Source organism: Oceanobacillus sojae (assembly GCF_007991515.1).
Classification (GTDB): domain Bacteria; phylum Bacillota; class Bacilli; order Bacillales; family Amphibacillaceae; genus Oceanobacillus; species Oceanobacillus sojae.
In genome coordinates this window covers 1-57,671 of sequence record NZ_BJYM01000014.1, presented here as the reverse complement: position 1 = coordinate 57,671, position 57,671 = coordinate 1, and the positions used below count along the sequence as shown (strand labels likewise).

Sequence of the window (57,671 nt, the reverse complement as noted above, 5' to 3'; positions counted from 1 at the left end):
TTTAAAATTATCAGCTTCCCCTTGGCGGGCGGAAGATCTGGTACAGGAAACAATGCTAAAGACTTTTCAGCTGAAAAAATTAGAACCTGAAAGAGAGTTTACATTCTCTTTTCTATGCACTGTAGCTAAAAACCTTTATATCGATGAAAAAAGAAAAAATAGAAGAGAAAGCTACCTTAATGAGGATTTTCATGGTATCGAATATGATTTTATAGAATCCAGCAGTTTAATTGAAGCATTACTTACTGCCTTACCTTTGAAGCAGGCTATGCTGATTACATTGAAGGATGTATTTGGGTATACCTCCAAAGAGATAGCAGCTATGTTAAGAGTAAGGGACGAATCGGTAAAAACAGCGCTTCACCGCTCCAGAAAAAAACTGAAATTAAACGCAGATATCGAGATGAATCAAAGCGTCTCTCTTCCAGATGATAAAATCATTCCTGCGTTATCTAAAGCAATAGCAGGGTCCCAGCCGATGCAAATATTCTTTTATTACCGGCAACTGGAGGCGCAGAATTTTCAAGTAAGAAGAACAGGTGCCGGACGTGCTGTATTTCACGTTATTGATCCTGATGGAAATATATTGGAATTACTTTCTTCATAAAATAATAGAATGAAGGGCCTCGTATGAGGGTGGGGGTTTTCATGCAGGAGGAGTTTTATGAATTCTGATAAGGAATTAATGAATCACCATATAAATGTATTATTTAAACATGATAGTAAAGATAGAATAACTGTTGTGAATGAACCACCATATGATCCCGCCCCAAAGGTTTTTATCGGGACCACCAAGGAAGGTTCTGTCGTAAAGTATGCAGACACATTGCCTGTTTCTTTTATAATAGAATTGGAAAAGATTTTGCAAAAAAGCTCTAGTATTGATCTGGCAGAAATCATCAAAATCTTTCAGCAGGGATATGAATTAAACCAGCTGTGGACTGGCCCGGCATACGTATTCCCTGATAAAATCAACAAATCATCTTATCCGCAAATTGTACAGATAACACATGAAAATAAAGATATCTTAAAATCACAATTTCCGTATACCTTCGAGGATTTCGAGTGTAAGCAGCCTTGTTTTGTAATAATGGAGGGTAACGTTATAGCCTCTATTTGCTGCAGTGCGAGACAAAGTGTAAAGGCAGATGAGGCCAGTCTATTTACAAAAGAAGCTTATCGCAGTAAAGGCTATGGAGCAGCTGTAACAAAAGCGTGGGCTCAGGAAGTGCAGAGGCAGGGCGGTATGGCATTATACAGTACATCATGGGATAATCTGGCATCTCAATCTGTGGCAGGCAGGCTGAATCTTTATTTATATGGAACGGATATTCATATAAGCTGATAATAGGCTTCTATACAAATACAAGCACAATGCCTCATCACGGACACTTTGATAAGACATTGATCTATAGCCCCATACCTAACTACTATAATACGAGCTGTAACGATCCAAAAGATCCAGCGGACCGATTTCCATTTTAAGCTGTACATTGTTTTTTAAATGCTCTTGAAGCTGTAAATTCCGCTCTTTTGAAAACTGATGGACATCCATAATAACGCGCTCATTCGCAAGCTCTTTATAATCTAAATCCGGTATAAAAGCCTTTATCTCTTCTATGATCTTCCCATTTTCTCTTGAACTGAATTTTAGAAACACAGCATCATCTGGAGCTTTTTCCCGGTAATCTCTTGTATAGATGAATTCGCCGCCTTTTAGAAAGAGAATACGATCTGCATATTTCTCAAGGTTTTCTAAAAGGTGAGAGGCAATAATAATAATTTTTCCTTCTTTCTTTTTTTCCTCCAGCAGCTTGGAAATAAGCTCTACATTATCGGGATCAAGTCCATTCATCACTTCGTCCATTAACATATAAGGAGTATTGGCTACAATCTGCATAGCAAAGCACAGCCTCTGCCGCATCCCTAAGGAATATTGGTAGGTTTTATCTTTAATGTAATGAGACATGTTCAACCTCTGTATGACCTGGCCTGGATCAATGGAGGAGTGATGCCACATTTGACGGTAAATATTTAAATGATCAACACCATTCAAATGGTTATACAAATCACTTTGATCAGGCATCATTGTAATCAGCGAGTGGATATAAGCTTCTTTTTTCTTATTAGCATACCGATAGCTTTCCTTGAAGGTTACCTCTCCCTTTGTCGGTGTAACGTAATTCATTAATACATTAAGAAGAGTAGATTTACCGGTTCCATTAGGCGCAACCAGCCCTATTATTTCACCGGGCTGAAATGTGGTGGTAATCCCGTTCAGTACTTTTTTATCTCCAAATTGTACAACAATATTATTTAATTGAATCATTGTATACCTCCTAGCTTTTCATCAAATTGCTAATCTTTTAATTCTGCTTATAAACCAGATAAGTAAAATGATAAGCAGAGCTGCAGCAAGAAGCACGAGCTGTCCTTTTATTATGGTTACAGAATCTATTGCCAGGATATACTGTCTGTAGCCGCTGACGATATTCCCTATTTGTATATAGGAGGTCGGCAGATAGCTTAACCAGGCATCAATAATTGCTCCTCTTTGATAATAAGTTGCTTCAATAAAGAAAATGATACCGATGGTCAGGTTAATAAACTCATTTTTCAAGACAATACTCATCAATAATACAAGACTGATAATAATCGTAAACCACAGTAACATCATGACAAAGCTTTGTACTAAAAATAAACCCATGGATATGCTTTCGTATGTTCCCAGGTTTAAAAATTCAAAGTGATATCTCACCACCGGGAGAGACAGTGTTCCAAATCCTTCCCGGAAACCGATAATCAGAAATGAAGGAATTAAAACGACAAGTGATGTGAGACTGCCTAATAAGGCCACCACTCCTTTTAGCATCAGCCGTTTAAAGGGCGTGAGCGGAAATCCATTTACAATACTCAGATGATGCCTGTCCTTCATCACAATATCGTTACTTAAAAACAGACATACGATCAGAATAATATAAGGGAGACTGGACGCTAGGAGTCTCTGAAGCGTTTGAAGTGCTGTACGTTCTTCAAAAATCTGTATACTCACATCATAGGATGCATTTGCATACTCTCTGTATCTCTCAGCAGAAGACAGATAGGCATAATGTCCATCTGAATGGGAAAATCGATTTCCATACGTATAATAACCTGTAGTATAACGTAAGAAAGAGTCCTGACCAGATGGATAAATAATCTCATCAGAATACGAATACCAATGTTGTGTTGCTTCAGCATAGGTGTGTAAGTCTCCTGTTGCTAAAGCATCTAAGCGTGCTCCATCATATTCATTCCATTCTGGAAAAATCTGATAGGCGAATACCGTTAATGGGTGGGATCCTTCCCGGATTACAACATTATCAAGGAATTCTTGCCGGTCTTCATATCTTGCTTCGATTTCGTTTTTATTAATAGATTCAATCGGCTGATAATTCGGTGCCAGATAAAGTGCATAGTAAAGACTAGCCAATAATAATAAAATAAATAATATGATATTTTTCCGGTTGCTGAAAAAAACTTTCAACTCCCAATGGACATATCCAGTCATGACATCCTCCCTCCTTTATCATCCTTCAATCGGCTCTCCTTCGTTTGGCTCCGGTGAAACTGCCAATAGATGAAGAGAAATATAACGAGAAGGCTGAGGAGCAAAGTAAGAAATCCATTGGATAATGTGATTGCTGCATTACCTGTTATTTCTGCAACGCTTCCATCAGCGACAGTTTGGAAATTAAGATAATTAAAAGGTAAAAAACTCATCCATTTTCCCAAATCTGGCAGCAGATACACGATAAAAAAGACAAAAAAGTGCACAAAGATAATGATATACAGGTTTTTAAAGCAGTAATTTAATAAAATAGAAATGGCGATTGCCACAAGTGACAAGCATAATAAATAAAGGAAGGCGATACCTATATATTGCCAGACAGGTATTGCTGGATAATTCCCGTTAAATAAGGCTACAGGATAACTTAAATCCATATTGTAAATTATAGCAGCTGAAGTGATAGCAATGGTGAAGGTCAAAACTAAACAGAAAAAAATAAATAGAAAATAGCTTAATAGCTTTGCAAATAGTTTAGAAGCAGTAGAGAGAGGATAACCATTTACAAGAGATTTGTGATTTGTTTCATCCAACAGGATATCAGATGAGAATATGCCAACTAATAAGTACCAGCCATATCCTAGCGCAAATAGAAACAGGATAATATAAGTCGGGAAGTTAGAATTATCAACAAGCAGCCTTTCTTCCTGAGTCTGAATTTCTGTGAAAAGTGCAGCATCCAGCTGGTTTTGCCGATAGGCAGGGATAAATTGGGCAACCTCCTCAAAACCGTCCAGAGCATAAGCCTCATTCCGTACTTCTGTGAGGTCAATGGCACCTTGTATGTATGTGTCTTCATCTTCCATCACTAATCCCAGCGTTCTGTTAGCCAGATTACTCGATTGACTAATCAGATTCCGATAGAGCGGAGATGCTACATCAGAATCGGTTGCATCTACATTTCTAAACTGGTCTAAAGCGGAATTTAATGCAACAACTTCTGCAGCAGTACCTGGTTCAAGCTCTCTAAATTGACTGTTTTCCAAGTAAACGAAGGAACCGATGATGAAAAGAATTAAAATGAAAATAATAGATTTGAATTTCAGGTTCTTCCGTTCAACTAGAAAAACGGTCTTCATTAACCTGAACATGTCTATTCCCCTTTATCAACAATGTATGTCAGAAAAGTTCTAATTTTCCACATCTGTTTTATTGTAACATAAAAATGTAAGCGTTATTTTATCTTAGGGAGATTTAATGTATTATTAGAGCATATTAGGAGGTTTTTTAGGAGTTTTAACCGAACACAGAGAATAAAACCGTAAGAAAATAGTTATATTGTTAATAAAGAAATTTAAACTATTGCATTATAATTTCCTATGTGATATGCTAATTTTCAGTTATATAACTAAATATTACACGGATTATGATGGCGTGTTACTGATAATGCAGGCAAAACCAGAATAATTTATACTTTATCTCTTTTAGGGATAGGTGTAAGTTGTTTTGGTATTTTTTTTGCCTTTTATAAGTAATACAGGCATCTTATAAAGGAGCAAAGGAAGATGAACTACAAACAATTAGGTAAGGAAGTATTGGCCCGTGTTGGCGGTAAAGATAATGTAGCTATGCTTACACATTGTGCAACAAGGCTTCGATTTGAATTTCATGATTATTCTAAAGTGGAAAAAGAGCAAATCGAAAAGCTGCCGGGTGTTATTTCTGTAGTAAATAAAGGAGGACAATTTCAAATTATTGTGGGCAATGAAGTGCAGCAAGTTTATCGTGCCATTCACGAAGAAATTGGCCCAGAGGGAGATCAAAAAAATAATTCCAACAATAATAAAGAAAAGAAAAGTGTTATTTCCCGTTTGATTAGTGTTATTTCGACTACCTTCACCCCTTTTATTCCAGCTATTATTGGTGCGGGTATGATTAAAGCAGTTTTAGCAATATTGGTATTAGTTGGGCTGTTGACAGAGGAAAGCCAAACTTTCTTCATATTGAATACGGTTGCAGATGCGGCTTTCTTCTTTATGCCTGTATTACTGGCCTACGGTGCTTCTATTAAGTTTGGAACGTCACCAATTCTTTCAATGACGATTGCTGGAGTCTTGCTTCACCCGAATTGGGCAGGCGTACTGGAGGCTGGTGATACACTTCACTTTATTGGTGTACCAGTTCAATTAACAGATTATGCAGGATCTGTATTACCTATTATTATCACTGTATGGATTATGTCTTATGTGGAACGCTTTGCAGAATGGGTATCACCTTCCATTATCAAATTCTTTTTGAAGCCGATGTTAATTATGTTGATTACAGCGCCGCTAGCGCTTGTAGTCATTGGCCCAATTGGAACCTATTTAAATGATTTAGTAGCATTTGGAGCTGATACTATTAACAGTCATGCCAGCTGGCTAATTCCAATGTTAATGGGAACATTACAGCCGTTCCTGCTTATTACTGGAACTGCCTGGGCTATGACACCAATTGCTACAACACAGCTATCCAATAATGGCTACGAAACGATGAATGGACCTGGTATGCTTGCATCTAATATTGCACAGGGGGCGGCTACATTAGCGGTTGCTGTTAAATCAAAAAACAGAGAACTTAAACAGATGGCAGGCTCAGCTGGTTTTACCGCTCTAGTAGGTATTACAGAACCTTCTCTGTATGGGGTTACTCTAAAATTGAAAAAACCATTAATTGCTGCCATGATTGGTGGGGGATGTGCAGGGATATATGCAGGTCTTTCCGGGCTTGTACGCTACGCATTTGTTTCACCCGGGCTAGCAGGGATCCCAGCATTTATCGGTGAAAATCCAATGAATATCGTTCATGCTTTAATGACGATTGTTATTGCTTTTGTCGTTGCTTTTGCAGTTACTTGGATTCTTGGATTTGAGGATCCAGTTGATGAAACAATTACGACAGAAGTAAGTGAAACGAAAGAAAATCAAAAGGAAATAAATAAAGTAATTGCTACAACACAAACTTCTATCGCCAGCCCACTTTCCGGGATCGTAGTACCTTTGGAAGAGGTTAATGATGATGTGTTTTCAAGTGGATTGCTTGGAAAAGGTACAGCGATTGTTCCTGATCAGAATGAGGTAAGGGCTCCATTTTCAGGTGAGGTTGTTACACTGCTTCCTTCTAAACACGCAATAGGATTAAAGCGTGATGACGGCTTGGAATTACTAATCCATATTGGCATTGATACCGTTAATCTTAATGGAGAATTCTTTACTGTACATGTACAACAAGGTGATCGTATTGAGACTGGAGATTTGTTAGTTAACTTTGACCGTGAGGCAATTAAAGATAAAGGTTATGATATAGTTACACCTATTATTATTACGAATCCTGATGAATTTCAGGACATGACAGTTGTTTCAGTGGAACAAATTGATTATGGCCAAAAGCTTTTAGATAAGAAGTAAGGAGGATTTAATATGTTATATAATGAATTAAAGCCTTTCCCAAAGGATTTCCTTTGGGGGGCTTCTACTTCAGCCTATCAGGTAGAAGGAGCTTCTGAGGAAGATGGGAAAGGAAAATCTGTCATCGATATGATGGATCATCCGGAAGATACTGCTGGATTTACTGTTGCGAGTGATCATTACCATCGATTTAAAGAGGATATTCGGCTTTTTCATGAATTAGGGCTGAAGGGATACCGCTTTTCCATTGCATGGACTCGTATTTTTCCTGAAGGAACAGGAGAAATAAATGAAAAAGGCTTACAGCATTATGAGGAATTAATAGACGAACTGATAAAGTATGGGATAGAACCAATTGTTACTCTTTATCATTTCGATTTGCCATATGCATTGGAAGAAAAAGGCGGCTGGGGAAATCGTGAGGTTATTGATGCTTTTGTAGAGTATGCAAGGATATTATTTAATCGATTTGGAAAAAAAGTTAATTATTGGCTTACCATTAATGAACAGAACACATTGATTCTGCATCCAGGTGCAGTTGGGGTACCAAAAGGCGGAAAACTTCCAACGAAAACTTCTTTATATCAACAAAACCATCATATGCTGGTGGCTCAAGGAAAAGTAATGGAATTATGCCATGAGATGTGTCCACATTCACAGATTGGTCCAGCACTGAATATGACCTCGATGTACCAGGCTACAAGTAAACCGGAGGATGCTATTGCAGCGCACAATTGGGAAACAATTCGCGGCTGGAGCTTCCTTGACCTGGCAGTGCATGGAAAATACAATAATTTGTTGTGGAGTTATTTGGAAAATAGAGGTTGGCAGCCAGAGATTCTTGAAGGAGATTTAGAAGCTATTGGCAAGGGACATCCTGATTTTATTGCAATAAATTATTATTCCACTGCCACTATTTCTGAAAGTACGGGGGACGCCAGTGACGTAAGCCCGAGAGCTGGAGATCAGCAAATTATGCTTGGAGAACCAGGTGTATACCGGGCAGAGGAAAACCCTTATGTAGATAAAACTAAATATGGATGGGTAATCGATCCTGTGGGGTTACGGCTTACCCTGCGTAAAGTATATGAAAGATATAATTTACCGATAATGATTACCGAAAATGGCATTGGTGCGCCGGATGTACTCAATGATGATGGTTCAGTGCGCGATGATTATCGGATTGATTTTATCCAGGCACATCTGAAACAAATTCAATGGGCGTTAACAGACGGTGTAGAAGTGTTTGGATATTTCCCATGGGCAGCATTGGATGTAGTCAGTACGCATCAAGGCTATGCTAAACGATATGGTTTTATTTATGTAAATAGAGGAGAATTCGATGTGAAGGATTTGAAACGCATCAAGAAAGACAGCTTTTATTGGTATCAAAAGGTGATTGAGTCCAACGGCAAGGACGGATTAGATAAGAATAATTAAACTTCACAAGTATAGTTGGTGATCTGATGAAGGTGGACAAAGTATTGAATAACAACCTTGTGTTTTCTAAGAATGAAGAAGACCATATTGTTATTGTGATGGGGAGAGGACTGGGCTTTAAATACAAAAAAGGTGACCTTATTGATGAGGAAACCATTGAAAAGGTTTTTGTCCCTAATGATCAACATGCAAGGCAAGAATATGTGCGTATATTAGAGAGTGCTCCGAAACAGCATTTTGAAGCAATTAATGATGCTTTAGGTCATCTGAAAGATCATTGGAAAGGTGAACTGGATGATCGTTATTTTCTTATATTATTTGACCATATTGCATTTGCCATTGAACGCGCAGAAAAAGGACTGGTCTTCCAGAACAAACTTTTAAATGAGGTTCGTAATCATTATCCTGAAGAGTTTGAAGCAGCACTTACGGTGGTTAAAGAGATTAACAGCAGATTGGCTGTCCATTTGCCGGAGGAAGAAGCGGGAAATATCGCTTTTCACCTTGTAAATGCTAAAACTAAAGATCAAAATTTTGAAAAGACGATGTTACGGATGAAGATGGTAAAGGATATGCTGAACTTAATTCAATATAAGTTAAATATCCAGCTGGACATTCATTCTATGCGCTACAACCGATTTGTCACACATCTTGAATACTTCATCCAGCGTATATTAGAGAATAAACAGCTAGATAATAAAGATCTTTTCTTATATGAGCAATTTATAGAAAAATATCCAGAAGAGTATAAAGCTACGCAAGCGATTGCTGAATATAGTAAGAATGTAGCTGGGTATGAGGTCACTGATGAAGAAAAACTTTATTTTATGATACATTTAGCACGTTTTACCAATCAACAGTAGAAATAAAGAAACAGAAACGGATATTTTAAGCCGGTTCTGTTTTTTTTTGTCGTCAATATGAATACTGATTTTGCGAAAAAAATTTAGAAATTGCTGTGTGATGAAGGGCTTTTGGATTTTTGGAACTTTCCAGACAATAAAAAATCTGTTGTTTATTTTTGTTGTACTTACAACAAAAATAAATTAAAATTTATATATAATAAAAAAGCCGGGGGTGAAAGAATGGCAGAAATCCTGCGCGAAATAGGGATGATTGCGAGAGCACTTGACTCTATCAGCAATATCGAATTTAAAGAATATGATCTTACAAAAGGCCAATATCTATATTTGGTCCGTATCTGTGAAAACCCGGGTATTATTCAAGAAAAGCTTGCTGAAATGATAAAAGTAGACAGAACCACAGCTGCACGAGCTATCAAAAAGCTGGAGGAAAACAATTTTATTCAAAAGACAGCTGATGCAGATAACAGAAAGATAAAGAGGCTGCTGCCAACGGAAAAAGGAGAGTACATCTACCCAATGATTAAAAAGGAAAATGATTACTCCAATCAGGTAGCCTTAAAAGGGCTGACAGAAAAAGAAGCAGAAAAGCTTGTATATTTACTTGAAAAGGTCCGGAAAAATATTGAGGTGGACTGGGAGTTTGTGAAGAAAGGAAATAAGCGGCAGTATTAAATGGAACGAAGGGAAGACAAAAACATGGTGATAAAGATAGAAGCTTGCAATCAAAACGATTTGCAAATGCTGCAAGAAATCAGTATAGAAACATTCATGGAAACATTTCAAGAGCAGAATACACCGGAGAATATGCAAGCTTATTTGGAAAGTGCCTATACATTGGATAAGCTCCGAAAGGAAATAACGCAGGAAAATTCATTTTTCTTTTTCATTTACTATAATAACCAGCTGGCTGGATATATGAAGGTGAATACAGATGATGCCCAGTCAGAGGAAATGGACGCGGATGCGCTTGAAATAGAACGAATTTATATTCGAGACGGCTTTCAGCGGAAGGGTTTGGGAAAATATTTGATGAACAAAGCAATCGAAATAGCAGAGGATAAAAAGAAGCAGAAAGTATGGCTGGGTGTTTGGGAATATAATGAGCAGGCGCTGGCCTTTTACAGGAAAAATGGTTTTGTACAGACCGGATCGCATTCCTTTTTTATGGGGGATGATGAGCAGACAGATTATATTATGACGAAAACACTGTAGATATCCATAAAGGAGAGTGTCTATGTATATACCGAAGCGTTTTAAAGTCACGGATCCGAAAGAAATTTGGGAATTTGTCAATCGGCATTCTTTTGCAACACTGGTTACGACAGAAAATAATACACCTGTTGCAACACATCTGCCGGTAACAATAACCAGAAAAGAGGATGATTATATCATTACAGGCCATGTAGCCTACGCAAACCCGCAATGGAAAACATTGGAGAACGTAGAGAATGCACTGGTGATATTTCAAGGACCGCATGCGTATATTTCCCCGACCTGGTATTCGCATGAAAATGTTCCAACCTGGAATTATCAGGCTGTCCATATGTATGGAGCTCCACGAATACTGGAAAAGGATGAACTCAGGGAGTCGCTAAAAATTCTTTCAGATAAGTATGAAAAGCATAGATATCCTTCTTTTTCAGTAGAGAAGTTTACACCCAAGCTGTTAGAGGCCCAGTTGAAAGCAATTATTGGATTTGAAGTTAGAGTCACAGAAATACAGGCGGCCTACAAATTAAGTCAAAATCGAAAAGAAGCTGATTATAAAAGTGTTATGAATCATTTGCAGGAGGAAGGGGATTCTGATTCCCGTCAAGTCGCAGAGCAGATGAAAAAGAATATGCCATTACCATGAGATAGCAGTTCAAAATATGTGAGGAAAGAGGTTGGATGAAGTCATTTTTTAATTTATAAATTATTGAAACCGGACAGTATTAATACTATCTCAGGAAGGTAGAGCAGTTCGCTCTCACTATATATTAATTTGTCCGGTTTCAATCCATTTGAACGAGCTGCATACCTTTGATATAAATTCTCTAATAATGAATCAACTGTCTTCTGTGTTTTCAAGAGGGTGTCTGCTCATTTTGTACCCTTGCAGTATAAAACATATAAGTGTCAGTACAAGCAGTACACCTACAGTATACAAAACGGCAGTACTATCGATGAATGTACTGGATCCTGGATCAATGACAAACCAAAGCAGCTTCGTAAAGAAAATACCAAAAGTTAACCCGAATACTACCCCATAACAAACAAAGATGAATGCCTGCCAAACAATAACGGACATCATACCATTCTGCGTTAAGCCTAATAGACGTGTAATCCGGTAGCTGGTTTGCTGCGTTAATATGTCGTTCATCAGTGTTTGCAAGATGCCGAATGATGCACTTGCGATTAAAATAATCAATGTTCCGATAACCAGGACATATCGCTGCTGAAACATCTGGTCATCTTCTTTTAGTTCTGCTGTTTTTGTAGTGAAATGTAATGCAGGTATTTTACTGATAATGGGCTGCAAAACGTCCACATCGTCGGTACCAACAAAAATTTCACTTACATTCAAAACATCGGCTATTTCTTCGGACCAATCGACAACAATACTGTTAAATGGAAATAAGGATGATTCATTAGAAATTGCACTGACAATAAGTGGATCATAGCCTGAGTAATTATAAAGATCAGTTATTGGCAGCTCGTCTCCCACTTTAATATGATGCTCTTCTGCAAAGCTTTCTTCCACAATTGCCCCCAGTTAAGGGATATTGCTTATCTTGATGGGAAAGATTTGTTGCGCGTATATCTGTATCAATGATTTTATCAGGTAATTGAAGGCTGAAGCTTGCAATTCCACATTTAACTATTGTTTAATGAGAGATTTTTTTATCCTCTTTTTTAGATGTATACATTAGAATTCCCATTACAGTAATATTAACGGCAATAAGTATAATACCGGAAATGATTAAATAGGATTCACCTTCTAGAATGCTGCCACCAGTAGAGATTTTACCAATAATCTCAGGCACACTAGGCAGACACATTAAGAATATAAATATTGCCAAAAACCATTGCTTCAAGATAAGCGTGACAATAATGAAAATACTTAAGAGAATAGCTCCGATAATAAGGTTTACAATAAAATTGCTCTCTGCAAGCACAATCCCTGGATGATTTCGGATAATAAATTGTCCGCCGACCAGAGCAGCCATGTAAGGAGCATAAAATAAAAACAGTCCGATGTAGGTTTTTTTACTGTCTCCATATTTTTGAACGATTTTTTTTAAGGAAATGATAGTAGCCGCTGTTCCGATAATCAGCACTGCAAGGTTATACAGGATAACACTTGTATTTAATTCAAAGTCTCCGCTGATTAGGTCAGGAATGATAAATACCCCCAGCAAATAGACAAGTAATAAAATACTATATTTAATAAAACCTTTGTTTCGCGGAAGTTCTTCGGAAATAGACCGGATATACGCCTTCACAGAATTTCCGGTAATACTTTCTACACTTTGCCCATTTGCTTCCGCTTCTATTAAATGATCTCGCAGTTCTGCTTCAATTTCTTGAATATCTTTTTCTCTTTTACCGCGGCTTATTAGCTCTAAACGTAAATTCCGCAAAAATTTTTCTGCTTCTTTACTTAGCATCCTCCACACTCCTCATCAAGTTATTCATCCCTTTATTCAGATAGGACCATTTATTCCGAAATACGGCTAATTCTTCCAAGCCTTTATCTGTGATTGTGTAGTATTTTCGTTTTGGCCCGCCTGTATCGGATTTTTTCAGTTCGGTTTGGACATATCCTTTTTTACTTAAGCGCAGAAGTACAGGATAAATACTTCCGTCACTGATTTCCGGGAAATCCCGTTCTTTTAATTTCTCTAAAATTTCATATCCATAAGTTTCACCTTGAGAAATTAGTCCTAAAATTGCTCCATCTAATAATCCCTTCATCATCTGATCAGATACTGACATGCCGTACCTCCTTGACTATCTTGTAATATACTATAGTTGATTAAAAGGTAATTGTCAACTATCTTATATAAAAAGATAGTTGAGTTTTTTCTTTTACTTTAGGGATAGGTAAAGACGATAATAATGGTGTAATTCAAAGTAGCTGAAATTTTTATTTATAGATTTGAAGTGAAGGGGAAATGATAAATCCATTTACATAAGAAAAACCAAGAAAATCACTTGTTCTTTAAAACACTGGTGTTCTTGCCAAGGAGATGTCCGCTACGGGAAGCGTAGTGTATTTCTGGAGCGGCTATCTCCAGCATTTTTTATACTTTCTTACTCTTTAAAAAAAAGAAACCCGGGCATGCCCGGATTTCCTTTTAACAATTTACTTCAATTTATTCTGCAAATACCTTATGCCATTCTGCTTTATGTTCCAGTAATTCTTTTGCTAATTCTTTGGCACCTTCTAAGCTGTGGCTTGCAGCCCAGCCGCATTGAACTTCATTACATGCGGGAACTTCTTCAGCATTTAATACATCTTCTAATGTTTTTTCTACTGTTTCCAGAAGTCCATCATAGTTGTCATCGTTTAAAATAGTTAAATAGAATCCAGTTTGGCAGCCCATTGGACTAAAATCTACTACCGTATCATGATGGTTTCTAATTAATTCAGCCATTAGATGCTCCAGTGAATGAAGTGCAGGCATATCCATATGTCCTTTATTCGGCTGTTTTAAACGCAGGTCATACTTATAGATAACATCTCCATTTGCACCTTTTGTTGTTCCAGCCAAACGGATATAGGGTGCTGCCACTTTTGTGTGATCCAGATTAAAACTTTCTACATTCATTGCTTTTACCATAATTGATACGCTCCTTCTTTTTTCTTTAGTTTAACATGTTATTCTTTATTTTTTTAGTTTCCAGCTTTTTTAAATTTGGGAAAGCCTATTAATATAGCAATGATACCACAAATTCCTAATGTCATTGGGTAAATAGAATAAGGTATGATGCTTACTGGTGAAATAGCTGCAAGACCGGCAGCCGCCAGCATTTGCCCTCCATAAGGAACGAGCCCTTGCCAGCAGCTTGAAAAGATATCCAGCAGACTGGCAGACTTTCGCGGGTCAACGTTATATTCATCGGCAATATTTTTTGCTAGTGGTCCAGTCATAATAATCGAAATGGTATTGTTTGCTGTTGCGATGTCGGCGGCACTTACTAACCCGGCAATACCAAATTCCGCTCCTTTTTTCGTTCTTATTCTGCTGGTTACAGTATTGAGCAGCCACTGAATACCACCATTATATTGGATGATGCCAATCATTCCGCCAATGAAAATAGCAACTAGCGCAATATCCTGCATGTTTAAGACCCCTTGAGAAACGGCTTGGATAAGTCCCGTTCCGGTAAAAGAACCATTGAGCAATCCAATAATACCGGCTAGAATAGTTCCTCCGAATAGAACAATGAGTACATTGATTCCGATAAGCGCACAAACTAATACAGCAATATAAGGCAAAACTTGAATAAATTCATAAGGATATTCACCAGTTAATTCAACGGAGCTCCCACGAGTGATAAACCAAAGAATAATAGATGTAACTATTGCTCCCGGTAAAATAATAAAAAAGTTTGTCTTAAATTTATCACTCATTTTTGTATGCTGTGTCCGTACGGCAGCGATGGTTGTATCTGAAATCATAGATAAATTGTCTCCGAACATTGCTCCACTGATTACTGTCCCCATTGCTAGTGCCAGTGGAATGCCGGTTTGCTCAGCAATACCTATGCCGATAGGGGTAAGTGCAGCAACAGTTCCCATAGAAGTCCCCATGGAAAGAGAGATAAAACAACCGACAATAAACAGGCCGACCATCAAATAATTACTTGGAATGAACGACAGCCCCATATTAACTGTTGATTCAACGGCACCCATTTCTGAAGCGGTCTGGGCAAATGCCCCAGCCAAAATAAAAATAACTACCATTAACATGATATTTGGATGTCCTGCACCTTTGGTGAATATCTCCAGCTTTGCAGTAAGTTTTTCTTTTCGATTCATTGCTAGTGCCGCAGCTGATGCAATAATGATAGCAACATTAATTGGCATGTTGGAAAAGTCGCCTGTGATTAATCCAGTGCCAATAAATAAAAGTACAAAAATAAGTAATGGTAAAAGCGCCAATAAGCTTCCTTTATTTTCTTGATTAGCCATTGAAATCCTCCTGATTTTTTATCTGTTTAAGATAATGGAATATAAAAAACGATTAGTTCATGGTCATACCGCCGGTAACATTTACTCCTTGCCCTGTCATATAATCCGAATAAGTGGACGCCAAAAAGATAACAACATTTGCAATATCCTGCGGAACCCCTGTTCTTCCTAAAGGGACCTGAGAATTATCCTCGAGTTCAATTGCCTCCGCATTAACTTTTCGAAGCTCACCGCCAATCGTTCTTTCTGTCCTCTTCATATCTGTTTCAACGATACCTGGGCAGACGGCGTTCACATTGATTTTATCCTTAGCCAGCTCTAGAGCAGCAACCTTGGTCATACCAAGAACAGCATGCTTTGAAGCGACATAGCTCCCCATAAGCCGGTATCCGTTTTTGCCGGCCTGTGAAGAAATATTGATAATTTTTCCGCCTTCTCCCTGCTGTTTAAGGGCATTAGCCGCCGCCTGCATACAGAGGTAGACTCCTTTTGCATTAACATCCATTGTTTTATCCCAATCATTTTCCTTTATATCAACAAAATAATCCATTGTAGAAATTCCAGCATTATTTACTAAGATATCTAATCTGCCAAAATGATCTATCACATGCTTGACCATATTGTCTACCTGATCACTTTTTGATACATCGGTGGCAATATATAAAACATTAGCTGCTGCATTTGCAGGCGCATCTATTTTGTCAGCTACAGCAACCTTTGCCCCGCAATCCAGAAGTGCCTCTACAATTGCCTTGCCAATTCCGTTAGCTCCACCAGTTACAATCGCAACCTTACCTGTTAAATCCATTGTGTACATCACGAACATTCCTTCCCTTCATTGCTGGAATAAAAAGCAAAATAAAAACCCCTTCTTAAATCAAAAGAAGAGGTAAAAATGAAATAAATTATTTTTCTCTTCCTATCTCTAAGCTTTGATGCTACTGGAATTGGCACAGTACTAATATAGTCCGCTGCCGAGGCTTCGAAGGGCCAGTCCCTCCACCTCTCTAGATAAGAAATTATATACTTATAGAATATGAATTTTGTAATTAATAGTAATAAGATACAAGAAATAAATTTGAAAGTCAATATTTGTTGTGGAATTACCTTTCCAATTTTGTTCTTTTCGAATACCCTGTTTAACTGTAGTTTAGAAGCAAATAGACCTTAAGGCTTAGACAAAGATATTTCTCAGGCTCATTACGGGGAAGTGCCAAAACCGATAAGATAAAGATACGATAACGAAAGGGGAAAAACAAAATGAAAAAATTCATGTTGTTTGTCGGAGGACTGATCGCGGTGCTTGTCCTTTTAGCAAATTTAGGTCCAATGGTATTACTGGCATTAAGCGTATGGCTACTATATATATGCTTTAAAAAATTTATGAGCACAGATTCAACTGCTGCAAAAGTAGGTTGGGCGATACTCGGATTAGTTGTAGTGAGCATTACATTCTCTAATATTTATGCTGTTTTAGGTGTTGCAGCGGCATATGCGCTTTACCTTATCTATAAAAATTGGAACACACCGGAAAGCTCTGTTGTCCACGAAATAAAAGAAGATGAAGACCCATTTACGAATTTTGAAAAACAGTGGGCGGAGTTAAACAAATAAAAATCATAAAAGGAGAGATTGATTATGTCAACAAATATTTTCACTCGAATGAAGGATACGATTTCAGCAGATTTACACACAATGATGGATAGAAAGGAGCAAAAGAATCCAATTGCTGCGCTTAATCATTATTTACGCCAAAGTGAACAGGAAAAAGAAAAAGTAAGAAAGCTGATTGACCGCCAATATAAATTAAAAGAAGAGTTTGCACGTGAGTATATGAAAGCACAGGAACTTGCGGATAAACGCTTAAATCAAGCACAAATCGCAGATCGTGCTCAGGAAGAGGAAATGCATGAATTTGCTCTAAAAGAGCATGAAGAATATCAAAACCGTGCAGATCGTATGAAAGCATCCAGAGAAGTAGCTATTACCGAGCTTGAAAACCTGGAGCAGAAATACGAAGAGATGAAGCACCGCTTAAAGGATATGCACCTGCGCCGTATGGAACTGATGGGACGTGAAAATATCGCAAAAGCGAATCATCAAATTAATCGGGTAGTGGAAGAGTCACCAGAAAAACCATTCTCTAAGTTTGCAGAAATGGAGCAGTATATTGAAAACCTGGAGTACAAAGTAAACAGCTCATACTATCGAAGCACGTTTGACAACAAAATTGCAGCAATTGAGAAGAATTTAGATGAAAAGGAAACAAACTAGAGCGCATAGACAGAAGCGAAAAAATTAAAAAGTGTTCTTAGCAGCTCAAACAGCACTCCCCTCATTGCCAATTGGTAATGAGGGGAGTGCCTATTTTGAAAACCAAAATAATTGCAGTATAAAAATTAATTAATAAAATTAGTATGGCGTACTTTCCAATCTTCCAGTTTAATAAACACCCAGAATCCATAGATACCTAATGTGATAATCGTTAAAAGCCACCATTTGATCCAGTTGCCGAAAAGGCCAACAGCTGAACCTGAAAAATGCATCCGTTTGCCATCAATAACTGTATGATTTATTCTCCAACCATAAATCATTGTAATTGACCACGGATAACAAATTCCTAGTGTAAAGACCGTCACTAATGTCCCAAGAATAACCCAGCCAATGAATTGAAGTAATCCACCATCAAAGAAGCTGGTTCTTCCTTTAAATGTTTCTACTCTCTCATTCTCCACCATTAACTCCCTGCTCTCTATGTAAATGATGCTGTATATTCTACCAGAAAATAGAAGGGATTATCGATACTTAATTGTATTGTAGTAGATTTTCTGTGGGAGTATTTGTAAAATAAAGACAATTCAAATGAAGGGAGTGTGCCATTGTTTACAACGCCCATCATTTTAGAAGAAAAAACAGACTGAAGCATGATCGGCTGACGAAAAAGCTGATACAAGAGTTTTTTGAGGAGTTCATCGAAGGCTTTTCCCCCGAACTTTATCCCTATATTGATTTCTCCAAGGTGACATTCCTTGAACAGGAAGTATACTTGGACTACATCAATGGCCGTAAAAAGGAAATAGATATTCTCGCTGAAGTAAAGCTGAATCACCAGGACAAAATCCTCCATATTCACACCGAAGCACAGTCAATTCATGAAGATGATTTCCCCGAAAGAATGTATCTCTATTTTTCTTACCTCTACGCCAAACACCGCAAACCGATTCAACCCATCGCCGTTTTGAGTTATACTAGAGAAAAAGAAGAACCGACTCAATTCCAAATTAATACACCTACACAAAACGTACTTCAATTTAATTTTTTACAATTACATTTAACCAAGAAAAAGTGGAAGGAATATATTCAATCAGACAACCCGGCGGTGGCAGCGTTACTCAGTCAAATGGGCTATGAAGAGCATGAACGTGCTCAGGTAAAGCTAGAATTTCTGCGCATGATTACCCGAATGAAAATAGATCCAGCCAAAACAACATTTTTATATGGATTTTTTGAGACTTATTTGAAGCTAAATAAAGAGGAGGAAGCGCAAATGATGGAGAAAATCGAAAACTTGCCGGAAGAGGAAAAAGAAATGGTACTTCATCTTCCTAATTCATATTTTGAGAAGGGGTTGGAAGAAGGAAAACAAGAAGGAAAGCGGGAAGGGATAGCAGAAGGCAGGAAAGAAGGTATACAAAAACGGAATCAGGAAGTAGCGTTGAAAATGATTGCAAGAGGAATGCCGATCAATGAGATAGCAGAAATCACAGAGCTGAGCAAAGAGGAAATTAAAAATCTTGCTGATAAATAGACGGGTATAGCTGAGCTAAAAAGTGAGCGACTCTAATAAGGAGTAATGCTTGCTTTTTCTTTTCTTATCTAAAAAAGTTAAACCGGCTAATTTCTTCAAAAGCTTTTATCAGATCGTCATAAGAGTGTTTAAAGTCACTATCCACCCATTTCATCAGAATATTCCACATTCCGCCCGCATTAAAAGCTAAAGCAATCTCCATATACGCTTCATTCATGGAGTAGGAAAATTTGTCTTTAGTCAGTCTGTGGATAGATGGTAAATGCTTATTAAAAGCCTTTAATAGCAAGCTGTCTAAATCATTTTTTCTAGTCAGCCGAATAAAGTCTATATGCTCTATCCAAAATGCGACAAAAATTTTGGATACTTTCCCCATGTCCATATTTTCTCCGGCTTCCAGTCTTCGCAGGTACTCCTGAGCCAAGGAATCAAGGTATTGTTCCAGTAAAGCTTGTTTGGAATCGAAATGACGATAAAAGGTACTTCGATCTAAATTTGCTTTTTCAGCAATTTCCTTAATAGAGATTTTATGATATGGCTTTTCTTCCAAAAGAGACAAAAGCGCCTCTATCAGCCATTTCTGGGATCTGATGGCAGAGGGGTTGTTACTTGTATGCGTCATCTTGGCTCACTCCTCTTTGTAAATCCAACAAATAAAGGCGGTTTGTAGGACTTATCGAGATTGTATTGCTAATTCGCTAATGCTAGTATACGATAACCTTAAAAATGCAACAAATGTTGCACTTATTTCAGGAAAAAAGAAGAAGGTTTTCATGGAGACAGGCAGATTTTACAAATATCTAAAAAAGGAGAAAGGGTATGGCAAAACTGATCAGTAAAGGTATTGTAAAAGCAGCGGGAATGATGAAAATGGATAACCGAATCAACTATTTTAAAGTGGACCCGGCAGCATTGGAAACGATTATGGATGCTGAGAAATATGTACGGAAAACCTCCATTGACAGGAAGCTGAAGGAGCTTATTAAAATCAGGGTTTCACAAATTAATGGATGCTCTTATTGCTTGAATATGCATACGAGGGCAGCCAAAAAGTTAAAAGTCTCTGATGAAAAGATAGATATTTTGAAGAATTGGAGAGAAGCAGAGACCTTTACAAAAGAGGAAAAGGCGGCATTGGCATTGGCAGAAAATATGACACTGGTTTCGGAAAACGGTGTCAGTGATGAACTATATGGACAGGTGAGAGAACATTTCAGTGAAAAAGAATATGTGGAACTGGTAATGGTTATTATTCAAATTAATACGTGGAATAGGTTGTCCATTGCGATGGGGAATCATGCTGAGGTATAAGGAAATGAATACAGCATGTAGTACAAGAGGCTAAATGATGAAGAATCTCAGTTCCACTTACTTGATATTTCAATTTATCAGCTGTTTCGTATAAAATGAAATGTAAAAAGGGAGGAAGACAAATGCATTTTCAGTTTGACCACCTTGTTCATTTTGTTGATAGTCCGGAAGAAGCCAGAGAGGCGTTGAAGGAGCTTGGCCTCCATGCTGTTGATGGCGGAAAGCATGATAATGGCGGAACATACAACGCGCTCAGTTATTTTGATTTAAGCTATATCGAGCTGATTGGAGTGTTTGATAAGCATTTAGCTGATCAGCCTGCTGAAAAATACAGCCTGGGGTATACCTTTCAAAAAGATAATTATGCATCAGGTTTATCACGAATTGCATTAAGATCCCGCAATCTTGAGAAGGAAGCTGAACGATTGAAATCACTTGGTCTAGAGGTAATTGGTCCTGTTCCCCTTGGCAGAAAAAGACCAGACGGCAGTATGATAAGCTGGAAGCTGCTATTTGCCGGGGATCCGGAGGAAGAGCTGGCCTTGCCATTCTTTATTGAATGGGAAGAAGCAGACGAAGAGCGCAGGCAAGGCTTAAAAGAGCAAAGAACGATTGCAGCTCATAAACGAGGAGCTCTTTCACTGGCATCTGTCGGAATTGCTTTAAAAGACGCAAAATCTGTAATAGAAAAATGGGCAGCCTATTTGAGTTTGGAGCAGGGAGAATCCTTTACCGATGAAGCTTTATGTGCAACAGGACACCGTTTAAAGCTGGAGGGTGGAGACATTATATTTTATGAACCTGATGGAGAGGGAATTGTTTCTGATACACTGAAGCGAAGAGGAGAGAAACCTTTTATCGTCAATTTTTCAGGAGGAAACATCCAAGAACAAATTGAAGTAAAGAATGCTTTGTACCGGTTTATTTAATTTGCTGCTTTGCCGGCTTAATTTAATATACAGTTTGATATGCATAACGAAGTATAACCTCTCATAGTCAAGGGGTTATTTTCTTTTGGACAGACAATATGAGGATTCGATTTCTATTTTAATTATATAAACAAATAATTTTCTGATTAGTCTTAAATCAAGTATGGATTACTGTCTTTTATTTATTGGAAAAAACCTGTTACATAATATTTTAACGTTTTCTTATCTAAAATATGATACAGTAATATAAATGATATTTCTTAGAAAAATTAATGTTTACAATTCCTAGAGGTAAAGTTATAATTGAGTCGTTATTCATTATATAAACAGATTTTATCGTTTTTTAAAGTATACATATATAGAAAGGATTTACTCTAATTTTTCAGGATTTTAACTAGATTTGAAAATCTGTTTCCATTTTTTCATGAGTTAAAATGAAACAGGGGCAGTGAAGAATAGAAATGGGATGGGGAAGCTTGTTGAAAAGAATAAGATACATATAAGGGGGCACGATCAGTGAAAAAGAATCAATGGTACAATAACCAGATATTTCCTTGGTTATTGCCGATTGTTATTGTGATTTTATGGCAGGTGCTTGGCCAGCTAAATCTAATTAAATCCACTATGCTGCCGACGCCATTTGAGGTGGTTGAAGCAGGAATCCGCTTATTTCAAACAGGAGAACTGCAGGAGAATGTGTACATTAGTACGAAGCGTGCTGTAATCGGCTTTGCGATAGGCGGTGCAATCGGCTTTCTGCTCGGTTTATTTAATGGAACGATTCTGTTTTTTGAAAAATTGACGGATACCTCTATTCAAATGATACGGACTATTCCGCATTTAGCACTTATCCCGCTTGTAATTTTATGGTTTGGGATTGGAGAGAGTGCTAAAATATTTCTTGTTGCAGTCGGAGTTATGTTTCCAATCTATATTAATACATTTAGCGGTATCAAGAATGTAGATCGTAAATTAATTGAGATGGGAAAAGTATATGGTATGTCGAAATGGCAATTGTTCACCAATATCATTTTGCCTGGTGCGATGCCCAATATTCTGGTCGGGATTCGCTATGCGCTCGGAGTAACATGGATTTCTTTAATTGTTGCGGAAACCATTGGTTCTGAAGGCGGGATTGGGTATATGGCGACAACAGCGCGCGAATTTATGCAGATGGATGTTGTTGTGCTGACGATTGTGCTTTATGCTATTTTAGGAAAGCTGTCCGACTTTATTGCGAAACTCTGTGAACAGCGTTTGCTGAAATGGAACCCAGCTTACCGGAAGAATTAACTGACAGGGACAGTTTGGAGGGGTTAGATGTTTGGTATTGAGTTACAAAGTGTAGGGAAAAGTTTTGGTAATAACGTGGTTCTGAGAGACATTAATTTATCCATACCCAAAGGAAGTTTCACAGCGATAGTAGGAAAAAGCGGCTGCGGGAAAAGTACATTGTTAAGAGTGATTGCCGGATTAGAAAATGTGACAAGCGGTTCCTTAGCTTATACGGATGAAGAAGCAAAGAAATCAAATATACGTATTATGTTTCAGGACGACCGTCTTCTCCCCTGGAAAAGTATTTTAAAGAATGTCGCTATTGGCGGCGTGGGTATGAAGGAAGCAGAAGAAGCATTAGAAAAAGTAGGATTAGACGGTAAAAAGGACGCCTGGCCAGATGAATTATCCGGTGGACAGAAGCAGCGTGTAGCACTTGCGAGAGCGTTAGCCAGTAAACCCGATGTTTTATTATTTGATGAACCCTTGGGAGCACTGGATGCGTTAACACGGATGGAGATGCAGCATTTAATAGAAGGACTGTGGCAGGAACAAAAATTTACCTCTATTTTAGTGACGCATGATGTATCTGAAGCAGTACATTTAGCCGACCGGGTTATTGTGCTGGATGAGGGCGGCGTTCAAATGGAGCAGCAAATAGATTTACCTAGGCAGCGAGAACGGGATGAGAAGTTTACAAGCTATGAAAAAAATATACTGGATAAAATCGTAGGGGGATAAAGAATGAAGAAATTACTCTTTGCACTTATTATATTGAGCCTAATAGCTGTAATGACAGCTTGTGGCAATGACTCGGCTTCGGATGCGACTGAGGATGGCGAGACGATTCGGTTAGGCTATCAAAAAGGAAATACAATGAATCTGTTAAAAGCGCGTGGAACCTTAGATGAAGCACTAAATGAAGCCGGATACAATGTGGAATGGAGAGAATTTTCGATGGGCGCACCGCTTATCGAAGCATTAAATACAAATAATATTGATTTTGGTCATTCTTCAGATGTACATAGTGTTCTCATGCAATCCGGAGGGCATAATGTTAATTATGTGGCCTCTGAGTCACCTTACCCAGAAGGTGTTGCATTATTGGCACGGGAAGGCTCTGACATTGAAACGTTAGAAGATTTAAAAGGGAAAGTAGTCGGTGTAACCAATGGCGGGAATCAGCACTATCTTCTATTAGAATCCTTAAAGCAGGCCGGCATCGGCTGGGACGAAGTAGATATGAAGTTTTATAAGGATGCATCAGAAGGTTTAATTGCATTTTCAAATGATGAATTTGATGTTTTTGGAATCTGGGATCCATTCTATGCGATTGTAGAGGATCAAAATGAAACACATATGATTCTTGATGGAACAGACTTAATCGAAAATCGTACTTTCTATTTAGCAAGAGATAATTTTGCTGAAGAACAGCCAGAAGCACTTACCATCATTTTAGAGGAATTAGAAAATATGGATCAGTGGGCAAATGAAGAAAAAAGAGAAGCAGCTGAAATATTGGCAGATGAGTTAGGATTAGAGCCTGAACCGCTGGAGGTTGCGAATGAACGCCGTCATTTCGGTGTGCAAAGGATGACAGAAGAGGTTATTGCGAATCAGCAGCAACTGGCAGATACATTTTATGAAGCCGGATTGATTGATAATGAAATCAGTGTGCAGGAAGCGGTAGATGCATATGGTTTAGATGAATCTGTTTTTCCTGATAATATTGAATAGTTTAGAGAAATAAAAAAGAGGCTGTCAGGGCCTCTTTTTCAATACTTGAAGAAGAATATAGTTATTTATCTTGAAGCGGGCGCAAATAGAGTTGCTTGTTCAAAAATACTGATGGAGCAGGACTTAAGCGCAGTTTTAAGATAAAAGACAATGACATCAGCTGTTAGATTTGCAGCGTGCATCGTTTTACAGATATGATGCAAATGATTTACATATTTCTACAAATTTTACCGGTGCTGGAGAAGGCGAGGTATTTCGTTTATAGGCAATCCCGACTGTTCGTGCATAGTGCTCTGAAAAATTCTTTTGAACAAGCTCTGCTGGTGCATGGCGAAGAATAGACTTTGGAACAATCGAAATGCCCAGGTTTTCCTTTACCATAGTTAAAATAGCTTGATCGACAGATAATTCATATATCACATTCGGATTGATTTTATGCTCTGATAAGATGCGCAGTACATCCCGGTCAATATTCTGTTTCGGCATAATCCAGCGTTCATCCTTTAATTGATGAAGTGTTAGATTCTTTTCATCAGCCAGAGGATGATTTTTTGCCATAATGCATAGAAGCTCATCATCAAAAATAAAATCAAATACTAAATTTTCAGGCGCAGGCTGTGCAATAAATCCAATATCTATCACCCCGTGCTGGAGCCAACTTTCAATTTGATCATAATCTCCCTCCATCAGGCGGATAGTAACATCCGGATACTGCTGTTCGAAATAGGATAATACCTTTGGAAGCAAGACTAAAGATATGCTCGGAAGTACGCCGACTGTTATTGTTCCGCTGATCAGATTTTTTAAATTGGCTACGGTATTTTCAAGCTTCTGCTGTTCCTGCAGTATTTTCAAGATGTGTTCGTAGACGATTTTTCCATTGCTTGTTAAAATGATGTTATTTCTATTCCGGATGATTAAAGGGATATCCAGCTCTGCTTCTAAATTATTCATCGCATGCGTAATCGATGATTGGGTCAGGTTTAGCTTCAACCCGGTTTCGGTAAAGCTTCCTGTTTCAATTAACATATGAAAAGCGAGATATTGGGATAATGTAGGCATAATACACTTCCTTTTATTAATTTTTTTCATAGTTACAAATAAAAATATTCATTAGATTTATAGTTTGTTTTATTTTATAATAGAATGAAAACCAAGTAAATTAATAAGAATTTAAGGGAGATAGATAGGATGAGTGAAGAAAAGCTAATGATGAAAGCTTTGTCAATGGATATTATTACAGCGAAAATGTTTACTGAACTTCATCTCTCAATAACAGAAGCATATGGTGAAGATGAAGGACGGAAGCTTGTGCACAAAGGTTTGGAAGCATTTGGACTGAGAGATGCAGAAACAATGGCGAAAAAAGCTACAGCAGAAGGGCAAAATCACGCCTTTTATGAATATTTACCACAGGTTGTTGAGGGCGAAGAAAAATATGCAGACCTGACGACCTTTGCGCGTTTTTCAAAAATGTTTGCCCAGATCTCCAAACAGGTAGTTGATAAATATGAGGAAGAGGGCGAAGATGTTATTAGACGTGCTGTAGAGCGATACGGCAGAAAGCGCGGAGAGGGTATTGCCCAGCGTGCCCGTTCAAATGGTTTAGAAAATAACTCTGATAATTATTTGAAAAACTATGATATGGCCCGCAGTGAATTATTTGAAGTAGATACGGTGTATAAAGAGAATGAAGTGGAACAAACCTTTACGTATTGCCCATTTGGCCAGCAATGGGCAGACGATGATATGGGGAAATATGGCATTCTTTATTGCCAGGTTATTGATCCTTCTGTAGCGAAAGGCTATAACGAAAATTTTGAAGTAGTACATGATCAATATGTACTGCGTGAAGGGCAATGTCACTTCCAGTTTCAAATGAAGAAGTAAGTTAGGAATAGATGAAGAGAGGCTGAAATAAAGTCCCATCTCAAATGAAAAATAGTGATTTTCCAACGGTGGAGAATCACTATTTTTCTGTAATTGACCTTTGGAAGAAAGCTGATCTCTCTGCTTCTGCTACGAAGCCAAACTTGATACTGATAGAGAGTCCGCCTTAGATGTGACGGGCTTTTTTGCGTGTTTCCCTTTTTATACATCCAAATGATTATGTTACCTCACGATAAAAACTGTGATCAAATGTTCTTTATTATAGAAAGCGATTACAATAAACTGATATTAATATAACATCCCGGTGAATATGGCTAAACAGATTTTGTATTTAGCTGAAGACTGAGCAAGACAAAATCTTTTGCTGAGAAATAGTAAGTCAGCAGCATACAATTCTATGCTGGATGTTGGAAAGGAGGGTATTGGGATAGTGAAAGAAAATGAAATAAATACACTATTTAAAAAAGAACTGATTCGTCTCAATGAAAAGTTTACTTCCCAAGAAGATTTTTTTAAGAAAGTAAGCAAATGGCTGACAAAGAAAGGCTATGTAAAAGATACATTTTATCAGGCTATCTATCATCGTGAACAGGAATCACCTACCGGGTTACATACACCGACTTTCGATGTAGCAATTCCGCACACAGATCCGGAGTATGTTTATGAAGCCTTTATAGCTGTTATTCGGCCAGAACAGCCTATCTCCTTTCGGGAAATGGGAAATTTGCAGGGAGCAACAGAGCCACAGCTATTATTTGTTATCGGCTTTAAAGAAAGCAAAGATCAATTGTCAATTTTACAGAACCTGATGAAGATGTTTCAGGATCAGAAGGTAATGGATTTCTATCTGCGTTCCAATGATACAGAAGAAATTTATACAACAATAAATGAATATTTAAGAACAGCAGCTTACAAGGCTTAAATAAGATGGAAAAGTAAGTTCATCATTAAAAATTAATTTATAGAGGAAGTTCAAATAGAACGCATATCTCAAGGAGGAAGAAAAATGAAGAAATCAATTAACGTATTGTCCGTATGTGGATCAGGAACAGTAACAAGCTCAATGATTGCAGGTAAGGTGACAGATATTTTGAAGGAAAACGGGTATAACGCGAAAACAACAGAAACCAATCCAAATGGTGTGGAATCTGAGCTTTCCAATGGCAGCTGGGATATTATCGTTCATACGAGTCCGCTGAAGTCAACCTACAATGTTCCTTCTATTAATGCAGTCGGCCTTTTAACAGGAATGGATGAGGAAGGATTTATTGAAGAGCTTTTAGACGCTGTATCAAAATTAGAGTAAAAAATATAAAACTGAAAAGGGGAAATGAACATGCAAAATGTTTTGGATACGTTATCGAATATTATGGACGCATTTGGTGCATCCATTGTCGTACCTGTAGTACTTTTTATTATCTGTTTGTTTATGAGACTTCCTGTTAAGAAAGCTTTTCAGTCCGCTTTGAATGCGGGTATTGGTTTAATTGGCTTTAATCTTTTGATTGGTGCATACACTCCGATTGTGACACCTACTGTAGAAAGAATGGTAGAAACAACAGGGATTAATTTAAACATTCTTGATACAGGATGGCAGGCAACCAGTGTTGTTGCATACTCCACAGAAGTAGGAATGATTTTCTTAGGGCTTGGAATCATTCTGCAGACATTATTATTTGTAACCAAATATACGAACATTTTTATGCCATCCGATTTATGGAATAACTATTCCTTTATGCTTTGGGGGTCAATGTTATTTATTGCAACAGGAAATCTGTGGCTGGCTATTCTGTTGATGGTAGTAACAAACCTTTACACATTAGTTTTTGCGGAGCTATTATCAAAAAGATGGTCAACCTACTATGGGTATCCCAGAACAACTATCGTAGCTTCTCACGATGTAGGAGCTCTTCCGCTGGGGCTGGCAATGGATTGGATTTTAACCAAGCTTGGAGCTAATAAGGTGAGATGGAGTCCGGAAAACCTTCAAAATAAATTAGGATTTCTAGGTGAAGCAACAACGTTGGGCTTGGTAATCGGCTTGATTTTAGGTCTTGTTGGTAACTTTACTAATCTGAATACATTGGAAGGCTGGGGAGAAGCCACTATGGTTGGGGTTGCAACAGCAGCAATTATGGCAATTTTCCCACGAATTTCCGGTATTTTTGCATCAGCATTTACCAGTATTACAGATGCTTCTAAGAAAACGGCAAAATCATCTGCAGGCAAAGGACGGGTCTGGTATTTGGGAATTAATGACGCTGCGGGGTATGGAGAATCTGCAACCCTATTAACAGGAATGCTGTTAATTCCGACAATTATTATACTATCCGTAGTTTTACCGGGGAACCAGGCTTTGCCGATGGTCGATTTGATTGCTATACCGTATATGCTGCAGGCAATAGTACCACTATCTAATGGGAATATTTTAAAAGCATTTATTTCAGGTGCTGTTTACTTATCTATTGGTCTATATCTTGTTACTGCTGTAGCTCCAATATTTACAGAAGTAGCAACAAGTGTCGGCGTATCTTTACCTGCCGGAGCAGTAATGATTTTCAGTTTAGCAGTAATGACGAATCATTTGGCAGGATTATTATTCCTGCTCTTTCTGACACAAAATCCAGTCTGGGTTATTTTATCGATTGCTGTTTATGTTGTTTTATATATTGTAGTCCGCCTGAAAAAAGAAGCTATTCAAACCTATATGGAACGTCAAGCATTGGGAGATGAATTTGAGGAGCAGAAGGCAATTAATTCATAGAGGTGATCAAAGTGAAAAAAATAATTGTTGTTGGTGATGCGCTTGTCAGCAGTGAGACACTGGAAGATGCAGCATATCAATTAGATTTAGATGAACCTGTCGAAGTAAAGCGATTTGAATGGTACTCCAATTTACAAAAAGAGCAGTTTCAGGAAAAGATACTTCAGATTGAGACAGGAGGGTCAGAAGCTGTCGATATACCTGAAGGCATCCTGGAGGAGATACCGACAGCTGATTATCTTTTAGTCCATATTGCGCCAATATCTGAGGAAATGATTCAAGCAGCTGAAAAACTAAAATTTATTGGAACCTGCCGCGGAGGATTAGAGCATATCCATTTAGAAGCATGCGACCGCAAGCAAATACCGGTAATCCATGTTATTCGCAATGCAGAGCCTGTTGCCGATTTCACTCTCGGTCTGATGCTGGCAGAAACCAGAAATATTGCCCGTTCCCATCATTATATAAAACAAGGGAAGTGGGTCAAGGCTTTTGCGAATGATCCTTATAAAAAAACACTCAGCCAGCATACAGTAGGATTGTTAGGGCTGGGATATATAGGGAAGCTGGTATTAAAAAGGTTAAATGGGTTAGGGGTAAATGTGATAGCTTACGATCCTTATGTTGATGCAGAGAAATTAAAGAGAGAAGATTTGCGGGCGAAATTAGTAGGGCTAGAGGATTTATTCCGTCAATCAGATATCCTCTCCATACACGCCAGGCTGACAGATGAAACCGAAAATCTTGTTAACAAATCTTACCTGCAGTTAATGAAGCCAAGCAGTTATATAATTAATAGTGCCAGGGCGGGTCTGGTTAATAGAGAAGACTTGCTGAATGTGTTGAAAGAGGGAGCAATTGCCGGAGCTGCATTGGACGTGGCCTGGACGGAGCCCCTTGAAGAAAACGATGATTTCTTAAGTCTGGAAAATGTAACGATGACTTCGCATATTGCTGGAGATACAGTGGATGCAATTCCAAGATCTCCTTATTTATTAAGGGATGTATTAAATGATTACTTGAAAAAAGGAATGAGTGACATGCTGGTCAATTTAAAGGAATAAATCTGTTGGAAGACTGCTTAAGAATGAAATGAAGTGCGATAGATAAAGGAGCATATAAAATGGATAAAAGAGTAAGGAAACTACTCAACGATATTGTATATCAACCAGGGGTTTCAATGAAGGAGCTTTCGATTAAACATCATCTCAGTCTTGCCCAAATTGAATACGCTATAAAAAAAGCAAACCAATTGTTAAAAGAATATCAATTTAAAGAAATACAACGAATAAATAACCATTTGTATGCTGCTATATCACAAGAAGAATATGCAAAAATGATGAAGCAGAAAAGTGAGAGCTTAAACGACTATTTTTATGAAGTAGACAGACAAAATATGATTTTACTGATGCTGCTCCTGGAAAGAGATATTTCATTAATATCTCTTTCGCTTGAATTGGGAGTAAGCAAAAATACCATTCTCAAGGATTTAAAAGAGGTTGAATTAACACTGAAGCCTTATCGGTTATCACTGATTTATACACGAAAAGCAGGATACGTGATTAAAGGGCCAGAAATAAGAATACGTCAGTTTATGTTGGAGTTAATTAACCATTATGATTTTAATGATGGATGGTTTCACAAATTTATTAATCTGACTAACGATAAGAAATCCTTTTTTGCTGCCCTTTTTGAGGAAATAGAAAGAGAATTAAAAGTCCGCTTTTCCGATGAAACGATAGAAAAGCTTCCTATTATCATCACATTGATGCGAAGACGTGTATTAAATGATTCTCCGTTATCTATGAGAGATATGCCGGATTTAGAAATGCTGTGGAAAGAAAATGCCTATAAATCTGTAAGTAATATATTGCATGAAAACGGGCTTACTGAATCACTGAATAAGTATGATATTTCTTTCATGGTGATACAGATCCTGGGTGGGAATCTATTATTAAGTAATAGCAAACTGCAGGAAAACAGCTTGTATTTTCAAGCTATCCAAAAAATGGTACATCGTTTTGAGAGTATGATGACGGCTACTTTGGCGGAGAAAGAGGACTTATACCAGAAGCTTTATCAGCATCTTATTCCAGCGATGTACCGGATAAAATACGGTGTCCCTTTGACAAATCCAATTGCAGATCAAGTTAAAGAGAAATATGGATTTATTCACAGCATTATACAGAAAGCAATTGAACCTGTGGAAGAAGTAATGGGATGCAGATACAGTCAAGATGAATTAGTTTATATCACCATGCTGTTTGTAGGTGCTTTTTCTCATTCTAATCAGAAGCAGGGAGAAAGGTTAAGAGCAATTGTCCTTTGCGAAAACGGTGTTTCTATCTCTTATTTACTTACCAATGAATTAAAGAAGCTATTTCCCGAGATAACATTTGAACGCTATATGTCAAAAAGGGCATTTTTAGAAGAAAACATAAAGGTAGACTTGATTTTTTCAACAATTTATATGCCTTTGGATATCCCCTGCTTTCAGGTCACACCATTCTTAAGCGATGAGCAAAAGCAAAACCTTCGCCATCGGGTCTTCTATCAAATGGAAGGAATGACGAATAAGCAGATTACAACATCGACGCTTATGAATATTATTAAGCAGCACGCAGATATCAGGGATTATGACAAATTAAAACAAGATATACAGAAATATATTTTAGAGGTGGAGACAAATCCGGTAAATGACATGCCGTTTTCTTATTCTTCGGATCCACAGCTGTGTGATTTGATTACAGAGAACACGATACAAATTGCAACAGAGCCGCTTCAATTTGAAGAAGCTATCCGGAAGACTGCAGAACCATTAATTGATCAGCAATTAATCAGCCCCAAATATGTTGACCGGGTGTTAACGAATTATAAAAATGCAGAATCTTATTTTGTTATTAGTCAGAATGTTGCGATTCCCCATGTAGCAAATGAAGGAGATGTTTTTAAACTAGGAATGAGTTTACTGAAGCTGGATGAGCCTATTTATTTTGCGAATGAAGGACACTGGATTCAAATTGTTATTCTCATTGCTCCCTTTGATAAAGAGCAGCATATGGATGCGATAGCGGAGCTGCACCAGTTGGTTTTAAATCAGTCAAATGTAGAAAGAATCATTGCTGCCGAAACGAAAAGTGAAATCATCGATTGTTTATATAAATTACCTCACTAAATTTTACGAAGAAAGGAAGGTTATTGTATGCTATTAAAAGAAGAAAGAGAGCAGATTGTAGCGTATGGAAAGAAGTTGATAGAAAGTGGATTGACGACAGGAACAGGCGGTAATATCAGTATTTATCATCCAGAGGAAGATTTAATGGCGATCAGTCCAAGCGGAATTGATTATTTTCAAACAAAGCCTGAAGACATTGTGGTGACAAAATTATCAGGAGAGACCGTTGATGGAGACCGGAAACCATCCAGTGAATTGGATATGCATCGGATCTTTTATCAAAGGAGAAAAGATATTCGGGCAGTTGTCCACACGCATTCCACATATAGCACAACATTAGCAACCCTGCGCTGGGATTTGCCGGCCTCTAATTATTATCTGGCTATTGCTGGTGGTAACAATGTTAAATGTGCTGATTATGCATCATTTGGAACCTGGGATCTTGCGGAGAAGGCTTATGAAGCAATGCAAAGCAGATATGCCTGTTTTTTAGCAAATCATGGTCTATTAACTGGAGCTATCGATCTGCCTAATGCTTTTTCCATTGCGGAAGAGATTGAGCGTTGTGCGGAAACCTATTATCGTGCAAAATCGATTGGAGAACCAGTGCTGTTAAGTGATGAAGAGATGGAATTTATGCTGGAAAAGTTTCAGACTTATGGTCAGGTGAAAGCTTAAATTATAAAAAAAGATAAGCTGATAAAATGAAAAATAATAATCTCTTTCATGCTTTATATAATAGGTAATGAAAGGGGTTATTTTTTCTTAGCGATGGTAGAGAGGAGTGCTATTTAAAAGCAGAGAATAAATATGTAGTAAAATAAGATTAATTTTTATTTTAGTTCACAGGACTTTTGATGTGTTATTTCGAAGTATAAAACTTACGGCCTGTTTTTTGTCATATACCCTCTTTTCTTCCCTTTTCGCCTGTTTTTGGGTTTGAAAATTTTTAATTTATGCTAAGGTAATCTTATATACTGTAATAACAATCATGATAAAGGATTAAAGGCTTTTTCATCATGATTTATTTAATAGTATAAATTAAAAACATGAGGTGATAGGATGGAGAAAGATGATAAGAAGCAGGACAAAAAGGCAGAAGAGGAAAATGCTCAGTCAACGCCTAATGAAGAAAAGGTGAATGAGGAGATTGATCAGGCAGAAGTTTTTAATGAGGGTGCCCCTGATCAAGCCGAAACAAATGATATACATGCAGACCAGAGTCAGCAGGGAGAAGCACAGAGCAGCGCAACTGTAACTGAACAACCCAAAAAAGAAAAAACTTCCCAATTTGATTTTCAGGAAAGCTTTAGTGAAACAAAAGGTATTGCATTAGGCGCGATATTAAGGCCGGGTGCTCTTATTCACTCCAGCCGGGCAATCAAAGTAGAAACAAGTGTCATTATCTTCGCTCTATTAGCTGTACTTATCAGTGTTTGTCATTATTTATTTTATAAATATGGATTTGACGGAGCTCTCTCTTATTTTAGCGATATTAATTTCACATTTTTTCTAAAAACGTTTGTATCCTGGCTTATTACATTTGCTATCGGTTATTTCTCACTTTACATTTTACTGAAACATTTTGGAAACCGGTCGATGGAGCATAAAGATTTACTGACGAAGTATGCGATTGTCAATATTCCATATGTTCTTGTCTTTTGTTTAGTAACATTATTTTTCGGGTTAGTACTTATTGATTTATTTATCGTGACATACGTGTTCTCATTATTATTATTTGGATTTATACATGTTTATTTATTTTTAGCACTAATGGAAAAATCCCGTTATGATATTTTCTGGACGCTGGCAGTGTATCAGCTGGTGCTTATCGCAGCGTCGTATTACTTAGTTGGTATGGACTTTTGAAGGATTTTAATAAATTATCGTGCAAATACCAGAGCAGTCTCAGGATTGCTCTGGTATTTTGTTTGTCTATGAATAAAGTCTTTATCTAAGAAGGCTTTCTTTTCACAAGAATTTTTCTTTATTCATTGCTGTTGTTTCTTTCTATATAAGTAGTAAATATTCCTTGATTTCTATTATCGTAAAGCAGGGCAGCAGCCATTATTGGCCAATGACTGGGTAAATTATTAAAAATAGACTATCATCTCAAATTTTAAAATATTTATCAGAATTTTACATAAAAGTATTGTCACAGAATGTTCAATGTTGTAATATTGTATTACAAGTTAACTTGAAAGCGCATACAAAGAGGTGTTTGAATGAAGGGCAGTAAGATATTTTTATTTGCAGTACTTATTTTTACCTTTGTTTTATCCGGATGTAATTTTGAGAAGAAAGAAATTTACAACATAGCAACAGGAACTACTGGAGGTACATATTATCCGATTGGTGTTGGAATGGGGCAGCTTTGGACAGAACATTACCGGGATGAGAACATAAAATTTAATGGGCAGGCATCGGCGGGTTCTGTAGAGAATATTGATTTACTCCGAAACGGAGAAGCTGATTTTGCTATACTCCAGGGGTTGCTCTCTACACAGGCGGCAGAAGGAAGCGGTATTTATGAAGGAAATCAGTATGAGGAGCTTCGTGCTGTAGGGATGATTTGGCCAAATGTAGAACACTTTGTATTAATGGAGAATTTCGTAGAGTCAGGTGATATCTCTGATATCGATGGGAGGTCATTCTCTGTCGGCCCTCAGGCAAGTGGAACAGAGCAGTCTACAGTAACAATGATGGAGGGTATAGGACTTGATAAAAGTGATATTAGAACAGAATACCTTGGATATGACGATACCATTTCTTCAATGAGAGATGGCAGGCTAAATGGCGGCTCTCTTCCGGCAGGTGTGCCGGTGTCTGCAATTACAGATATGTATGCAAGTGGATTGAATGCAGCCATTTTAGATGTTACTGATGAACAAATGGCTGATATTAATGGCATCGTCAATACCTGGTACCGCTATACAATTGAAGCAGGTACCTATCCAAGGCAGGAAGAAGATATAGAAACAATTGCCCAGCCTAATGTATTAGTGACAACCTCGGACATGGATGAAGAATTAGTTTATAACTTAACAAAAATACTATTTGAAAATCGTGAATACATGATTAACATTCATAATTCAGCCCGGGAAATGCAGGTGGAGACAGCATTGGAAGGTTTGAATACTCCGCTTCATCCTGGTACTTACCGCTATTTTGAAGAACAGGGTGTAGAGATTGAAGATCATCTTAAGCCAGAAGAGTTAAGGGAGGAGGGGAATTAATGGGGAACGCGCAGGCAAAAAAGGTAGATGTAGAAAAAAGCTTAAAAGAAGAGCCGGTTATAGACCGTAAATCATTGCGTAACAAAATCATTGCTATTGTCGGGATTATATTGTCTATCTTTGTTTTGCTGACATCCAGCTATTTAAACATTCAGGAGTTTTATAGAAATACCCTATTTTTAATTTTAATTTTTGTCATGGGTTTTTTACTGCATCCATCAAACAAAAATAAGACCGGGAAAATATCATCGATTGATGTTATTATGATTTTCCTTTCAATTATTTCAATTGGCTACATTACCGTAACATACACAAATCTCCATGTAGACCGGCTTTCGCAGGCGAATACAATAGATTACGTATTTGCAGTTTTATGTATTTTGATATTGTTTGAGATAACACGGCGATCTATTGGCTGGTTTATTCCGATTTTAAGTGTCTTAGCTTTGCTTTATGGGGTCTATGGTGCATATTTCCCTATTGATTTTGCTCATTCAGGCTTTACATTCGAAAGGCTGCTATACCGGATTTACATGACATCTGACGGGATTTTTGGCAGTACGTTATCCATTGCTTCTACTTATATAGTATTGTTTATCTTATTTGGTTCATTCCTTACAGTGAGCGGTGCAAGTAATTTGTTTAATGATTTGGCGCTGGCGATTGCCGGGCAGCGTCGGGGCGGTCCTGCACAGGTTGCTGTTATTACAAGTGCGCTGACAGGATCATTAAACGGAAGTGCTGTAGCCAATGTGGCAACAACGGGTGCGTTTACCATCCCGTTAATGAAAAGTATCGGGCTAAAGCCAAGATTTGCTGGTGGAGTAGAAGCTGCTGCTTCTACTGGGGGCATGCTGATGCCGCCTATTATGGGAGCTGCTGCATTTATTATGGCAGGGTTTTTGGGGATTCCTTATACAGCAATTGTTTTAGCCAGTATTCTGCCATCCCTGCTATATTTTATTGCCTTAGTATTTGCAATTGACACAGAGGCGAAGAAGCTTGGGTTGAAAGGTATCAGCAAAGACAATATTCCAGATATCAAGAAAGTGTTATTGGAAAGAGGAGCATTACTTCTGCCTATTGTTGTTGTCATGGGAGTGCTTCTATTAGGAAGAACAGCAATTTTTGCCGGGTTTGCCGGAATTATTGCTACAATTGTTACTTCTTATTTAACCAAGGATAAAACGAACAGAATTACTATCTCTAAGTTTTTTGAAGCACTTGTCGACGGAGCTAAAAACTCGGTCCAAGTTGCTATCGCTTGTGCTTCTGTAGGTATTATTATCGCCGTTGTATCCATGAGTGGTGTAGGTTCCATGCTTGCTTATAATGTAGCAGACCTTGCAGGAGGAAATCTGTTTATTATATTAATGCTGGTTATGATTACTTGTATTGTACTCAGCTTGGGATTACCATCGACGGCTTTATACATTGTGGTAGCAGTAACAGCTGCTCCAGCACTTGTTCAGGTAGGAGTCAATCCGTTAGCAGCTCACTTTTTTGTGTTTTATTATGGTGCAATGTCTAATGTGACCCCTCCTGTAGCTTTGGCTGCATATACCGGGGCTGGAATTGCGAAAGCGAATCCGATGCAAACAGCCTGGACAGCCTTACGTTTGGCATTACCTGGTTTTATTATTCCAATTATTATTGCGTATGATCCAATCCTGCTGTTACAGACGGATGACGGCCCAATTAATTACTTTGTATTAGCACAGGCATTTATATCTGCTGTTATTGGTGTCTATGCACTCGCGGTTGGATTCGGCAACTATATTCGAGTAAAATTAAATATAGTAGAAAGAATCTTATTAATTGGAGTAGCCTTCTTATTGATTTCAACGAATCAATTATTAGACATTATTGGATTAGCATTATTTGCATTAGTTCTTACTTTCCATTTTATAAGAAGCAGGCGGCTCTTGGAGGCAGGATGATGGAATGAAACCGTTTAAAAAAGAAAAGTTATCTGATATTATTTTTTCCCAGTTAGAAAATATGATCAAAACCGGCGAATACTCAGAAGGACAAAAGCTGCCTTCTGAGAATGAACTGGCAAAATATTTTGATGTCAGCAGAGTCCCAATTCGTGAAGCAATCAGTAAGCTGGTCTCTGTAGGATATGTAGAGTCTATGCAGGGAAAAGGGAGCTATGTCAAGCGTCTGGATGCAGCAGATGAATTTAAGGCGTATACGTATGGCGAATTTACAAAAAAAGAGTTGTTTGATCTTTTGGAAATGAGAGCACTGCTGGAAGTAGAAGCAACGGGATTCAGTGCAGCGAGACGGACGCCAAAAGCACTTCTGGAAATTGAGCTGGCGCTGAAGGATTTTGAAGAAATTACAAGTAATGAATATTCGATTGGGTTAAAGGCCGATTATAATTTTCATAAAGCAATTATTCAATCGACAGAAAATAATTATATTATCCAAACCTTTCAAAACTTAGAGCGTGTGCACAGAAATGCTTTGGAGTATTCACTGAAGCTTAATGTAGGTAAACCCAGAAAAAGAGAAGAAGTTTATAGTGAGCATGAGCGTATCTATCTGGCAATAAAATCTCAAAATGCAGCCGAAGCAAAAGAAGCAATGAGATTACATCTGCAAAACATGCGCAGGAAATTAGGTGACGACAGAATATAGGTGGGTTTAGTGATGAAAGAAAAAATAATAGAAAAATTATCGGAAATCGTAGGAGACCGGCTGCTGACAGATATTGATGAGCGTGTGTCCTATGGGTATGATGCATCCTTTGGCCAATATATGCCTGACTATGTTGTTCAGGTGATGTCGGCGGAAGAAGTGCGGGAAATCATCCAATTGGCTAATACTTATGAAATCCCTATTTATCCTAGAGGAGCGAGTACAAGTCTTTCTGGAGGGCCGTTGCCTGTACATGCCGGGATTGTGATGGATTTTTCACAATGGAATCAATATCTGGAAATATTCCCGGATGATTTATTAATTAAAGCAAGTCCTGGTGTGAAAACAGGAGATATTCATCAACTAGCGGAGGAGCATAATTTAATGTACCCTCCCGATCCTTCCTCTTCTTCTATCTGTACAATTGGAGGGAATTTAGCAGAAAATGCAGGTGGCCCCCGCGGTGTAAAGTATGGTGTGACAAAGGACTTTGTATTAGGTCTGGAAGTTGTTACTGCTGAGGGAGAGATCATTCGCACAGGGGGGAACACTGTAAAAAATGTAACTGGCTATGACTTAACGAAGCTGTTAATAGGCTCAGAGGGGACGCTTGGCATTATTACAGAAGCAACATTAAGACTGATTCCGAAGCCTATGGATACGAAAACAGCAATGGTTATATTTGATGACTTATATACAGCAGGGAAATCTATTTCCAAGATATTAACATCTGGTGTAAGACCATCTAAAATGGAAATCCTTGATCAGAATGCGATAAATAAAGTGGAAGACTACGCCAGGCTTCATTTACCTAGAACAGCTGCAGCAATCCTGCTTGTGGAAGTGGACGGAGATCCAGATGCGCTGACAAAGGAATTAAATGTTATTCAGCGTGCACTTTTAGAAATTGAAGTAGATAATGTGCAGATTGCGAAAACCAAAGAGGAAGAAGCAAGGCTATGGCAAGTGAGGAAACTAGTTTCACCTGCAATTGTCCAAAGCGGTTATACCAAAATATCAGAGGATGCCACTGTTCCCCTTAGCAAGATTCCGGACATGTTTCGGAAAATTGATGAAGTGAAGAAAAAGTATAATCTGAATATTGTTGTATTTGGACATGCGGGAGACGGCAACCTTCATCCAACAATTAATACCAATATGCGGGATGCAGAAGAAGTTTCCAAGGTGGAAGATGCAGTAGAAGAAATTTTTCGTTATGCGATTGAATTAGGCGGAACGTTATCGGGTGAGCATGGAATCGGGACGATGAAAAAACCTTTCTTCCCTGTAGAAGTTGGAGAAGCAGGTATGCTGTTTCAAAAGGCAATTAAACAAGCACTTGATCCGAAGAATATCTTGAATCCAGGAAAAATATTCCCGGAAGCGGGAGAGAAAAGGTTAGTGTTAAAAAATGACTGAAACATTGATTGAAAAGTTAGATTATCAGGCGACTTTTGACTGTGTGCAATGCGGCTATTGCCTGCCTGCATGTCCTACTTATCTGGCTTTCAAAAAGGAAAAGCATTCTCCAAGAGGCCGTATCAATTTGGTGAAGATGGCTGCCGAGGGGAAGATTGGTATAGAGGATATGCGGGAAGGTATCGATTTATGTCTGGGCTGCCGGGCCTGTGAGACAGTCTGCCCAACGAATGTCCGCTATGGAGACATCCTGATGTCAGCAGTCGAGGTATTGAAAGATAATAAAAAAATGGGGATCTTTGAAAAGGGTGTAAGAAGGGCTGCATTTAAAGTGGTTCTTAAGAACAAACAGATTCTGAGACTGGTAAACAAAGGATTATATGCCTATCAAATTTCAGGAGTGAAACGTCTGATTAATCGTCGTAATCTTCTGAATCCAATGGAGAAATATCGTGATCTAAATAAAGCAATGCCAGATGTACGGTTGAGCAGACGTTTGAAGAATCCGCCCAATCCATTTAGAAAATCGGCAATTCAGGTCGGTTTCTTTCAAGGCTGTATTATGGATGTATTTTTCAATCGTATTAATGATTTGGCTGTCAAAATATTGAGCAGACACGGAATGGAAGTGACGAACATTCCATCGCAAGCATGCTGTGGTGCCCTGCAGCATCATGCAGGCGAGCATAATCAGACAGTAGAGCTGGCGAAGAAAAATATTGAAGCGTATGAAGCATATGACTTTGATTATATTGTAAATACGATTGGTGGATGCGGAGCGACGTTAAAAGAATATCCTAAGCTATTCAAGGAAGGTACAGAGTGGCACCGACGGGCGGTAAATTTTACGGCAAAGATTAGAGACATTTCCGAGATGATGGCAATAGTGGATTTGAATTTTCAATATGAAGTTTCTAAGAATGCCATATTTCAGCCGTCATGTCATTTGGAAAATGTTCAGCAGGTGTTTGAGGATCCGTTAAAAATAATTAAAAGCATTCCTGGCTTAAACTATATAGAGCTAAAGGATAAAGCGCTCTGTTGCGGATCAGCAGGAATTTATAATATCCTGCACTTCGAGGAATCCATGCAAATTTTAGATATGAAGATGAAAAATGTCAAAGTGGCAAGGCCCGAATTAATTATTACTTCCAATCCCGGCTGTCATATTCAAATGCAGTTAGGTGTAGAACGAGAGGGCTTATCTGATGAAATTTCCGTAAAGCATATTGTGGAAGTGGTTGCGGAGGCTTGTGGTATTTAAAAATTGGCAAAAGACAGGAGGGGGTAAAATGAAGGTAGATGTCCTAATTGTTGGAGCAGGAATTATTGGCTTAAGCACTGCTTATCAGCTATCAAAAATCCATCAGGATAAAAAAATTGTTGTTGTAGATAAAGAAACAGAGGTGGCGAAGCATCAGACGGGACATAATAGCGGTGTGATTCATTCAGGAATCTATTACAAACCGGGGTCCTATAAAGCAAGATTTGCCCGGAATGGCTCCAAGTCGATGGTAGAATTCTGCGATACACATGATATAAAGTACAATCAATGCGGCAAGGTGATTGTGGCTACCGACGAGTCTCAGATCGCAAATATGAATAAGTTATATGAAAGAGGAATAGAAAATGGTTTAGATGTAGAGCTCTTAAATAGTGATGAGGTTAAAGAAATAGAACCATTTGTAAATACAGTCGGCGGAATACATGTTAAAAATACAGGAATCGTTGATTTTAAAAAGGTTACTGAGAAGTATGGAGAGCTTTTCGTAGAGAATGGCGGGGAACTGCGTTTACATAATGAAGTAAAAGATATACAAATTGAGAAAGAGATAATAACTGTAGTAACCAGCCAGGAGAAGTATGAAGCAGATTATTTGATTAATTGTGCCGGGTTATATAGTGATAAACTGGCACGTATGGCTAATATCAAGACAGATGTTCAAATTATTCCATTTCGAGGCGAGTATTTTGAATTAGATGAACGTATTGAACATTATGTAGAGACACTTATTTATCCGGTACCCAATCCTGATTTACCATTTTTAGGCGTGCATTTTACAAATATGATTAGCGGCGGGGTAGACGTCGGACCTAATGCAGTGCTTGGGTTTAAAAAAGAAGCGTATCAAAAAATCGGTTTTAATTTAAAAGAAACATCGCAAATCCTCACCTTCCCCGGTCTTTATCGAATGGGCTTAAAAAATATCAGGGAAGCTGTCGGTGAATACTATCGTTCATTTAGTAAAAAAGCATTTGTAAAGGAAGCGCAAAAATTAATACCTTCATTAAATGCAGAGGATATCAGGCCGATGGAAGCTGGAGTCCGCGCACAAGCAATGAAGCCTGACGGGACTATGCTGGATGATTTTTATTTTGAAGAAAATGCGTACAGTCTGCATGTATTGAATGCTCCATCTCCTGCTGCTACATGCTCAATTGAAATTGGAAAAGAAATAGCTAAACGATTTAATCAAAAAATGGAATCAGTAATATGAAATCAATTTTCTTGAACAATTATTTAAGGGCTGCCTTCTCGTGTACAAGAGGAGGCAGCCTTTTTTAGGTTTAAATAATTATTTATTTTTTGGATGTGTACGAGTCCAGGAAATAATCACCATCAGTATAAGAACAGCTGTGGAGCTGATAAAAGCAGCCAGACTTATATCACCTATAAGAGATTCCTCTCTTCCCTCAAAGAAATAACTGAGGAATATACAAATCAAACTGAGTGAGCTGACAACCATTGGCGGTACGATTCGCTTCTCTTTTAAAAATATACTTATTAGAAATAGAATAGCACCAATACCAATCATGATTGGTAAGTATCCTGTTAAAAATTCCATTCTTATCACTCCAGTAACTGACTAAATTTTAACCTTCCTTGTATATAGTTTCCCAAGTGTGAATGTAATTAATCTAATTTCTTTTGTTCTGCTTTATTTACTTTCTAATTAAGGCAGTTATTTTACAGGATTGGAACTTGTTAAACCAGACTCCGGTTTTTTTGTTTAAGTTGGAAATAAAAAAGGAACGATAATATTAAGAGATATTATTTATGGAGGGTGAATTAAAATGTCGGAGACACATATGCCAAAAGACAAAGGTCTGGATCATACGCTGAAGCTTTTAGATGAAGGGTATCGTTTTGTAACCAATCGCTCGGATAAATTTGAATCACGTATATTTGAAACAAGACTTCTAGGTGAAAAAACCATTTGTATGGTAGGTGAGAAAGAGGCAGAGCTTTTTTATGATAATACCAGGTTCTCCCGGAAAGATGCCACCCCTGGCCGGATTCAAAAGACATTATTTGGAGAAGGGGGAGTTCAAGGATTAGACGGTGCAGAACATCACCATCGAAAAGCTATGTTTATGTCGCTTATGACAAAGGCAGGTCTGGAAGAGATGTCTGCTATTATTCGGGAAGAATGGGAGAGGGAAATAAAACAACATTCCAATACGGAAATACAAATTTATCAAGCGGCAAAACATATATTAACGCAAGCCGCCTTACGCTGGACGGGAGTACCTTATCAAGAAGCGGATGTGCCGGAATGGGCTGATCAATTAAGTGACATGTTTGAAGAAGCCGGGACAGTTGGATGGAATCATTGGCAGGCAAGAAGCTCGAGGGCCAAAGCAGAGGAACGGATAGCGGGCTTGTTAGAGAGAATACGCAAAAAATCTGCAGAGGTCAGTAAGGATAGCCCGGTATACCATTTTGCAATGCATCGTGATTTAGATGGTGAATTACTTGATGTTCAAATCGCTGCAGTCGAATTATTAAATTTATTGCGCCCAATTACAGCAATTGCTGTGTATATTGATTTTGTTCTTCTGGCTGTTTATGATTACCCGGAGGAAGTGGAAAAATTGGCTTCAGAGGAAGACATACAGCATTTTATTCAGGAAGTAAGACGATTCTATCCATTTTTCCCTGTTGCTCCTGCGCGAGTTAAAGAAGATTTCAACTGGAATGGATATACTTTTGAAGAAGGAACATTAACCTTATTAGATTTATACGGTACAAATCACGACCCGGATATTTGGGATAGACCGGATAGCTTTCAACCAGAACGATTTCAAGCATGGAAGGAATCGCCGTTTAACTTTATTCCACAAGGTGGAGGAGAATTTAATATCGGTCATCGTTGTGCCGGTGAGTGGATGACAATAGATGTATTAAAAACAACACTGGATTTTTTCGTGAACAACCTTTCTTTTGAATTTACAGAGCAGGATTTAAGCTATGAAATGAATGATATTCCGCCGGTTCCGAAAAGTGGAGTAATTATCAAAGAGGCACAGTTGAAAAAGTGATGAGATTAAATAGTATTTGAATAACCTTAAAGGCTCCTTGTTAAAAATAATGCTTTAAGGTAAGTTTGTATTTTAAAAAAGCTGCCCATCAAAAATACCCTGGCAATCGGGTTACCGTCTGTCAGGGACTTTTTGATGGATAAGAATAGAGGAGAAATTCCTGAAAAATAGGTCTTTATATCAAACCGACTATGATGAGTGTACATAGTCTATAGAGAAAGATTAAAGAAATGGAAAGGAGGTCCTTTACGGTGAGAGGTAGTAAACATCATCAAGGACAATTCAATCAAGGCTGGGGGAACCAACAGGTACAAGGAGCTTCTATGAAAGGGAATTGCAATAATATGTCACAGCAAATGCCAATGCAGCAAATGCCGCAGCAACAAATGCAACCGGAATTTTGTGCTCCACAAGTATCACCTACGCAACAAGGTCCGACACAAGTGTCTCCAACAAAGCAATACGTAAAAACAAACGTTTCTAATACTGAGGTAAAGCATATCCATCCTAGTCATACTACAAATGTTAACAAACATATGACAACACACAAACACTATTTTCCTCATACAGAATCTGTTGTAAATGATATTAAAGAACAGCATGTTATGTGCGGAAAACCGCATCATCCTTGCCCACCCCAAGGCCCTTGTGGATGCTGAAGGATTAGGATCTGAATAAAAAATCATCAATTCGCAGTCTGATGTGATGCTGCGGATTGGTGATTTTTTTATGAATTTTGAGCAACCTAGTATAGTCTGAATTGGCATGTTGATTCGTCTGACTTATCTCATTATTAAGAAAAGAAAACGTGAGGGTTGGTTTCTACAGAAGAAATCCGTTATAATAAGAAAAGATTCAATTTAAATTTTTTAGGCAGAGAGGAAAGAGTATATATGAAGCAGGAAATTGGTGTTATCGGTCTAGCCGTGATGGGAAAAAATATTGCATTAAATATAGAGAGCCGAGGCTTTGCGGTTTCTGTTTTTAACCGCACCTATGAAAAGACAGAACACTTTATGGAAAACGAAGCAAAAGGAAAAAACTTCTATGGTGCAAAAACAATTGAAGATTTCGTTCAATCACTTGAGAAGCCCCGCAGAATTATGCTTATGGTGAAAGCTGGCCCTGCAACAGATGCAACTATCGCATCCCTGCAGCCATATTTAGAGGATGGCGATGTCTTAATTGATGGTGGAAACACCCTCTATGAAGATACAATGCGCCGTAACGAAGAATTAGATAAAACGGGTATTCATTTCATTGGAACTGGTGTATCCGGCGGGGAAGAAGGAGCTCTCAAGGGGCCTTCTATGATGCCTGGCGGACAAAAAGAAGCTTATGATCTGGTTGCACCAATCTTTGAAGCTATTTCTGCCAAAGTAGATGGTGAGCCATGTGTTACTTACATTGGACCAAATGGTGCAGGCCATTTTGTGAAAATGGTTCATAATGGTATTGAATATGGAGATATGCAGTTGATCGCTGAGGCATATGATCTAATGAAGAATGTTGCCGGTTTAGATGCAAAAGAGCTGCATGAAGTATTTAAAGAATGGAATAAAGGAGAGCTGGACAGCTTCCTGATTGAAATTACTGCAGATATTTTCACGAAAGTCGATGATGAAACCGGGAAGCCGTTGGTTGAAGTGATTCTTGATAAAGCAGGACAAAAAGGTACTGGAAAATGGACAAGCAAAAACGCACTGGACTTAGGTGTACCACTTCCATTAATTACAGAGTCCGTGTTTGCCCGTTTTATTTCTTCCTTAAAAGAAGAACGTGTAAATGCAAGCAAAGTACTCTCCGGCCCTGCTAAAGCAGAAGTATCAGAGAGCAAGGAAGAGCTTATCGAAGCAATCCGGCAGGCACTTTACATGAGTAAAATTGTTTCTTACGCACAAGGCTTTGCACAAATGCGTGCGGCTTCTGAAGCAAATAACTGGAACTTGAAATATGGTGATATCGCAATGATTTGGCGCGGCGGATGTATTATCCGTGCAAACTTCCTGCAAAAAATCAAAGATGCCTATGATCGTGAGGAGGATTTACCAAACCTTATGCTTGATCCTTATTTCAAAGAAATTGTAGAAGGATACCAAGCTTCTCTTCGTAAGGTTGTTTCTTTAGCAGTTCAGCATGGGGTGGCAGTACCGACATTTGCAAGTGCAATTGCTTATTATGACAGCTATCGTTCAGAGAATCTGCCTGCTAACTTAATCCAGGCACAGCGTGATTACTTTGGTGCGCATACGTATGAACGTAAAGATAAAGATGGTGTCTTCCACTCTCAATGGTTTTAATGGCCATGTAAAAAAAGTTTCTTGTGTTTGATAATGAAAGAATGTCCTGGAATCAAATAGCTTTGATTCTGGGATTTTTTTATAAGTGAGAAAGAAGTTTGTAAGCTATATTTAAAGTATCTGTTGGGGATGGGGTAAATTTGAGAAAAAGATTAGGCTGCTTACATGCTCATTATTCAAATATAGGATATATAGATGAGGCATTTTCCGCGTATGATATTGAATTGATTCATTTTACTGATCCAGGATTAATGCATCGAGTTACTTCAGATGAAAAATTTCAAGAAGCAGATGCTCAAAATAGAGTGAATGAACAAATAGAGTGGATTGCTCAATGTGATGTTGATGCTATCCTTATCACCTGTACAAACTATATTGCTGTTTTAAAGGAAGATCAGCTTTCTATCTCTGTTCCAATTATTAAAATCGACGAGCCTTTCTTTGCTTTTATCTCTAATATAGAGCAGCCCCAGAAAATTCTTTTTACAAATCCGGCAACAATTCAAGGAACAATAGATCGGCTTAAACAGTATGCTGATTACCATCAAAAATCTTTAGATTTAGAAGTTGCGGTTATCGGCAATTCGTTTGACTTGATCATGCGGGGGCTAAAGGGAAAATACAATCAAAAAATTTACAAATATTTAGACCAGGCTGTGAAGGAAGACAATAAAATTATTTCCATTGCTCAATTATCCATGGTTGATGCAGCTAAGCAAGTTGAAGAAAAAACATCGAAGAAAATTATTAACCCGATGAATACACTGGTACCGTTTATTGTGAATCATTTAGAATTAGAGAAGAACGAATAGGCATTATTTAATTAAAAGGAATAAAAAAAGCTTTTTTTAGGATTAACGGGCCTTCTTGGTAAAAAGTGAGGCACAATGATATATTTGGATGAAGCAGGGAGTGAATATAGTGGCGATTATAGATAAATTAAATCTCAATAAGTACAAAAACATGGCTGTCATCAATCAGCCAAAAGATTATGATATATTTACAGGACAAAACCAGACACTTGAGCAAGAGCATGATGCTATTTTTATTTTTGTAGAAACCCTGGATGAGATGGTTGTACATACAAAGGAAGTTATAGAACGCCAGTTACTGCTTCCAAAGGGTTACTTATTTTTTGCCTATCCCAAAAAGGGGAATAAGCGCTATAACACGTCTATCCACAGGGATGAGATTTTTCCGGCAATGAAGGTGGACGAGGAAGGTTATGTACCTCATAGTGATTTGAAATTTTCCCGTATGGTGCGTATGGATGATGTATTTACTGTTATTGGCTTAAAACGCGAGCAGCGAACAAAGAAGAAAACAGTCTCTGCAAGCCAGCGTGTGGCGGATTATGCTGAAAATATAAAAGATATTGAAGCATTATTAGCTGATGATCCAGATATACTTTCATTTTATCAAAGTTTGACACCAGGTTATCAAAAAGACTGGGCCCGTTTTTTATTTTCTGCAAAACAGCAAAAGACACGTGCTAAGCGTAAACAGCAGATGTTTGATATTTTGTCTCAAGGGTATAAATCGATTGATCTGTACCGGCAACAGAAGAAGTAAGTCAGTTTTATCGAAAAGAGGAGGATGGTTATGATTCAACAGATTCCAATCACAAATGATGAAATTTATGAGTTATCCGCTTTTGCCTTTCAATTTACACCTGCACCGGAAGAAATAGAAAAGAAAAAGGAAGCAAAAAAACATGAAACGGTATGGGGATGGCTGGAGGGAGAAAATCTGGCTGCCAAGGTTCATCTTATTCCATTAGAAACACGTATTCATGGAAAAATCATAAAAACTGGGGGCATTTCTTCAGTTGCCACATGGCCTGAATATCGGAGGAAGGGGGCTGTTCGTCAACTGCTTATCCATGCTATTAGAGAAATGAAAAAAGAAGGCTATCTTGTTTCTTATCTGGCACCATTCAGTGTTCCATTCTACAGAAAATTCGGCTGGGAAATGACAATCAATGAAATGCAGTTTACAATTCCGATGGAGCGCGTACCAAAGTTTAAGGGCATAAATGGTAATGTACAACGCATGAAGGCAGGAGAAGAATCCGTTTTAAAGGAAGCTTATCAGGAATACACGAAGCAGTATACAGGTATGCTCGCCCGCGATGATCATTGGTGGGAGCATAAAATCTTCAGCAAGAAAGAGCTGAATACAGCGATTAGTTATGATGATAAGGGAAACGTTGACGGCTATATACGCTATAAAGTAAAAGATAGCAAGATGAATATTGATGAATGGGTTGCGATTACTCCAGACAGCAAAAAAAGGCTGCTTCAGTTTATTTCCAATCATGATTCTATGGCAAAGGAAGTACACTTGACGCTCCCAGATGATGATTTACTTCCGCTTTTTATGGAAGAGCCAAGAGCAAAGCAGGAGCAAAAACCATATTTTATGACGAGAATTGTAGATGTAGAGTCTTTTCTAAAGGTGTATCCATTTTTAAAGCAGGGAGACAGGGAAGAGACTTATACCATTAAAGTGAAAGATGAAATTTGTGAGGAAAATAGCGGTTTTTATCAGATTCATTTTCAAAATGGAACGCACCACATAGAAAAAACAGAAAATCCGGCAGAACAGAATTTGACTGCATCGTTGAGTATTCAGCAATTAGCAATGCTTTTATTAGGGAAAATAACGCTGGAGCAGCTATATCAGCAAGCGTTTATTTCTGGTGACTTGGATAATATAGTAAAGCTGGACACGTATTTACCTAAAAAACAGCATCCATACCTGGCCGACTTTTTCTAGAGAGACGCAGAAACATTCCTATAAGTGAAAACAAAGCCCTGACTTCATTATAAAAAGACAGGGCTTTGTTTAATTATTCTTCCTTACCAGCTGCAGTTTCTTCTCTAGCTTCCGTGGAATCATCTACTTTTTTCTGGTGATACATACTATTTAGCAAGGCCCCTACCAAGAGGATAACACCTGTTAAGAAGAACCAGATCATCAGGATGATAATTCCCCCAAGACTTCCGTAAGTAGCTGAGTAGTTGCCAAAATTAGATACATAAATAGAAAAAGCAAATGAGCTTACTAACCATAGAATACTTGCTGTTAATGTACCTGGCAGAATATGCTTGAAAGGAAGCTTCTTATTTGGAGCAAAACGATACAATCCCAATAAGATAGCAGTAACAATTACAATTACCATGATTAAACGTGATATTTGCAGAATAAGTCCTGTTCCTTCACTGATGCCGACAAAGGAGATTAAGAAATTAACAATAACATCACCGAAAACAAGCAGAGTGATAGATGAAATTGCTGCTAAAAGTAATCCGATAGTCAACAGGACAGCTGTTCCGCGCACCTTAATGAACGGTCTTGTCTCTTCCACTTCAAACGCCTGGTTTGAGACTTGAATAAATGCATTAATTCCATTTGATGCAGACCAGATAGTACCTAAAATCCCCACGGTTAACAATCCGCCACGGGGTGTTTCCACCAGACTGACGATATTTTCTTCGAAGGTTGAAGCTAATTCTTGCGGTAAGATGGATCCAATAAATCCAACAGCGTCGTCCGGGCTTATGTTAAAATAGGGAATAATTGCAAAGCCAACGATAAGAAGCGGGAAGACGGCTAATAGAAAATAATAAGCAAGTGCAGCTGCAAGTAGTGTCGTATTATTCTCGGAAAAACGTTTCATAAATTCTTTACCAAATTGTTTTATATCCATAGTCGCCTCCAATGATAAATTTTTATACCTTTTCCATTCTAGTGCTATTCCCTGAAAAATGGAATAAATATATTCATAAAGTTTAGGAAAAGATAATGGTATATGAACTCTATACCCGAAAATGAAAAGAAATAATCTTGGTGGATGGGAGAAATGATAAAATTCCTGTTTGTACGGTGAATAGAACGTCCTAATATTCGCATTCGCCCTAAGGGTTTTCTATGAAATGAGCAATCGGAGTATTGACAGGGTTGTATGGAATTAACCGCTGCATTCGCTTTGAAACATAAGTCTGATTGCGTTTTTGTAATATTATAGAGAAGAAACGTTTTATTTATTTTGGCAGGTGGTATAATATTGACTATAGAGGCTGTTCAAAAAGTCCGGTAAAAAATGAATGTATAAAAGAAATGCGGGCAAGTGCCTGGAAGAAACGGCAAGTTCATTATATCCTTTTGAACATGCAATGAAAAAGGAGGGGATTTTTACATATGCCTATTATTTCTGTAGGACTTTTACTTATTGCCATCGCGTTCGCTGTCGTTTGCTGTTATATAGCATTTACATTAAATCGACTTTCCTATAATATTCGTTCGCTCGGCAGGTCAGTTGTAAAAATGGAAGAGGAAATGAATCATATTACACCTGAAATTTCGACATCTTTGCAAGAGGTGAATCATTTAATTGATGATACGCACAAAAAACTGCAGGCAACAGACAGTGTCTTTGGATCTTTAGAGGATGTAGGCACTTCTGTTCAGAGCTTAAACGAGGCTTATAAAGTGAAGCGGCAGGCATTGGATGATGGTAAACTCGAAGAAAAATTAAACCTGGCGATGAAAGGTATCACTTGGAGCGAAGCAGCGATACAAATTTATAAGAGCTATCAGGCAAGTAAAATGAATAAAGTCAATCAGCAGAGGGAGGAAGTAAAATGACATTGATAGGGATTGGCGTCATTATTATTGGAGTCGCATGTGTTATTTTAGCTATTTTTATTGGTCATTTATTAAATAACTTAGCAAGTGTATTAAGTGGCGTTGACAAGACGGTTCAGCAATTACCGGAACAATTGGATGGCATTTTAAAAGAGACAACAAGTATTATTCATGAAAGTAATCAGGCTTTAGCGGATATAAATGATAAGATGGAGCAATTAAGCCCTCTATTTTATATTGTTGGCGATGTTGGAAGTGCTACAAGAAAACTTTCTTCTTCTCTAGTAGATGTAACCAGCTCTGTGAAAACAAAAACAGAGGTAGGTCAGGAAGTTTCAGGTAAAAATAACTTAGGCGGTGTATATGGTGGAGTTGCTCTTGGTTATTATTGGTTAAAGAAAAAAAGAGATTTAAAACGCGAGAAGCGGGCATATACACATGAGCAGTAAAGCGTATAAAGCCGGGATTGTTGCCACTACAGTTGTTGGAGCTGCGTTAGGCTGGACTGCAGGTGCATATGTGAAAAAGAAACGGTCTTTAGAAGAAAACCCATCATTATTAACCCGTCTCCGTGATTTCGAACAGCGTCTTTATCATGACGGCTTTCAAAAATCAACAGAGCTTCAGGAGATACGGCAGGAAGTTGAAAATAGAATTGCAGAAGAGAAATAAGAAATCCGCTTGGAACCGAGGTTCCAAGCGGATTTCTTATTTTATGACATTATTTCTTGTTCAGCTTTACAAGGAAATAACCGATAGTTGCTAAGCCGTAAATTCCCTGCAAATTTTTATTTGCTATTGTCAGATTAGCTTCTTCTGTTTTTTCCTGTAATTGATTTGCCGTTTTAAGTACAGATGATGTCATATTATGTGTAGCTCGTCCAGCGTCACCAACCAGATAGAACAAAGGAGATAATTCCTTGATCTGTTGATTGACCTGCTGCAATGTTTCGTTACCTGTTTTAAGGACATCCGTTATTTGCGAGGTAATTCCCTCTACCTGCTCTGGTAACTGATCCGTAGTTTTTTGAGCACTGGCAATGAGCTTGCCGGCTCCTCCAAGCTTTAGGAATAGAAAACCAGCTACTGCCATTAAGCCCAATCCAATCAGAACAGCTCCAATACCTAATAAAATTAATATCCAATCAGCCATAATTATACCTCCGAATCATTATTCCTATATATACAATATCACATGAGGAATAGTTTAAAACATTTATTTTTATTTTAGCATACAAGAAAAGATAAGTCATAAACCTAACAATAAGCCCATAAATTTTAAATAAAAGGAGTTTGCTGTTTAATTTTTATAAAGTTGTACATGCTGTATCAAACAGTATTGAAATAACGGTATTCTTTGAAGTTTGCATTTCCAATCGCGGTAAGCAATACAAATTTATGCCAGAAAGGAACGAAGCGATATGTCAAAAAAGAAGAAGCTGGCTTTTTGGTTTCTAGGTTTATTTTTACTTATTTTCTTATTACAGTATCCCACAAGGGAAGCAATTAATTCTTCTAATTCCACCTGGGCATTGCCATTAAACGGAAAAGTTATTGTGATTGATCCCGGGCACGGCGGTCCGGATGGAGGAGCCGTGGGCTCAGACGGGACAGTGGAAAAAGATATTGCATTGTCAGTATCCAAGATGGTTCAATCCTACCTTATGCAGCACGGCGCGCTGGTTTATTTAACACGCGAGGAGGATGTTGATTTAGCTTCTGAGGGGACAAGCGGTCTAGCTAACCGGAAGTCGGAGGACATACGGAATCGATTAGCATTTATTCATGAAAAAGAGCCGGAATTCTTTATTTCCATCCATTTAAACGCATTGCCTTCCAGTCAGTGGCATGGCGCCCAGACCTTCTATTATCCAAAATATGAAGAGGGGGAGCATCTGGCAACGATGATTCAGGATGAAATTATCCGTAATTTGGAAAACACGGATAGACAGCCGCTTGCTATTGATCATATGTACTTATTAAAGCATGCAGAGGTACCCGGTGCATTAGTAGAAATCGGGTTTTTATCAAATGTGACGGAACGTGAGCAGTTAAAGGATGAAACATATCAGCGTCAAATGGCAGCCAGCATTTATGAAGGGATTTTGCGATATGTTACGGAAGAAATGCAGACAGAAGAGAGTGAGTAAGGTATTATCTTTTTGTTTTAAAACTTTTAATAAGTGTAGAGATGAAGAGGCTGATATTAAGCCTCTTTATTTGCTTAAGCTGTATTGCCTAAAGACGTCTTCTGATTGTATTGCTGCTGACTTATATCCTTTCAATATGAAGCAGGCAAACCGCCTGAATGAAGTTTTGTTTTATCACAGCATGAGCGTCCGTAATTTCTCCGGCTGGGAAGGGAGAAGAAAAGGTAATATAAATGGAGAAAAACGGACGCTACATCTCCTGATTAACTCAACTACCATTCAGCCGGTTGAAGAGCAAACCGCCTGAATGAAGTTTTGTTTTATGTTATACTAGCTCATGGATAGATTCATATAAGGATGGTGAAGACATGTTAATACAAGAAGAGGTTATAGAGTTGCTTAACTCTGTAAAGGATCCTTTTTTACATAGAAGCTTAGAGGAATTAAATGCTATACAATCCGTTACGATTAAGGAAGAGAAAAAGCATGTCAGTGTGAAAATTGGAATTTCCAAAATGAATACTGGCGAACAAATGCAGTTGCAGCAAGAGATTGTAGGTATTTTAAAACGTAATGGTGCCAATACAGTAGGGCTGCGATTTGAACAGCTGCCAGAAGAAACGATAAAGAAATATCAGTCTGAAGCGGAAAAAGCAAAAGAAGAAACGTTAATCAGTGGTGCTTCCAATACACAATTTGTTGCTGTAGCAAGTGGAAAAGGGGGCGTTGGTAAATCAACTGTAACCGTTAACTTAGCGGTTTCCCTAATGCGTTTAGGTAAAAAAGTAGGAATTATCGATGCGGATATTTATGGTTTTAGTGTACCGGATATGATGGGTATAGAAGAGAGACCGGTTGTTCGCGGGGAAAAGATCATTCCTGTTGAGCGTTTTGGTGTCAAAGTTGTCTCCATGGGCTTTTTTGTGGAAGATAATTCACCGATTATCTGGCGTGGCCCAATGCTTGGCAAGATGTTAAACAGCTTTTTCACAGAAGTGGAGTGGGGAGAATTAGATTATCTATTGCTTGATTTACCACCTGGAACAGGGGATATTGCAATGGATGTCCACGAGCTCTTACCATCTTGTAAAGAGGTTATTGTTACTACACCGCATCCAACAGCAGCTTTTGTAGCAGCACGTGCGGGACAAATGGCTTTGAAAACAGATCATGAGATTCTTGGTGTTGTTGAAAATATGGCGTACTTTGAAAGCAAGAAAACAGGTGAGAAGGAATACGTTTTTGGAAAAGGCGGCGGCAAGAAGCTTGCTGACGTACTGAAAACAAAGGTTCTTGGCCAGTTGTCACTCCAACAGCCTTATGAAGAAGAGGATGAGTTTGCTCCATCTGTTTACCAGGAGGATCATCCTAATGGAAAAGAATATCATAAAATTGCCGCAAAAATTATTGCGAAATTAGAGGGGTAAGATAGAAAAAGATAGGACACTTGTTTTGACAGCAGCGTTCTATCTTTTTCGTGTTTTAAAGAGGAAATACATATGCAGGAAAGTTTATTCAAGTACTAACTGGATGAATCATCACTATTTTCATCGCCGTTAGATGAATTTTGGTTACTTTCCTCACTGCTGCCACCGGATGAATCTTTCTTTGCAGCTTCTTCTAGAGCCTTGTTTATCTTTTCCTGGAATAGCGGAGATTGAAGTGTTTCTTGTATGGTTTTTTCAAGATGGGCGCGAAATGCCTGGCTTGTCAAAATAGAAAGTATCTGCTTATCGACCTCAGGGTTTTTCAATATTTCAATCATTTGTTCCTGGAATTGGCTGTCATGCATGAGATCCTTCATAAGGTTTTTTTGCTCACCGGAGATGGACTTCGCATAAGTTTGTATGAATTCAGGATCTTGGAACATTTTCTTCCAATTTTCTTTACTTTCTTCAGATGATATAGCCTTTGTTACAGTTTCTTTTACTTCATCAGATTCTATAACCAAAAGCTCCTGTAATTCTTTATCGGCTAGTAAATCCTTTAATGCTTCCTTACCTTCCTCTGTCTGAAGAATATCAATGACCATCTTTTTAGTGGTTTCATACTCTGCTTCATGAGAATCATCATTGTTTCCGCAAGCAGAGATAAATAAAATGGATAAGACTAAGAATAAAATGGATATGTGACGTTTCATAAAATACGCTCCTTTCTTTACGAAATAAGAAAGTAAAAACTTTTTTCATGCATGTATTCTTTCATTAAGGATAGGGCTGTTTTAATTTTCAGCGCCTGCTCAAGCAATAAAGACAGGTACAATTCCAGTGTCGATTTGATGAGAAGGTCTGTAATGAGAACATAATCTATATACTCTTAATATGTTTGATAATTTAACAAAATATACACAAGCAATGAAGAAAAATCGGACACTTCATGATAAAATACGAGTGGTTACTTCTTTAGGAGGTGAAAAATTGAACACAAGAATATTAGTTAATTTCTTTTGGAAAGCATTCTGGTTTGGTGGGCTTGCCGGATTAATTGCAAGCTTTTTTATACGACCAGAGGAATATCTTACATATATGTCTCCATTTGATGCATTGGAGTTACTCGGGGTATTTCTTTTCTTCTTAGCGCTTGGTCTGACATTTGCGGCAGTAAGTATGACTGGTTTTTTTGCATATTTATTTGTGAATCGGATGGGGCTGAATTTATTTAAAGGGTATTGGCCAACAGTACAGGTTGGTCTGATTGTCTTTGTTTTATTTGATCTTATCTACTTCCCGTATCGTGCTGCAGAGGGAAATGCAGCGATATATTGGTTTATACTGATTGCAGCAGCGATGCTGGTGATTGGATGGAGTGTTGCAAAGATAAAAGCAAAAGAAACCAATTCGACAGCTTTTGTTCCTGCACTTTTTTTCATGATTGTTTTTACAACGGTCGAATGGGTACCCGGATTAATGGTGGACAGTATAGATTATGCCTGGTTGATGGTTGTACCATTATTAGTTTGTAACACTTATCAGATCTTAACACTTCATCGGTTGCCTTTCGTGGAAAAAGAACCGAAAAAAGGGCAAACATCTATATCAAAATCTAAAAAAAATTCAACTAAAAAAGCGTAAAGCAACTTCATATAAATAATTATATGGCCTTTCCTTTGCTCTGCCGTATTGTGATTTCTTTCTTCTATTATGATAATTAAACAGGCAGCTCCTTTCTATATAGAAAGGAGCTGCCTGTTTAATGTTTACAAACTAATCTATATTCAAAAGACCGGCATATTGCCTGGATCTAAATTTGTGAATAAAACTTTATCTTTTAAGAAACAGCATTCAGAAATGACAGAATGAGTTAATCAATCAGCTCCGCGTCTGCTTTTGCCTGGTTAATCATCTCAGATATAGTAATCAGTCCAAACCCTTTATTTTTTAAGCCCGGTAGAACTGTTTCCAGAGCTTCAGCCGTTTGTTTAGCGCTGTCAGAAGCATGTAAAAGTATGATATCACCGTTTTCTGTTTGTTTCATAACCTCATCAATAATTACTTCTACTCCAGGGTTTTCCCAGTCATCCGGATTCACATTCCAATGAACAACCTGAAATTGCATACCCTCTGCGAGTTCAATAATTTCCTCGTTTAAATGGCCGTGTGGTGTACGAAGAAGCTGAATATCCTCATACCCTAATTTATTCATTACTTCCTGTGCTTTTATCAAATCCTTTCTTATTTGTTCCGGCTCTTGGTCTAAATAACTTTTGTAACGATAGCCGAGCAGGCCGATTTCATGTGCTCCTTCAGAAATAGCTTCCAATAAATCTGGATGACGCTCAGCCCATTCACCGCTGACAAAAAACGTAGCCTGTACATCTTCATTTTCTAATACTTCAAGGATGCTTTCTACTTTTTCTTCTCCCCAGCTAATGTTAAAGGTGACGGCAACATCTTCTAAATCTTCATTTCCTTTTGATAGAGCTGCAGGTTCATCCTTAGTAAAAATAGCCATGATAGAGGAGGTTTGCGTCCAAATAAGAATTGCTGCTGCGAAAACAATAGCTGTTATTAATAATATTTTCTTCCGGTTCAAGCGAATTGTATAGAAGTGATTCAATTTTGTTCCTCCTTTTTTTGTTGTATTAAATTAAGAATTAGTTGAAGTAGTGCGAAATAGTTTGTTCTAGTCTATATATATGTTGTATATTTTGAGATATGTACAAGCATGCATTATTCTATAGAGAAAATTATGATAGAAGTGTGGGGGAAAGGAATGAATCAGTTGATATGGTGTACTCTTGGTGAAATAGATAACAGGAGACAAGAGAAGGGGGCATGAGAGAGCAGCATTCATTGTATAAATGGTTGTAAAAGGTATAATTTCTTGGTGAAAAGGGAATAGAGTATCTATATGTAGAGAGTTCTATAATGCTTTATCAAGAAGAAAATGAAAAAAGTAATTTGTTTAGTTTTTTTGTGGAAAAGTATTGCCCTTCTCCATTTTCTATGGTATATTAATTTCTGTTGTCAGAAGCGAACGAATCAAAACGAAATTACTTCGACAAAACACTTCAAAAAAAGTGTTGACAACAAAAACGAAACATGATAAATTATATCTTGTCGCGAAAAACGACAGATT

60 protein-coding genes and 1 riboswitch (1 of these 61 running past the window's edge) are annotated in these 57,671 nt (G+C 37.9%); of the genes, 43 read left to right on the top strand and 17 right to left on the bottom strand.

Features of this window, described 5'->3' with window-relative positions:
- Both OSO01_RS16100 and OSO01_RS16095 read left to right on the top strand, forming a co-directional pair.
- Positions 1-607 carry the 3' portion of an RNA polymerase sigma factor gene (locus OSO01_RS16100; protein WP_147211494.1) on the top strand. Its footprint begins 50 nt before the window's first position, so the window shows 607 of its 657 coding nt (coding positions 51-657); its start codon lies off the left edge, out of view; its stop codon occupies positions 605-607.
- A 57-nt stretch (positions 608-664) separates the two neighbouring features.
- On the top strand, positions 665-1,345 hold the full coding sequence (locus OSO01_RS16095) for a GNAT family N-acetyltransferase (protein WP_147211493.1): 681 nt from the start codon (positions 665-667) through the stop codon (positions 1,343-1,345).
- A 78-nt stretch (positions 1,346-1,423) separates the two neighbouring features.
- Here the strand turns inward: OSO01_RS16095 and OSO01_RS16090 are convergent, their stop codons facing one another.
- From OSO01_RS16090 to OSO01_RS16080, 3 genes are read right to left on the bottom strand one after another with little or no spacing between them, the layout of a single operon-like run.
- Positions 1,424-2,329, bottom strand: a complete 906-nt coding sequence (locus OSO01_RS16090) for an ATP-binding cassette domain-containing protein (RefSeq protein WP_147211492.1) — start codon at positions 2,327-2,329, stop codon at positions 1,424-1,426.
- Between the two features lie 21 nt (positions 2,330-2,350).
- On the bottom strand, positions 2,351-3,550 hold the full coding sequence (locus tag OSO01_RS16085) for an ABC transporter permease (protein ID WP_147211491.1): 1,200 nt from the start codon (positions 3,548-3,550) through the stop codon (positions 2,351-2,353).
- Positions 3,547-4,698 (bottom strand): hypothetical protein, encoded by a 1,152-nt coding sequence (locus OSO01_RS16080; protein ID WP_147211490.1) that lies wholly within the window; start codon positions 4,696-4,698, stop codon positions 3,547-3,549. Before OSO01_RS16080 ends, OSO01_RS16085 begins: the two co-directional genes overlap by 4 nt.
- 414 nt (positions 4,699-5,112) lie before the next feature.
- On the opposite strand from OSO01_RS16080, the gene OSO01_RS16075 reads away from it, so the two are divergent.
- The 6 genes from OSO01_RS16075 to OSO01_RS16050 all read left to right on the top strand — a co-directional run bounded on the left by OSO01_RS16075 (position 5,113) and on the right by OSO01_RS16050 (position 11,154).
- Positions 5,113-6,993 carry a beta-glucoside-specific PTS transporter subunit IIABC gene (locus OSO01_RS16075; RefSeq protein ID WP_147211489.1) on the top strand — a complete coding sequence of 627 codons (1,881 nt, stop codon included), beginning with the start codon at positions 5,113-5,115 and terminating at the stop codon, positions 6,991-6,993.
- A gap of 12 nt (positions 6,994-7,005) precedes the next feature.
- Complete coding sequence (locus OSO01_RS16070) at positions 7,006-8,433, top strand: glycoside hydrolase family 1 protein (RefSeq protein ID WP_147211488.1); 1,428 nt, start codon at positions 7,006-7,008, stop codon at positions 8,431-8,433.
- A 26-nt stretch (positions 8,434-8,459) separates the two neighbouring features.
- On the top strand, positions 8,460-9,296 hold the full coding sequence (locus OSO01_RS16065; protein WP_147211487.1) for a BglG family transcription antiterminator: 837 nt from the start codon (positions 8,460-8,462) through the stop codon (positions 9,294-9,296).
- A gap of 222 nt (positions 9,297-9,518) precedes the next feature.
- Complete coding sequence (locus OSO01_RS16060) at positions 9,519-9,971, top strand: MarR family winged helix-turn-helix transcriptional regulator (protein ID WP_147211486.1); 453 nt, start codon at positions 9,519-9,521, stop codon at positions 9,969-9,971.
- A 24-nt stretch (positions 9,972-9,995) separates the two neighbouring features.
- Positions 9,996-10,511 (top strand): spermidine/spermine N(1)-acetyltransferase, encoded by a 516-nt coding sequence (gene paiA, locus OSO01_RS16055; protein ID WP_147211485.1) that lies wholly within the window; start codon positions 9,996-9,998, stop codon positions 10,509-10,511.
- 22 nt (positions 10,512-10,533) lie between these two features.
- A complete protein-coding gene (locus tag OSO01_RS16050) occupies positions 10,534-11,154 on the top strand; it encodes an FMN-binding negative transcriptional regulator (RefSeq protein WP_147211484.1) in 621 nt (206 codons plus the stop codon).
- Positions 11,155-11,346: 192 nt separating this feature from the next.
- On the opposite strand, the gene OSO01_RS16045 is transcribed toward OSO01_RS16050, so the two are convergent.
- The 6 genes from OSO01_RS16045 to OSO01_RS16020 form a co-directional block, all read right to left on the bottom strand.
- A complete protein-coding gene (locus tag OSO01_RS16045; protein ID WP_147211483.1) occupies positions 11,347-12,042 on the bottom strand; it encodes an ABC transporter permease in 696 nt (231 codons plus the stop codon).
- A 124-nt stretch (positions 12,043-12,166) separates the two neighbouring features.
- A complete protein-coding gene (locus OSO01_RS16040) occupies positions 12,167-12,949 on the bottom strand; it encodes a hypothetical protein (protein WP_147211482.1) in 783 nt (260 codons plus the stop codon).
- Positions 12,939-13,277: a PadR family transcriptional regulator gene (locus OSO01_RS16035; protein ID WP_042530912.1), complete on the bottom strand. Its 339-nt coding sequence runs from the start codon at positions 13,275-13,277 to the stop codon at positions 12,939-12,941. Before OSO01_RS16035 ends, OSO01_RS16040 begins: the two co-directional genes overlap by 11 nt.
- A 380-nt stretch (positions 13,278-13,657) precedes the next feature.
- Complete coding sequence (locus tag OSO01_RS16030) at positions 13,658-14,125, bottom strand: S-ribosylhomocysteine lyase (protein WP_147211481.1); 468 nt, start codon at positions 14,123-14,125, stop codon at positions 13,658-13,660.
- Between the two features lie 53 nt (positions 14,126-14,178).
- A complete protein-coding gene (locus OSO01_RS16025) occupies positions 14,179-15,480 on the bottom strand; it encodes a Na+/H+ antiporter NhaC family protein (RefSeq protein ID WP_147211480.1) in 1,302 nt (433 codons plus the stop codon).
- A 52-nt stretch (positions 15,481-15,532) separates the two neighbouring features.
- The gene (locus OSO01_RS16020; RefSeq protein ID WP_147211562.1) at positions 15,533-16,297 is read right to left on the bottom strand and encodes an SDR family NAD(P)-dependent oxidoreductase; all 765 of its coding nucleotides are present in this window, start codon (positions 16,295-16,297) and stop codon (positions 15,533-15,535) included.
- 99 nt (positions 16,298-16,396) lie between these two features.
- Positions 16,397-16,498: riboswitch (SAM riboswitch) on the bottom strand.
- A 242-nt stretch (positions 16,499-16,740) separates the two neighbouring features.
- Between OSO01_RS16020 and OSO01_RS16015 the strand changes: the two genes are divergently transcribed.
- On the top strand, positions 16,741-17,094 hold the full coding sequence (locus OSO01_RS16015; RefSeq protein ID WP_147211479.1) for a lmo0954 family membrane protein: 354 nt from the start codon (positions 16,741-16,743) through the stop codon (positions 17,092-17,094).
- A 24-nt stretch (positions 17,095-17,118) separates the two neighbouring features.
- On the top strand, positions 17,119-17,754 hold the full coding sequence (locus tag OSO01_RS16010) for a PspA/IM30 family protein (RefSeq protein WP_147211478.1): 636 nt from the start codon (positions 17,119-17,121) through the stop codon (positions 17,752-17,754).
- Positions 17,755-17,879: 125 nt separating this feature from the next.
- Here the strand turns inward: OSO01_RS16010 and OSO01_RS16005 are convergent, their stop codons facing one another.
- Positions 17,880-18,218, bottom strand: coding sequence for a YjgN family protein (locus OSO01_RS16005; protein WP_147211477.1), 339 nt, complete (start codon positions 18,216-18,218; stop codon positions 17,880-17,882).
- A 308-nt stretch (positions 18,219-18,526) separates the two neighbouring features.
- On the opposite strand from OSO01_RS16005, the gene OSO01_RS16000 reads away from it, so the two are divergent.
- Positions 18,527-19,288, top strand: a complete 762-nt coding sequence (locus tag OSO01_RS16000; protein WP_147211476.1) for an RpnC/YadD family protein — start codon at positions 18,527-18,529, stop codon at positions 19,286-19,288.
- Between the two features lie 64 nt (positions 19,289-19,352).
- Here OSO01_RS16000 and OSO01_RS15995 read toward each other — a convergent pair whose 3' ends face one another.
- A complete protein-coding gene (locus OSO01_RS15995; protein ID WP_147211475.1) occupies positions 19,353-19,910 on the bottom strand; it encodes a TetR/AcrR family transcriptional regulator in 558 nt (185 codons plus the stop codon).
- A 248-nt stretch (positions 19,911-20,158) separates the two neighbouring features.
- Here OSO01_RS15995 and OSO01_RS15990 point away from each other — a divergent pair, with 248 nt between their 5' ends.
- The 5 genes from OSO01_RS15990 (at position 20,159) to OSO01_RS15970 (ending at position 24,540) form a co-directional block, all read left to right on the top strand.
- Entirely contained in the window at positions 20,159-20,599 is a 441-nt protein-coding gene (locus OSO01_RS15990; protein WP_147211561.1) for a carboxymuconolactone decarboxylase family protein, read from the top strand.
- A 122-nt stretch (positions 20,600-20,721) separates the two neighbouring features.
- On the top strand, positions 20,722-21,528 hold the full coding sequence (locus OSO01_RS15985) for a VOC family protein (protein ID WP_147211474.1): 807 nt from the start codon (positions 20,722-20,724) through the stop codon (positions 21,526-21,528).
- A 516-nt stretch (positions 21,529-22,044) separates the two neighbouring features.
- Positions 22,045-22,821 carry an ABC transporter permease subunit gene (locus OSO01_RS15980; RefSeq protein WP_246145188.1) on the top strand — a complete coding sequence of 259 codons (777 nt, stop codon included), beginning with the start codon at positions 22,045-22,047 and terminating at the stop codon, positions 22,819-22,821.
- Between the two features lie 27 nt (positions 22,822-22,848).
- Entirely contained in the window at positions 22,849-23,544 is a 696-nt protein-coding gene (locus OSO01_RS15975) for an ABC transporter ATP-binding protein (protein WP_147211473.1), read from the top strand.
- A 3-nt stretch (positions 23,545-23,547) separates the two neighbouring features.
- Complete coding sequence (locus OSO01_RS15970; RefSeq protein ID WP_147211472.1) at positions 23,548-24,540, top strand: aliphatic sulfonate ABC transporter substrate-binding protein; 993 nt, start codon at positions 23,548-23,550, stop codon at positions 24,538-24,540.
- Positions 24,541-24,726: 186 nt separating this feature from the next.
- Here the strand turns inward: OSO01_RS15970 and OSO01_RS15965 are convergent, their stop codons facing one another.
- Positions 24,727-25,602 (bottom strand): LysR family transcriptional regulator, encoded by an 876-nt coding sequence (locus tag OSO01_RS15965; protein WP_147211471.1) that lies wholly within the window; start codon positions 25,600-25,602, stop codon positions 24,727-24,729.
- A 129-nt stretch (positions 25,603-25,731) separates the two neighbouring features.
- On the opposite strand from OSO01_RS15965, the gene OSO01_RS15960 reads away from it, so the two are divergent.
- From OSO01_RS15960 to lhgD, 14 genes are all read left to right on the top strand, one after another.
- Positions 25,732-26,430 carry an L-2-amino-thiazoline-4-carboxylic acid hydrolase gene (locus tag OSO01_RS15960; protein WP_147211470.1) on the top strand — a complete coding sequence of 233 codons (699 nt, stop codon included), beginning with the start codon at positions 25,732-25,734 and terminating at the stop codon, positions 26,428-26,430.
- A 430-nt stretch (positions 26,431-26,860) separates the two neighbouring features.
- Positions 26,861-27,352: a PTS sugar transporter subunit IIA gene (locus OSO01_RS15955; RefSeq protein ID WP_186813685.1), complete on the top strand. Its 492-nt coding sequence runs from the start codon at positions 26,861-26,863 to the stop codon at positions 27,350-27,352.
- Positions 27,353-27,436: 84 nt separating this feature from the next.
- Positions 27,437-27,736 (top strand): PTS sugar transporter subunit IIB, encoded by a 300-nt coding sequence (locus tag OSO01_RS15950; RefSeq protein WP_147211468.1) that lies wholly within the window; start codon positions 27,437-27,439, stop codon positions 27,734-27,736.
- Between the two features lie 30 nt (positions 27,737-27,766).
- Positions 27,767-29,194: a PTS galactitol transporter subunit IIC gene (locus OSO01_RS15945; RefSeq protein ID WP_147211467.1), complete on the top strand. Its 1,428-nt coding sequence runs from the start codon at positions 27,767-27,769 to the stop codon at positions 29,192-29,194.
- 11 nt (positions 29,195-29,205) lie between these two features.
- On the top strand, positions 29,206-30,258 hold the full coding sequence (locus tag OSO01_RS15940; protein ID WP_147211466.1) for a 2-hydroxyacid dehydrogenase: 1,053 nt from the start codon (positions 29,206-29,208) through the stop codon (positions 30,256-30,258).
- Positions 30,259-30,317: 59 nt separating this feature from the next.
- Positions 30,318-32,369: a BglG family transcription antiterminator gene (locus OSO01_RS15935; protein WP_147211465.1), complete on the top strand. Its 2,052-nt coding sequence runs from the start codon at positions 30,318-30,320 to the stop codon at positions 32,367-32,369.
- 27 nt (positions 32,370-32,396) lie between these two features.
- Positions 32,397-33,047: an L-fuculose-phosphate aldolase gene (locus tag OSO01_RS15930; protein ID WP_147211464.1), complete on the top strand. Its 651-nt coding sequence runs from the start codon at positions 32,397-32,399 to the stop codon at positions 33,045-33,047.
- Positions 33,048-33,431: 384 nt separating this feature from the next.
- Entirely contained in the window at positions 33,432-34,238 is an 807-nt protein-coding gene (locus tag OSO01_RS15925; RefSeq protein WP_147211463.1) for a hypothetical protein, read from the top strand.
- A gap of 356 nt (positions 34,239-34,594) precedes the next feature.
- The gene (locus OSO01_RS15920; RefSeq protein ID WP_147211462.1) at positions 34,595-35,605 is read left to right on the top strand and encodes a TAXI family TRAP transporter solute-binding subunit; all 1,011 of its coding nucleotides are present in this window, start codon (positions 34,595-34,597) and stop codon (positions 35,603-35,605) included.
- Complete coding sequence (locus tag OSO01_RS15915) at positions 35,605-37,545, top strand: TRAP transporter permease (RefSeq protein WP_147211461.1); 1,941 nt, start codon at positions 35,605-35,607, stop codon at positions 37,543-37,545. Before OSO01_RS15920 ends, OSO01_RS15915 begins: the two co-directional genes overlap by 1 nt.
- Positions 37,546-37,549: 4 nt before the next feature.
- The gene (locus tag OSO01_RS15910; RefSeq protein WP_147211460.1) at positions 37,550-38,251 is read left to right on the top strand and encodes a FadR/GntR family transcriptional regulator; all 702 of its coding nucleotides are present in this window, start codon (positions 37,550-37,552) and stop codon (positions 38,249-38,251) included.
- A gap of 12 nt (positions 38,252-38,263) precedes the next feature.
- Entirely contained in the window at positions 38,264-39,670 is a 1,407-nt protein-coding gene (locus tag OSO01_RS15905) for an FAD-binding oxidoreductase (RefSeq protein ID WP_147211459.1), read from the top strand.
- On the top strand, positions 39,663-40,934 hold the full coding sequence (locus tag OSO01_RS15900) for a (Fe-S)-binding protein (RefSeq protein ID WP_147211458.1): 1,272 nt from the start codon (positions 39,663-39,665) through the stop codon (positions 40,932-40,934). The genes OSO01_RS15905 and OSO01_RS15900 overlap by 8 nt, the downstream gene beginning before the upstream one ends.
- 28 nt (positions 40,935-40,962) lie before the next feature.
- Entirely contained in the window at positions 40,963-42,168 is a 1,206-nt protein-coding gene (lhgD, locus tag OSO01_RS15895) for an L-2-hydroxyglutarate dehydrogenase (protein WP_147211457.1), read from the top strand.
- Between the two features lie 78 nt (positions 42,169-42,246).
- Here the strand turns inward: lhgD and OSO01_RS15890 are convergent, their stop codons facing one another.
- On the bottom strand, positions 42,247-42,516 hold the full coding sequence (locus tag OSO01_RS15890) for a YesK family protein (RefSeq protein ID WP_147211456.1): 270 nt from the start codon (positions 42,514-42,516) through the stop codon (positions 42,247-42,249).
- A gap of 229 nt (positions 42,517-42,745) precedes the next feature.
- On the opposite strand from OSO01_RS15890, the gene cypC reads away from it, so the two are divergent.
- The 6 genes from cypC (at position 42,746) to OSO01_RS15860 (ending at position 49,071) form a co-directional block, all read left to right on the top strand.
- Positions 42,746-43,993: a CYP152 family fatty-acid peroxygenase CypC gene (gene cypC, locus OSO01_RS15885; RefSeq protein ID WP_147211455.1), complete on the top strand. Its 1,248-nt coding sequence runs from the start codon at positions 42,746-42,748 to the stop codon at positions 43,991-43,993.
- 251 nt (positions 43,994-44,244) lie between these two features.
- Positions 44,245-44,652 carry a CotD family spore coat protein gene (locus OSO01_RS15880; RefSeq protein WP_371863307.1) on the top strand — a complete coding sequence of 136 codons (408 nt, stop codon included), beginning with the start codon at positions 44,245-44,247 and terminating at the stop codon, positions 44,650-44,652.
- 234 nt (positions 44,653-44,886) lie between these two features.
- Positions 44,887-46,293, top strand: coding sequence for an NADP-dependent phosphogluconate dehydrogenase (gene gnd / locus OSO01_RS15875; protein WP_147211454.1), 1,407 nt, complete (start codon positions 44,887-44,889; stop codon positions 46,291-46,293).
- A 140-nt stretch (positions 46,294-46,433) separates the two neighbouring features.
- Entirely contained in the window at positions 46,434-47,105 is a 672-nt protein-coding gene (locus OSO01_RS15870) for a hypothetical protein (RefSeq protein WP_147211453.1), read from the top strand.
- Between the two features lie 109 nt (positions 47,106-47,214).
- Entirely contained in the window at positions 47,215-47,865 is a 651-nt protein-coding gene (locus tag OSO01_RS15865) for a YdeI/OmpD-associated family protein (protein WP_147211452.1), read from the top strand.
- Between the two features lie 30 nt (positions 47,866-47,895).
- The gene (locus OSO01_RS15860; protein WP_147211451.1) at positions 47,896-49,071 is read left to right on the top strand and encodes a GNAT family N-acetyltransferase; all 1,176 of its coding nucleotides are present in this window, start codon (positions 47,896-47,898) and stop codon (positions 49,069-49,071) included.
- A gap of 73 nt (positions 49,072-49,144) precedes the next feature.
- Here OSO01_RS15860 and OSO01_RS15855 read toward each other — a convergent pair whose 3' ends face one another.
- Positions 49,145-50,005 carry a YihY/virulence factor BrkB family protein gene (locus OSO01_RS15855; protein ID WP_147211450.1) on the bottom strand — a complete coding sequence of 287 codons (861 nt, stop codon included), beginning with the start codon at positions 50,003-50,005 and terminating at the stop codon, positions 49,145-49,147.
- A 491-nt stretch (positions 50,006-50,496) separates the two neighbouring features.
- Here OSO01_RS15855 and OSO01_RS15850 point away from each other — a divergent pair, with 491 nt between their 5' ends.
- Genes OSO01_RS15850 through OSO01_RS15840 form a run of 3 tightly spaced genes read left to right on the top strand, consistent with a single transcriptional unit; the run spans position 50,497 to position 51,615 of the window.
- Positions 50,497-50,943: a DUF948 domain-containing protein gene (locus OSO01_RS15850; protein WP_147211449.1), complete on the top strand. Its 447-nt coding sequence runs from the start codon at positions 50,497-50,499 to the stop codon at positions 50,941-50,943.
- Positions 50,940-51,392, top strand: coding sequence for a DUF948 domain-containing protein (locus tag OSO01_RS15845; protein WP_147211448.1), 453 nt, complete (start codon positions 50,940-50,942; stop codon positions 51,390-51,392). The genes OSO01_RS15850 and OSO01_RS15845 overlap by 4 nt, the downstream gene beginning before the upstream one ends.
- On the top strand, positions 51,382-51,615 hold the full coding sequence (locus OSO01_RS15840; protein ID WP_147211447.1) for a hypothetical protein: 234 nt from the start codon (positions 51,382-51,384) through the stop codon (positions 51,613-51,615). Before OSO01_RS15845 ends, OSO01_RS15840 begins: the two co-directional genes overlap by 11 nt.
- 49 nt (positions 51,616-51,664) lie before the next feature.
- On the opposite strand, the gene OSO01_RS15835 is transcribed toward OSO01_RS15840, so the two are convergent.
- A complete protein-coding gene (locus OSO01_RS15835; protein ID WP_147211446.1) occupies positions 51,665-52,096 on the bottom strand; it encodes a DUF948 domain-containing protein in 432 nt (143 codons plus the stop codon).
- A 268-nt stretch (positions 52,097-52,364) separates the two neighbouring features.
- Here OSO01_RS15835 and cwlD point away from each other — a divergent pair, with 268 nt between their 5' ends.
- From cwlD to salA, 3 genes are all read left to right on the top strand, one after another.
- The gene (gene cwlD, locus OSO01_RS15830) at positions 52,365-53,093 is read left to right on the top strand and encodes an N-acetylmuramoyl-L-alanine amidase CwlD (protein ID WP_147211445.1); all 729 of its coding nucleotides are present in this window, start codon (positions 52,365-52,367) and stop codon (positions 53,091-53,093) included.
- Positions 53,086-53,400 carry a hypothetical protein gene (locus OSO01_RS15825; protein ID WP_147211444.1) on the top strand — a complete coding sequence of 105 codons (315 nt, stop codon included), beginning with the start codon at positions 53,086-53,088 and terminating at the stop codon, positions 53,398-53,400. Before cwlD ends, OSO01_RS15825 begins: the two co-directional genes overlap by 8 nt.
- Before the next feature lie 61 nt (positions 53,401-53,461).
- On the top strand, positions 53,462-54,520 hold the full coding sequence (gene salA / locus OSO01_RS15820) for an iron-sulfur carrier protein/transcriptional regulator SalA (protein WP_147211443.1): 1,059 nt from the start codon (positions 53,462-53,464) through the stop codon (positions 54,518-54,520).
- 95 nt (positions 54,521-54,615) lie between these two features.
- Here salA and gerD read toward each other — a convergent pair whose 3' ends face one another.
- Positions 54,616-55,233 carry a spore germination lipoprotein GerD gene (gene gerD / locus OSO01_RS15815; protein WP_147211442.1) on the bottom strand — a complete coding sequence of 206 codons (618 nt, stop codon included), beginning with the start codon at positions 55,231-55,233 and terminating at the stop codon, positions 54,616-54,618.
- A 277-nt stretch (positions 55,234-55,510) separates the two neighbouring features.
- Here gerD and OSO01_RS15810 point away from each other — a divergent pair, with 277 nt between their 5' ends.
- Complete coding sequence (locus OSO01_RS15810) at positions 55,511-56,164, top strand: KinB-signaling pathway activation protein (protein ID WP_147211441.1); 654 nt, start codon at positions 55,511-55,513, stop codon at positions 56,162-56,164.
- 229 nt (positions 56,165-56,393) lie between these two features.
- Here the strand turns inward: OSO01_RS15810 and pdaB are convergent, their stop codons facing one another.
- Positions 56,394-57,149, bottom strand: a complete 756-nt coding sequence (gene pdaB / locus OSO01_RS15805) for a polysaccharide deacetylase family sporulation protein PdaB (RefSeq protein ID WP_147211440.1) — start codon at positions 57,147-57,149, stop codon at positions 56,394-56,396.
- Between the last annotated feature and the right edge of the window lie 522 nt (positions 57,150-57,671).

What these genes read in the sequence shown, in the direction of transcription:
- OSO01_RS16095 (WP_147211493.1), top strand. Translation starts at nt 665, where the DNA reads ATGAATTCTGATAAGGAATTAATGAATCACCATATAAATGTATTATTT.
- OSO01_RS16090 (WP_147211492.1), bottom strand. Translation starts at nt 2,329, where the DNA reads ATGATTCAATTAAATAATATTGTTGTACAATTTGGAGATAAAAAAGTA.
- OSO01_RS16085 (WP_147211491.1), bottom strand. Translation starts at nt 3,550, where the DNA reads ATGACTGGATATGTCCATTGGGAGTTGAAAGTTTTTTTCAGCAACCGG.
- OSO01_RS16080 (WP_147211490.1), bottom strand. Translation starts at nt 4,698, where the DNA reads ATGTTCAGGTTAATGAAGACCGTTTTTCTAGTTGAACGGAAGAACCTG.
- OSO01_RS16075 (WP_147211489.1), top strand. Translation starts at nt 5,113, where the DNA reads ATGAACTACAAACAATTAGGTAAGGAAGTATTGGCCCGTGTTGGCGGT.
- OSO01_RS16070 (WP_147211488.1), top strand. Translation starts at nt 7,006, where the DNA reads ATGTTATATAATGAATTAAAGCCTTTCCCAAAGGATTTCCTTTGGGGG.
- OSO01_RS16065 (WP_147211487.1), top strand. Translation starts at nt 8,460, where the DNA reads ATGAAGGTGGACAAAGTATTGAATAACAACCTTGTGTTTTCTAAGAAT.
- OSO01_RS16060 (WP_147211486.1), top strand. Translation starts at nt 9,519, where the DNA reads ATGGCAGAAATCCTGCGCGAAATAGGGATGATTGCGAGAGCACTTGAC.
- paiA (WP_147211485.1), top strand. Translation starts at nt 9,996, where the DNA reads ATGGTGATAAAGATAGAAGCTTGCAATCAAAACGATTTGCAAATGCTG.
- OSO01_RS16050 (WP_147211484.1), top strand. Translation starts at nt 10,534, where the DNA reads ATGTATATACCGAAGCGTTTTAAAGTCACGGATCCGAAAGAAATTTGG.
- OSO01_RS16040 (WP_147211482.1), bottom strand. Translation starts at nt 12,949, where the DNA reads ATGCTAAGTAAAGAAGCAGAAAAATTTTTGCGGAATTTACGTTTAGAG.
- OSO01_RS16035 (WP_042530912.1), bottom strand. Translation starts at nt 13,277, where the DNA reads ATGTCAGTATCTGATCAGATGATGAAGGGATTATTAGATGGAGCAATT.
- OSO01_RS16030 (WP_147211481.1), bottom strand. Translation starts at nt 14,125, where the DNA reads ATGGTAAAAGCAATGAATGTAGAAAGTTTTAATCTGGATCACACAAAA.
- OSO01_RS16025 (WP_147211480.1), bottom strand. Translation starts at nt 15,480, where the DNA reads ATGGCTAATCAAGAAAATAAAGGAAGCTTATTGGCGCTTTTACCATTA.
- OSO01_RS16020 (WP_147211562.1), bottom strand. Translation starts at nt 16,297, where the DNA reads ATGTACACAATGGATTTAACAGGTAAGGTTGCGATTGTAACTGGTGGA.
- OSO01_RS16015 (WP_147211479.1), top strand. Translation starts at nt 16,741, where the DNA reads ATGAAAAAATTCATGTTGTTTGTCGGAGGACTGATCGCGGTGCTTGTC.
- OSO01_RS16010 (WP_147211478.1), top strand. Translation starts at nt 17,119, where the DNA reads ATGTCAACAAATATTTTCACTCGAATGAAGGATACGATTTCAGCAGAT.
- OSO01_RS16005 (WP_147211477.1), bottom strand. Translation starts at nt 18,218, where the DNA reads ATGGTGGAGAATGAGAGAGTAGAAACATTTAAAGGAAGAACCAGCTTC.
- OSO01_RS15995 (WP_147211475.1), bottom strand. Translation starts at nt 19,910, where the DNA reads ATGACGCATACAAGTAACAACCCCTCTGCCATCAGATCCCAGAAATGG.
- OSO01_RS15990 (WP_147211561.1), top strand. Translation starts at nt 20,159, where the DNA reads ATGGATAACCGAATCAACTATTTTAAAGTGGACCCGGCAGCATTGGAA.
- OSO01_RS15985 (WP_147211474.1), top strand. Translation starts at nt 20,722, where the DNA reads ATGCATTTTCAGTTTGACCACCTTGTTCATTTTGTTGATAGTCCGGAA.
- OSO01_RS15975 (WP_147211473.1), top strand. Translation starts at nt 22,849, where the DNA reads ATGTTTGGTATTGAGTTACAAAGTGTAGGGAAAAGTTTTGGTAATAAC.
- OSO01_RS15970 (WP_147211472.1), top strand. Translation starts at nt 23,548, where the DNA reads ATGAAGAAATTACTCTTTGCACTTATTATATTGAGCCTAATAGCTGTA.
- OSO01_RS15965 (WP_147211471.1), bottom strand. Translation starts at nt 25,602, where the DNA reads ATGCCTACATTATCCCAATATCTCGCTTTTCATATGTTAATTGAAACA.
- OSO01_RS15960 (WP_147211470.1), top strand. Translation starts at nt 25,732, where the DNA reads ATGAGTGAAGAAAAGCTAATGATGAAAGCTTTGTCAATGGATATTATT.
- OSO01_RS15950 (WP_147211468.1), top strand. Translation starts at nt 27,437, where the DNA reads ATGAAGAAATCAATTAACGTATTGTCCGTATGTGGATCAGGAACAGTA.
- OSO01_RS15945 (WP_147211467.1), top strand. Translation starts at nt 27,767, where the DNA reads ATGCAAAATGTTTTGGATACGTTATCGAATATTATGGACGCATTTGGT.
- OSO01_RS15935 (WP_147211465.1), top strand. Translation starts at nt 30,318, where the DNA reads ATGGATAAAAGAGTAAGGAAACTACTCAACGATATTGTATATCAACCA.
- OSO01_RS15930 (WP_147211464.1), top strand. Translation starts at nt 32,397, where the DNA reads ATGCTATTAAAAGAAGAAAGAGAGCAGATTGTAGCGTATGGAAAGAAG.
- OSO01_RS15925 (WP_147211463.1), top strand. Translation starts at nt 33,432, where the DNA reads ATGGAGAAAGATGATAAGAAGCAGGACAAAAAGGCAGAAGAGGAAAAT.
- OSO01_RS15920 (WP_147211462.1), top strand. Translation starts at nt 34,595, where the DNA reads ATGAAGGGCAGTAAGATATTTTTATTTGCAGTACTTATTTTTACCTTT.
- OSO01_RS15915 (WP_147211461.1), top strand. Translation starts at nt 35,605, where the DNA reads ATGGGGAACGCGCAGGCAAAAAAGGTAGATGTAGAAAAAAGCTTAAAA.
- OSO01_RS15910 (WP_147211460.1), top strand. Translation starts at nt 37,550, where the DNA reads ATGAAACCGTTTAAAAAAGAAAAGTTATCTGATATTATTTTTTCCCAG.
- OSO01_RS15905 (WP_147211459.1), top strand. Translation starts at nt 38,264, where the DNA reads ATGAAAGAAAAAATAATAGAAAAATTATCGGAAATCGTAGGAGACCGG.
- OSO01_RS15900 (WP_147211458.1), top strand. Translation starts at nt 39,663, where the DNA reads ATGACTGAAACATTGATTGAAAAGTTAGATTATCAGGCGACTTTTGAC.
- lhgD (WP_147211457.1), top strand. Translation starts at nt 40,963, where the DNA reads ATGAAGGTAGATGTCCTAATTGTTGGAGCAGGAATTATTGGCTTAAGC.
- OSO01_RS15890 (WP_147211456.1), bottom strand. Translation starts at nt 42,516, where the DNA reads ATGGAATTTTTAACAGGATACTTACCAATCATGATTGGTATTGGTGCT.
- cypC (WP_147211455.1), top strand. Translation starts at nt 42,746, where the DNA reads ATGTCGGAGACACATATGCCAAAAGACAAAGGTCTGGATCATACGCTG.
- gnd (WP_147211454.1), top strand. Translation starts at nt 44,887, where the DNA reads ATGAAGCAGGAAATTGGTGTTATCGGTCTAGCCGTGATGGGAAAAAAT.
- OSO01_RS15860 (WP_147211451.1), top strand. Translation starts at nt 47,896, where the DNA reads ATGATTCAACAGATTCCAATCACAAATGATGAAATTTATGAGTTATCC.
- OSO01_RS15855 (WP_147211450.1), bottom strand. Translation starts at nt 50,005, where the DNA reads ATGGATATAAAACAATTTGGTAAAGAATTTATGAAACGTTTTTCCGAG.
- OSO01_RS15850 (WP_147211449.1), top strand. Translation starts at nt 50,497, where the DNA reads ATGCCTATTATTTCTGTAGGACTTTTACTTATTGCCATCGCGTTCGCT.
- OSO01_RS15845 (WP_147211448.1), top strand. Translation starts at nt 50,940, where the DNA reads ATGACATTGATAGGGATTGGCGTCATTATTATTGGAGTCGCATGTGTT.
- OSO01_RS15840 (WP_147211447.1), top strand. Translation starts at nt 51,382, where the DNA reads ATGAGCAGTAAAGCGTATAAAGCCGGGATTGTTGCCACTACAGTTGTT.
- OSO01_RS15835 (WP_147211446.1), bottom strand. Translation starts at nt 52,096, where the DNA reads ATGGCTGATTGGATATTAATTTTATTAGGTATTGGAGCTGTTCTGATT.
- cwlD (WP_147211445.1), top strand. Translation starts at nt 52,365, where the DNA reads ATGTCAAAAAAGAAGAAGCTGGCTTTTTGGTTTCTAGGTTTATTTTTA.
- salA (WP_147211443.1), top strand. Translation starts at nt 53,462, where the DNA reads ATGTTAATACAAGAAGAGGTTATAGAGTTGCTTAACTCTGTAAAGGAT.
- gerD (WP_147211442.1), bottom strand. Translation starts at nt 55,233, where the DNA reads ATGAAACGTCACATATCCATTTTATTCTTAGTCTTATCCATTTTATTT.